Genomic DNA, 53,086 nt, shown 5'->3' with positions numbered 1-53,086 from the left:
GTATTTCTGAATGAAATGTCGTCTTTTTGATGAATTCTCTTTTGGCCCTCAGAAAAGCTATGTTTTTCAGTGGCCTCGTTACTGTAAGGGGAGTTTTTGTATGTTCTCACATCCCTGCATCCTCTTAAATAAGCAGCTCGCGCAACACGCGGTACGCGCGCTCCTGCTCTTGTACGGTTCGGCCGCGTAGCAACTGAGCGATTTCTTCTAACCATTTTTCCTCGATTTCAGCCGCAGCTTGCTTTGATCCAAACGTAACGGTCACTTCGGTATGTAGGGCTTCCGCAATTTTTTCAAGCGTCTGCAATTGGAGGTTTTGTTCTCCGATTTCAGCTGGACGTCCCCCTATTAAAAGTGTAGACCAACGGCGGGAGGTACTTGGAGAGCCTTAAAAGTTCAAAAAACATAAATTGAACTTATAGGGTCCTTTAGTTTTGGCTAACGATTAGTGTATGCTTTCTATAGGGGTCCCACAAATTGTAACGGCGTGGTTGCCTATACTGTCCAATCCACAAAGGAGGATGAATAATGGGTTCTATTTTGGAAGCTCTATACCGGGGGAGATTACGGCCGGATGAGGCAATCATGCCTGCGCATCCCGAGTACCGGGCGTTGAACCGAAACATTGCATCGCTCACGGAGCAGTGGAAAAAGCGACTAGGTGAGGAAGCGTTCCGGGAGCTGGAGGACTTATTCGACCTAAACAACCCAGCGGGATGCAGGCTGAAGCTGCCTTTTATTATGGCTTCAACCTGGGGGCTACGCTGCTGGTTGAGGTGATGATGGCGCGGGAACAGTTTTCCTTTACCCATGAGACGAAATAGAGAAGTGCATCTTGCCGTGGCGATCGGCGGCGGCCACTTCTATTCTGTTCCAGCGTTCGGATGGAGCTTGTCTCCATTCGGACGCTTTTTTGTATCTTCGGGGTTGCCGGGCATGTTTTTTTGCTGTTTTCTGCGCGGCAAGAGTGTTTTTTTGTCAGACAACATGGCTGCGAAGGATGTAACGGCAGGTCCGCTATGCTAAAATGAACGTTAGAATAAAATAAATATATATAATAAACGTTAGATTGAAAGTAAATATATACAATAAATGAAGAAACAGCTCGATAATCTTCATATCATCGATCGATCGAGGTGAGATACGGCATGCAGGGAACGATTCTGGTGGTGGATGACGAACAGCCTATCGCCGATATTTTGAAATTCAATCTGGAAAAGGAAGGCTACCAGGTCATTTGTGCCTTCGACGGAATCAGTGCGGTCGATATCGCCGTCAAGCAGCAGCCGGATCTGATTCTGCTGGATTTGATGCTGCCGGGCATGGACGGTATGGATGTGTGCCGCGAGGTGCGGGGTCATCATCTGCAGACCCCTATCATTATGCTTACCGCCAAGGACGGGGAGATCGACAAGGTGCTTGGTCTGGAGCTGGGGGCTGACGATTATGTTACGAAGCCTTTCAGCACGCGCGAGCTGCTGGCGCGGGTGAAGGCCCAGATGCGCCGTCAGCGCGGTGCCGCAGCTGCCGAATCCAAACTGGCTGAGGATAAGCGGCAGGGGCTGCGCGTCGGGGAGCTTTATTTTGATACGGATATGTACACCGCTTATAAAAATGGAACACCGCTGGATCTGACGCACCGTGAATATGAGCTGCTGCACTATATGGCGAAGAATGCGGGCAAAGTGATGACGCGCGAGCATTTGCTGCAGGCGGTGTGGGGCTTTGAATATTATGGCGACGTGCGGACGGTGGATGTCACCATCCGGCGGCTGCGCGAGAAGATTGAGGAGAATCCGAGCAAGCCGGAGACCATCTTGACCCGGCGCGGGCTTGGCTATTTGATCCATAATGGCAAAGGTGGCAGCTTCGGATGAAGTGGATGGAGTTCTTCCGCACGATCCAGGCGAAGCTGATCATTATTTATGTGCTGCTCATCCTGGTGGCTATGCAATTGATCGGCGTGTATTTCGTCAGTTCCATGAAGAACTCGCTGACAAGCAATTTCACACAGGATTTGCAGGCCCGGGCTGAAATGCTGGCCGTGCTTGCGGAGCAGGATCTGGGCGGAAGCGGCGGCAAGAGTGTGGAAGACAGTGTGGAGAGCCTGCGCGCGCGCGTGAACAATCTGTTTGATTTCAGCGGTGCCGAGATTCAGGTGCTGGACGCGAGCGGCAAGGTGCTGATCACCTCCCAGGGCTCGCATGCCGATTATGTCGGCCGCAAAAACACGCAAACCGTGGTTAGCCGTGCGCTGCAGGGCATCCGCGATAATGAGGAATATATGATCGACGAGGACAATGTGCGCAAAAAGGTCGTGGCCAAACCGGTCATCAGCGACGGCAAAATTGTCGGTGTCGTCTACATTGCTGCCTCCATGGCCGAGCTGTATGACACAATGCAGCGGATCAACAACGTGTTTCTATCCGGGATGCTGATCGCGCTCGGGCTGACCGCCGTGCTGGGGGTCGTGCTCGCTCATACGATCACACATCCGATCAGGCTGATGACGAAGCACGCGACAGGCGTGGCGGAGGGCAATTTCGACCAGAAGATGCCCGTGTTCGGCAGCGATGAGATCGGACAGCTGAGCAGTGCCTTCAATTATATGACCAGCAGACTGCGCGATGCGCTCGCCCAGAACGAGGAAGAGAAGGAGAAGCTGTCTTCCATTCTGTCGAACATGAGCGATGGTGTCATCGCAACAGACGAGAACGGGCGTGTCATTCTCGTCAACCTGCGCGCCAGCTCCATGCTCGGGGTGAACAACAACGAGATTGCCGGCAGGCATATCGCGCTGCTGCTCGGCCTCGACCCGGAGGAAGCGGATGCCCTGATTACAGGCGTGCCCGCATCTGCATTGCTGCAGCTGGAGCCGCAGGACCAATCCGAGCCGGTCGTTATCCGGGTCACGTTCACGCCGATTCACCGCCGCGAGATCGGCATTACCGGCACCATAGCCGTGCTGCAGGATGTGACTGAACAGGAAGAGATGGAGCACACGCGGCGCGAGTTTGTGGCGAACGTGTCGCACGAACTGCGGACACCGCTGACGACAATCCGGAGCTACGCGGAGGCGCTGGACGAGGGCGCTATGCAGGAGCCGCAGCTTGGCGAGCGCTTTGTTGGCGTCATCCGCAACGAGACTGAGCGGATGATTCGGCTCGTTACGGATCTGCTGCACCTGTCCAGACTGGATTCCAATGAGGCTCCGCTTCGTATCCAGCCAGTGGATGTTGAAGAACTGTTGGAGGACGTGGCGGACCGCTTTTCGTTTCAAATGCAGGAAAAGCAGATCACGGACCGGGTCGTCATTGAACAGGGCATTGGCGCCGTTATGATGGATCGGGATCAGGTGGACCAAGTGCTGGATAATCTGGTATCGAATGGGCTCAAATATACGCCGGAAGGCGGGAGCATTATGATCGAGGCCCGCCGCAGCGGCGGATTGCTTGCGATATCCGTGCAGGATACAGGCATTGGCATCCCGAAGAAGGATCTCGACAGGATTTTCGAACGTTTTTACCGTGTCGACAAAGCCCGTTCGCGAAACATGGGTGGAACAGGGCTGGGTTTGTCGATTGCCCGGGAAATTGTCAAAGCGCACGGTGGCACAATCACCCTGGAATCCGAGTTTGGCAAAGGTACGCGTGCGACGTTTACACTACCGCTGCCGGGTGAAGGGAGGGAAGCGCAGTGAAAGAACGCCTGAAGTCGGCAGCGCTCACCGCTCTGGTGCTGGGAAGCCTGGTGCAGAGCTATTTCCTGATCTACCGTCTGCCTGGAAGTGGCACGCTTCTTACATCGGAGACGAGTTATGTGCAGACAGAGAATATGGGCCAGGAGCAGAGTGTTGAGGATCTGATTTTCCCCGACCGGATGATCATCCATATGGGGGAAAACAAACATACGGTGTTTTATCCGGGAACCACCTTTTATGATCTGATTCTTTCGCGTCTGGAAGGGCGGATCTTTGAAAGCTATCAAAGACGGAGCATCCAGTCTGCAGACTGGAACGCAATTCGCGAGAAAAACAAGGGGATTGAGCTCTCCTTCAGCGGGGGCGTGCCGGTTACGCTGCTGGAGCGGCTGATGAGGATCACACCGGACCCTGTCTTTCGCGCGGAAACGATCAACCGGATATGGATCTATACTGACAGTCAGGCGTCGAAGACGCACGCGCTGTTCTTCAGCACCCGCGGAGATGTCGTGTATGAAGCGACCCAGGCGGATTTGACAGTTGAAGATGTGCAGCAGCATGTAGCCTTTGGCATCAGCTCACCGCTATATGAAATGGTAGACGGTCAATATTACATCCCTCAGGAGGATCTGGAGGTTGAGCAGCCAGTCGTGCTGTCGGGATTGTTCACCATTGAGCAAATGCAGCGCAACCTGTTTTTCGACCCGGGCATTACGCGCAATATTCAGGAGAAGGACGGATCGGAAATTTATACGGACAGCAAGCGCAGTCTTCAGGTGAAGCAGGAGCAGCGCTGGATGAGCTATACGGACCCGGCCGCCCCTTCCTCGGAGGAAAGCGACACCGTCCGTGATCTGCTTGCAGGTGTGGAATTTGTCAACCAGCACGGCGGCTGGGACGGTCGCTACCGGTTGGCGATGCAGAGCAGTCTGGATTACGGGACCAAAGTGTCATTCCAGCAGTATTACAAGTCCTTCCCGATGATGGACAAGCCCTCCTTCCGCTTCGGGACCATTCTGCTGGAGATGCAGCAGGAAACGGCGTCTGTCTACGAGCGCTCACTGCTGTATCTGAAGGGCGGAGAGGACTCTGCCAAAAAGGTGATGCTGCCCGGGGGAGAGAAACTCAAGCAGCAGTTAGCCAAGCAGGCGGAAGGCCAAGCCGTTACCGGCATCAGCCCGGCTTATATGCCGAAGCTGACCGATCAGGGAATCGAGCTTGTGCCAGTATGGCGGGTTAAGCTGGACAACGGCGGCGAGTTTACGGTGGAGGCGTCCCATGCTTCTGCACAAAGCAGCAGTTGACCGCCAGGGAAGGCAAGGAGTGCTGTGATTGAAGGAATGAAGGAGGAACAGGAATGGATTGGAGCCGCGCCAAAAATGTGCTGATTTTTACCTTTTTGCTGCTGAATCTGGTGCTGGGCTACCAGCTGTGGAGCGATATGCGCGAGACAGCCGGTCCGTCGCTTGATTTCACTTCCCTTGACGCAGATACGCAGCGGCTGATGGAAGAGAAGGACATTCAGGTGCTGGCTCCCATTCCCGGCGGAACACCGGAGCTGCCGAAGCTGTCCTATACGTACGTGGAAGGCGAGAACGGGAAAAGGGTAAAGCTGGCCAAACCGGTGGACAGCAAGCTGATTTTCAGCCAGCCGGAGCTGACGGAGGCGCTGCGTTCCGAGATTCCGGATATTGCCAGCTACGATTACGATCCGCTGGCAGAATATGACTCAGACGATGCCTTCGGCGCTTTTGTGCTGCATCCACTTGTTGAGGGCAAGTGGCCCCTTTTTAAGGTGGATCTGGAGCTGTATTACAGCAATCAGAAAATTACAGAATACCGCAAAATTCCGGTAGAGCTCACGACGACGGAGGAAAAGGAAACGGCATTGCCGGCGGCGAAGGCGCTGGGCAGACTGGTGGATAATTATTTGCCGATGGAAGCGGTAGTGAAGGATATCCGGCTGGGATATTACGGGCGTGATTTTAACTCGGACAACCAGGTGGCCGTTGCGGTATGGCGGTTCATTCTGGAGGACGGACAGGAGTATTACGTACAGATGAACGGTGATGTCATCAGCCCGAAGACGGAACAAACGGAGGAATTATAAGCAATGGGCATATCATTTACCGTCCTGTCGAGCGGTTCGACAGGCAATGCGACGGTGATCCGCAATGAGGACACCACCTTGATGATCGACGCCGGGCTCAGCGCCAAGCGCATTGAAGAGCTGCTGCAGGAGCGTGATCTGAGCGGAGCGGATCTGGATGGCATTCTCGTTACTCACGAGCATTCCGACCATATTAAAGGCCTGGGGGCGATGGCACGCAAATACAACCTCCCGGTCTATGCCAACGAGAAAACCTGGGCGGCGATGGCCAAGTCCATCGGAGCGATAGAAGAAATGAATCGCATGATGCTGGAGACCGGGGCGACGATGGAGCTCGGCTCCCTGCAGGTGGAATCGTTCGGTATTTCCCATGATGCGGCCGAGCCGGTGGGCTACAATTTTTATGACGGGCCGGAGAAGCTGAGCGTCGCCACCGATCTCGGCTATGTCAGCGACAAAGTGAAGCAGGCGATCTCCAAAGCGGATGTGCTGGTCCTGGAGGCGAACCATGACGTGGAAATGCTGCGCATGGGCCGTTATCCGTGGAATATCAAGCGTAGAATTTTGAGCGACATCGGCCATCTATCCAACGAAATGGCGGGAGCGATCTTAAGCGAGCTGCTTGACGGAAATACAAAGCGGACATATCTCGCACATTTGAGCCGGGATCATAATATGATGGAGCTGGCTAAACTGACGGTGCGTGGAGCGATGGAAGACCGCGGCTGTTTTTATAAGGACTCTGAATTCAGGCTGTGCGACACGTATTACGACAGGCCTACGCCATGGGATAAGGTGAGTGAGCCATAAAGCTGTCCATCTCGACGGCTTTGTGCTCCACTTCTTCACGGGTCAAGAGTCCCTTTTCCACGAGCAGCTCAATCAGCGTGCTGAGCGCAAGTGTGTTGCGGTAATGCTCTTCCTTCAAGTCCGCCAGCTTGGCGACGATCCCCACTTCCTCCATAGTTGTACGATAGCGTTCCATAATGCATTTCTCCTTTCAAAAAAATGAGCTTGTCCACTTAAAACGCCTCTGTTTTTTAAAGTGGCATATGATACAATACAATTACCAAATACAAAGATTTGGAAGATGCACAAACAGCCTGATGAATGCCCGCAAAAGCGGTAATGCATGTCTACTAGTCTCTTTACTATTGTAGTCAGGTTTGGTGAAGATCATTCCTCTTTTTGCCTCTATCCGGTTCGTCCGCCAGCGTGTATGCTGGAAATGCCGACTTGTGCTGCGGCAAATGAGCAGAAAATATGAAATTTTCACAGTTTCACTTGCAAAGTGAAGTTTGTAGTAATAAATAAGTAACCGGTATGTGTCAAGAAGGGGAGAGGATCAGCATGGGCTTGTTTGATGACGACTTTTACTCGGCTAAAGTGTCGGGACGCAGCTCGAAGAATCCCGTCTCCGGATCCCGTCATAACAAGGCCCGATGGCCTGGGAGAACAAGACGCCTGCGACGGCCGTCGATGCTGCAGACCGCGGCTGTCAGCGGTGCGATTGGCGCGATTGTGGCTGTGCTGCTGTTCGGCTTTATTACAGGTCTTCCGGGCACCACAGCATTCACCGGCGCCAATGGTTATAAGTCGCTGTCCTTCTCCGCAGACCCGTATGAGCGTATTATACAGGCGGCTGCCAAGGTGCGTCCTGCGGTCGTAAGCATTGTAAATTACCGGGACGGGCAGGGAGCGGCGCTGGCCGATTCGGCGCTTGGCTCAGGTGTAATCTTCCGCATTGCCGGAGGCAAGGCTTACATCATGACCAACAATCATGTGGTGGAGGGTGCCGAGGACCTTGAAGTAGTGACGGTAGACGGGGAGAGCAAGAAAGCGGAACTGATCGGCAAGGACCGCATATCGGATATCGCAGTTCTGGCTGTTGATGATAAGAACATGGATACGGTTGCCGAGATTGGCGATTCCAGCCGTCTGCGTCTCGGTGAAACGGTGATTGCCATCGGCAATCCGCTCGGACTGGGCGATACGCTTACTTCCGGAATTATCAGCTATACGAACCGGATCATCCCGGTGTCCATTAATCAGGATGGTGTATATGACTGGGAGCAGAGTGTCATTCAGACGGATGCCGCTATTAACGAAGGCAACAGCGGGGGCGCGCTGGTCGATCTGAACGGGCGTGTCATCGGCATAAATACGATGAAAATTGCAGATACCGGCGTGGAGGGACTGGGCTTTGCCATTCCGGCGAATGAAGTGATGGCCACGGTCTATGATCTGATGGACGATGGCGAAATGGAGCGTCCTTACCTGGGCGTATACACAATTGATCTGGAAAATCCATACGCTCCGATTGATGACGAGCAGCGCAAGGAGCTGAAGCTTCCGGACGAGGTCAAGTCAGGGGTCATTGTGCTGGAATCGCACGGCCCTGCGGAGGAAGCCGCCCTGAAGCTGAACGATGTGATTACGGCTCTGGACGGAATACCGATTAAATCTACACTGGAGCTGCGGCGTTATCTGTATGATCACAAGGAAATTGGCGATAAGATGGAAGTCACCTATTACCGTCAGGGCAAGGCCGAAAAGGTGACGGTGACCCTGACGGATAAGCCGGACGAATAAGGCTGATACATCCGTGGAGCTGCCGAAGTCGGCTACATAGCCGAAATAAATAATAACGGGAAGCAAAGAAGACCGGGCAAGGGCAAGACTAGCCCCGGTCTTCTTTGCTTCCCGTATTTTTGTCCAGAGGATCAAGGAGACTTAACAGTCTCAAATGTGCATGGAATGATCTGTATACCTGATTCGTTCATTTATTGGAAGGTCAAAGATTTGAGAGATATACGGAAAATCGTGTTCTCATCATAAAATTAAAGTTCCCTACATTCATTTTTCCGGGAATCCGAATAGAGTAAAGCAAAATCTTCCGAACAGGAGTCAAATTATGAGCACTTATATCCCTGTGGAGCTTGCAAGCAGATTTATAAAATTCGGCAGCAATACCTTCATACAAAAGGACGGGATCTTTACCCATCCGGAACAGGTCAGTATCGGGAATGACGTATTTATTCGTGCCCCCTACAGGATTCAGACACGAAACAGGCTGTTTGGCGAGGAAGAGGGCAGCGCAGCCAAAATCAGCATTGGCGACGGCTGCCAGATCAACATGGGTTTGAGCATCGATATCGAATACAATTTAACCTTGCGAAAGGATGTATTAATTGATTCACATGTCACCATGACCGACCATGGTGAAATTGAACGCAGTCCGACCTCCAGATACAAAGAAGGGGTTCTTTTGGAGGAAGGCTGCTGGATCGGGGCAAATAGCATCATTCAAGGCCCGCTTCGTGTAGGTTTCGGCAGTGTGGTAAAGGCGGGGAGCATCGTTACCGGGGACGTACCCGATTATGCCGTCGTCGCAGGAGTACCTGCGGAAATTGTGAGTTTATACGTGCCTTCCTTGAACTGCTGGGTCAAGGTTTCATCTGCCGGCGAAGCCCGCCGTTTGCTTGATGAAAGACGGAAGCAGCCGCTGCTGTCGATCTGTATTCCCACGTATAACAGGGCCGATTATCTGGAACATTGCCTGAACTGTATTTTATCCCAAGTCCGGGGAAATGAACTGATTGAGATCATCGTATCAGATAATGCTTCAACCGACCGTACACCTGCTCTGCTAAGCCGACTTGCCGAGGAATACGAAAATTTCAGCTTTACACGCAACAGCAGCAATACCGGTGCCGATCTTAATATTTTCAAAGTAATGAATCAGGGAAACGGTACGTTTATCAAGCTGCAGGGCGATGATGATTTTTTTGTGGAAGAGACCATTTTACCGTTGCTCAATCTCGTTTATAACCATCAGGATTGCGGGGTTATCTATGTAAATGTTCGAGGGGATGACCGTGTAGTCCATAAAGGCCACGGTTTATCAAACTTTGTTTCCGCCACATCCATTTATGGAACCTTCATCTCTTCTATATTTCTGCGCCGAGCCGATTTGGAAGCTCTTGAGGAGCCTGCCGATCTATTCATGTCTTCCTGCTTTAATCAACTGTATCTGCAATACGCCATCCTGGAAAGGAACCCTAATTATTGTATTTGGAACCGGAGCCTCTTCACCTATGCCGGGTTATCTTCGGATGACTATAATTTTGGCGAAATTGTGTTCAGCAGCTTCCCATCAATTCTTAAGCATTTTGTGGGACGCGGTCTTTCATTGGAGGAATTCAGCACCCAAAAGTATCTGGTTTTAATGACCTACGCTCTCCCCTGGTTCAAAGTCATATTGGAGACTAAAGCGGTTGCGGATACAGACGGCTTTGAAGAAATTTATTCCGATCATTACCGGGAAGAACCCTATTATCAGGATGGGTTGAAATTAATGGCAGAGATACGTGCCAATTGGGGATGAAGTCTGCAAAATCCGATTAACCGAAAGGAGTACTCCAATGAATTTTATGAATCCCGTAGCCTCAAGCGCTCTTTATCACTGTGGCGAAGAAACGGTTTTGGAAGCAGGACACTTCATATTTCACCCGGACGAGGTCTCAATCGGTTCATATGTCCACATTCGATCAGGCCATTGGTTTAGCGTCATATCAAAAGGAAGAGGAAGGACCCCTGTTATTCGCATCGGGGACGGCTGCATCTGTGGGGAGAATATGACGATTTCAGCCTTGAACAGCGTTGAGCTTGAGTCTGGTGTACGAATTGGCCGGCAGGTTAGCATTTCCGATACAGATCACGAATATCAAGAGATAGGCAAAGCGATTTTAGCCCAAGGAATAAATGACCATCATGGCGCATTGTCGATTGGCGAAGGAGCCATTATCGAAGATAACTGCGTGATTCACGGTAACCTGCGAATTGGACGCGGAGCTATCATTCGGTCCGGAAGCGTGGTTGAGCAGCCAATTCCGGATCACTGCATCGCCGCAGGAAATCCGGCCGAGATTATCAAAGTTTTCAATTATAAAACGGCGGAGTGGCTGTCCCCACAATCGGCAGCTGAACGGGAACAGATGCTGAGAGAACGGTTTGACGGACCCTTCCTTTCCATTTGCATTCCTACTTATAATCGGTCAGCCAATCTGGAAGCATGTCTGCAATCGATTGTAAGTCAATTGCATAGTTGCTATGTTCCCGTAGAAGTATTGATCTCCGATAATGCTTCAACCGACAATACGGCGGAAGTTGCAGCAAAATTCAGCGCTTTGTATCCTTACATTACCTATTACCGCAATGACGAAAATATAGGCGCAGACCGCAATATTTTTAAAATTATGAACATGGCCAAAGGGACCTTCATCAAGCTCCAGGGAGACGATGACTTTTTTGTGGAAGGCACACTCATGCCTTTAATCTATACCATACAGCAGCATCAGGATTGCGGTGTGATTCATATCCATGTGCACAACCACGACGGCAAAGTCTTCAACGGCGAAGGAGCGTCAGCCTTTTTAAGGGCTTCTACGATTATGTCCACTTTTATTTCAGGCACCATATTGCGCCGGACGGATCTGGGGCGAATCGAAGAACCGGATCTTTTTATTAATACTTCTTTTAATCAGATGTATATCCAGTACGCTATTCTTCAAAAAAACCCTTTGTTCTGTGTTATTCACCGCGGCCTGTTTCGATATGCGAATAACCCGCCTTCCGGATATAATTTTGGCGAAGTTGTTTTTAGGGGTTATCAGAAAATTCTTCGCTACTTTATTGGAAAAGGACTGACGGAGGAGGATGTCAGCGCTGAGAAGAAGCACTCCTTATTTAAATATATTTTGCCTTGGTACCACGATCTTGTTCTAAAGCAATCTCCCACGGATCTCAGCGGGTTCGAAGAGCTTTTTACGGAACATTTCAGGGAAGAGCCCTATTATGAGGAAGTATTGCAATTCATTCAGCAGCTTAAGCCCTCTGGATCCATGCCCTGATACGCCTCGAAGGGTTGAGCGAATTCCGGGACCGTACCCGATCAACTGATGGAATAGTTGCCTTGCTCGATATGTCCCGGAAATCGCAAGCAGCTGGTGTTTCTTGCGGTTTCCCTGTGCAGTAAGTGCAGCCTGGGTGATCGGATGAATCAAGAAAAAAGTGTTTCCCGCTACATTCCAGCTTTGGGAATCAAGCAATCAGCAAATTATGGGGAAATTCGCTAAAATGCGGCTATTGACGAGTAAATCAGACTATTATACCTTTGGATGGGATGGAAAATAACGAAGGAGGGTGATTTCCAAAATGACGGAAATTGATTTAAGAAACTACCGCGATTTGGACGGGCTTGTCAAGCTTTTGCGAATGGCCTATTCACTTGGAAATTGGCCTGAGCTGATCGATATTGCAGATCATCTGCATGTGACGGCTCGTGGCATGTATGAGCAGCCGATACATACAGAACGCCCGCTGGTGTATTACTATGGGTTCAGCTTGCTCATGAAAGGAATCGCGTTCAGAAAGCTGAAAAATTATGCGGAAGAAAGGCGCTGTATCCGTCAGTACTCGGATCTTGGCTGGTTTCAGAATTTGGATGACAATGGAATCAAAGAGATTCAACGTCTGAATTTTCTCGCCAAGGCCAACAGCTTTGGACTAGATTTATTAGAGGGCAAAGTGGAAGCGCTCCCAAAATATGTTCAATTCTTAATAGATCATCCTCAAGAAATGGCACCCGGTCTGGTCAATATTTTGGAGGCAACGCTGCTTCATGATTTTGATCTGAATGATGAAGTCGACGCACTCATCGAAGAATTTAACCCCGACACCATGGAAGCCGACCCTCTCATTTTCTCTCGTTATACCAGATTTATGTACCTTCTCATCATTTATCGCTTGAAAAATAAGGATTACAGGAAGGGCCTGTCCTGTACGCTGCATGCATTGGACAAGTATATCCGTCTGAAGGATATGAGTGGTTTTAAAAGGTGTATAGCTTTGTTCGAGATGTTCCGCGGCTATGCTTCGCCCGGTCAGATCAAGGAATATCAAAGCATGCTGTCATGCATTGTACAATCGGAGCTGATGGAAGATGACATGGCTTTCGACGGCAAGCAGATTGTACCCTCTTGGGAAGGCGTTGTTGAGAAGAGCAGGTACTCGGAAGACGTTATTTCTGTTCAGACACAGACTATTTAAATATCGGACAGGTTTTGGCATTTCCCCTCAGGATTCTTCCAGATGAATGCGGATCTCCTCAGGAATGTCCTCCGGCTCTACCTCTTCAAAGGAGATCAGAACCCCCTTTTTCTCAGTCAGCTTTAGGCAGGCTCCTTTATGCAACTGATTAGCATCAATGCTCCAAACAGGGATAACCAAATGGGGCGCAGGTCTTTTCTTTCCGTGTGAGGTGTGGTAGAACAGAGAAGTGGCTAGAATGATAGATACCAGAACAGGAGCTCTATGAATCAAGCCGCTGCTTCACAGGTATAACGGAAAGGGATGCTATTTGAATGTACGTCGTATGTAAAGAACATGTGGAACTGGCGATCGATCTGTTTGTCGATGAATTTGAGGACGCACCGGATGTGGTGGACTTGAAGGAGACGGAATTCTCCGATTGGGACCCGCCGGTCAAATGCTCGCAGTGTGATCAGCATGCCGAGTTTCTGATTGTATAACCGGATATGATTTTGAGTACATGAAATGTCCGAGCAGGAGAGCGTGACCGGCGGGAGCGTCTGGCGCGCTCTTTTTGGCATTCGTCATTGTCAAAATGGAGCATATGGGGCTAAGCTGAGAGAAGAACAGGGAAAGACGTCAGAACTGATCAAGCGACCGACTCCTGGAAGGCTGAATCCATGGTGCTTATCATGCGGTATAGGCGGCCTTTTTACATAGAATGATCGTTGAAAGTAAATCCTGCTGTTTAGAACAAGCTTGTGTTAAAAGAAAGGGGCGGCAGCAATGTTCATACAAATTATTGGGGTCGGCAAATTGAAGGAAAAATACTTGGTGCAGGGCATTGCGGAGTATGCGAAGCGGCTCGGCCCTTATATGAAGTTCGAGGTTCTGGAGGTGCCGGACGAGAAAGCGCCGGAGAACATGAGCGAGGCAGAGGTCCGGCAGGTGAAAGAGCGCGAGGGCGAGCGGCTGCTCGCGCTGATCAAGAGCGAGGCGCACGTGATCGCACTCGCCATCGACGGCAAGCTGTGGAGCTCGGAGGAGCTGGCAGCCGAGCTGGACAAGCTCGCCACCTACGGCACGAGCCACATCGTATTCGTGATAGGAGGCAGCAACGGCCTCTCCGACGCCGTCCAACGCCGCGCCCAGCAGAAGCTGAGCTTCGGGCGCATGACATTGCCGCATCAGTTAATGCGGCTCGTGCTGGTGGAGCAGATTTACCGGGCGGTGAAGATCAATCGGGGGGAACCTTATCATAAGTAAATGAAGTTTTTATAAAAGAGTTGTCTTTTAAGGTTGCTCTTTTTGTATTCCTCAAAAATTATAGGAACAAACGTTTGTTTTTTTGTTGACCATTAGCGAATAATGAATTAAAATTATAATAATATCAATAAAAGTCAATATAACTTTAAATGAATTTGTATTGGAGGGAGAACTATTTATAAGTACACCGATGAAGAATTTGTTCAGAAAGTCAAAGATAAAATCGGAAATGTAAGAGCTTTAAAAAAACACTTGCGAGAGAGGGGGTTAATTGGCAATAGGCAGCAGTTCTCAGAAGAGCACATACAAACCTTTAATGATATTAAAGAGTATAAGTTAACAAATCATACAACTTGGGAAATTGCATTTAAAGCCTGTTTAGATAAAATCTCAAGCCGGAATATTGAAGATATTTCTTTTGGAACTGAAATTGCTGAATCTACACCAAACAAGATTGAAGTCATTCTTAGTGAGATTTTGGTTACATTAAAACGTATTGAATCAAAACTTTAGTGCAATAGTCAAATATTTCATTTTTTGGAAAAATAACCATTTACTTCAAAATAGAAAAATGTGTTATAGTTAAAAAGCTATTCATTAAAAATTTTATTATATTCATAAGGATATATGTTCTTATTTTGATGCTAAAGTATGCCTGTGAAAAAACAGTGGAAAGGTGCAAATAATGAATACAGCAAATGATATAAAAGAAAAACTTCATGAAATAGATTGGGACTTTACTAGTTCAAGCACGACGAAAGGAATTCATTCAGTTCATCCTTATCCAGCGAAATTCATTCCTGAAATACCGAGAACGTTATTGGACACGCTTCCTTTGCCTGAAGGAACAGCGGTTCTTGACCCTTTTTGCGGTAGTGGAACTACTCTAGTAGAAGCTCAAAATAAGGGGTACCCAACAATTGGAGTAGATTTAAACCCTATAGCGTGTTTGATAAGTACAGTCAAAACTAATACTGTATTTTCTAATTTTGTAGATATCGCTGAAGAATGTATTAGCAATGCAAAGAAAAATAGTTATGAAATTAACAAAGAAATTCCTAACGTTAATCATTGGTTTAAAGAGGATATTCAGCATGCAATATCTGTTTTAGTTTCAGAAATTGACAAAGTTGAGAATGAAATTACTAGAAATGGCTTGAGACTTGCGCTATCAAGTATTATTGTTCGGGTTTCAAATCAAGAAAGTGATACAAGATATGCTGCAGTAGAAAAGAATGTAACAAAAGAAAATGTTTTCAGTTATTTTTTAATGGCATGTCAAAAATTAAGTCAATATCTTGGGGGAAATTTGTTCGAAAATAAAATAAGCGCTCAGATAATTAATAAAAGCATTCTAGAAGTAACTCCTTCAGATATAAAGAAACCCATCGGCATGGTTATTACTTCACCCCCTTATCCCAATGTCTATGAATATTGGTTATATCACAAATATCGTATGTGGTGGTTGGGATATAATCCGAATGAAGTAAAAAATAGTGAGATAGGTGCAAGAGCTCATTACTTTAAGAAAAATCATCAAACTATAGATGATTTTATATTGCAGATGGATAGTGTAATGGAATTACTAACAAAGGTAGTAGTTTCTTCTGGGTATATTTGTTTTGTGGTTGGACGTTCTATTATTCATGGGAAACATTATGATAATTCTAAAATAATTGAAGATTTAGCTTTGAAACATAATTTATCTGTTGTAGAAATTATTGATAGGAATATTGCAAACCATAGAAAATCTTTTAATTTATCTCATGCAAAAATCAAAAAAGAAACTTTATTAATATTACAAAAAAATTAAATCCCGGAAGGAGGTATTTAAATGCATTACCGCTTATTCTGGAACAATTATAAGTACTTTCCATATGAAAAAGAGATGGCTATAAAAGAAGTTGAGGCATTGTTAAATCCTCAAGAAATTTATTCAGAAAACGATACATTAAATATTGAACTAGATGAAACAGATTCTTTAAGAGAAAAGATAAAAAAACTTACTTATTTTTCTAAGGTAGAGTCAGATAGTGAAACAATAATTCCTTCTCAAGCGAGAGTTGAACAAACTATAGGTAATTCTACAAATAGTAGACAAGCTACAAGATATTCAGCACACGGTATTCATGAGTATAAAGGTAAATTTAATCCTCAGGTGGTCAAGTCTCTTTTGAATATTTTTAATGTGAATGAGAATTGTAATGTAATTGACCCGTTTTCTGGGAGCGGAACAACTTTACTTGAATGTTCGCTTCAAAACATAAATGCTATTGGCTTAGATATTAATCCTTTAGCCGTATTCATTGCTAATGCGAAACAAACAGCAATATCACATTCTGCATATAATATTGCTGAAGTAGGTAATAAAATTATTAGAGACTTTCATCGGGGCAATAAAATATTTGAATTACCAACAAATTTAACTGAGCGTGAGGAATATTTATTCAAGTGGTTTCCAGAAGAAATATTTTTTGAAATTGAATTTTTAAGGAAAAGTATAAATTTTAACGCTGGTCCATTAAAGAATATATTCCTAGTTCTACTAAGTAATCTTATACGTGAATATTCTTTACAAGAGCCTGCTGATTTAAGGATTAGAAGACGTAAATCACCTTTTCCTGAAGAATTGCTAATAGACGAATATGAGTTATCTATAGATAAGTTTGTTAATAACATGATATATTCTCAAAAAATAACCGGTTTAAAAGTGAAGAAAAATAAAGCAATAAATTATGATTCAAGAAACTTAGGAGTACAAGAAGGGGGTGTATTAGATTTAAATTATTTTGATGCAGGAATTACAAGTCCTCCTTATGCCACGGCTTTACCATATATCGATACACAACGTCTTAGCCTAGTGTGGTTAGGGCTAATACCACCTAATGAAATTATGCCTTTAGAAGGTAATCTTATAGGGAGTAGGGAGTTCAAAAAGTCTATAAAAACAGAGTGGCAAGAAAAGATGTTAAATAATGCTTCACAGATTCCTGAATCGCTATTTATGTTCTGTAATACGCTACAAAATGCATTAAGTGAGTCAGACGGGTTTCGTAGACAAGCAGTCCCCCAACTTTTATATAGATATTTTGCAGATATGATGTTAATGTTTAAAAACCTGCTACCTTACTTTAAAAAAAATGCACCGTATGCATTAATTGTTGGGCATAACCATACTACCTTAGGGGGAAAGAGATTTGATATTAATACTCCAAAACTCCTCGTTGAAATAGCAGTATCTGTCGGGTGGATTCATGATGAGAGTGTAGAACTGCAAACCTACAAAAGGTATGGTATTCATCATAAAAATGCTGTAAATAATGAAACTTTAATTATTCTGAGGAAGCCTTAAACAATAGCTGGCATAGTATCTGAACAATACCAGCTATTATTTTGCTTAAAGAGCCTGTTTCAAAATGTACTCTAGTGGGTTGAAAAATAAAAATACACCCGTAGCGAAAAATGGTAAAATGGAAGCATACCTACAACCATTAAGCCTGCGCGAGGTGCATTTTCATGGACTTGCAGCTTGAATCCCTGCCACTACTATAACACACTCGGATTTGATGCGGAACTTGATTGATTATATCGATCATGTGGATGATCAACTGTGCAGGAGATTTAACACTTTTTGAACAGGCTCTTAAAAGGTAACCCCAATAATCCTTCCGAATTCGTCATTAGGAATATATCCATATCTTTTTCCTTTATTACCAATAAAACTTACTGCATAAGGGTCAAGTTGGGTATACTCTGGGGCACCTTGTTTAATTATTCTTAGTTCATAATCAGAGTCGCCAATGCGTGTTATTGCTGCTATATCGTTACTTCCTGCTACACCAGTGTATCTTAATTTCCCAGTTCCAAGTCTAAAATCAAAGTTATTTTCAGCCTCAAAGGTAACTCTACATTGGGTATCTGTATAATTGATGTCAATATAATTCATATTTATTAAACTAGAATAGGTTGCTTTTGTTCCACGTCGATTTCGAATAGTTAAAGGTGGGAAAAAGTCATAACTGTCTTTACTTAGCCAGAAATACTGTGTTCCTTGACCAGCAGTAGTGCCTGGGGTAGCTTGTATTCTGGCAGTGTCAGCGTGACCTAGAGTAACAATTAAAGTAACTCTCTCTGTTTCATCTAAAGTCAAGTTTGTTGTGCGTTCATCATACAATAAATTCCAGGCAGGAGATGTGTCTGTAGCGTTAGTCATATTATGAATATGCCAGTTCTGATTCAGCATCTCACCTATCATTTCATTCCACGAAAATCCCATTGATTGAGTAGTATTATTGTCTAAAAGAAGAGAAGCTTCAATATTTTGGGACATGCCAGGTCCAGTGAAATTACCAGATGAAACTATTAAAGATTCTCCTAAATTGTTACTTGCACCATATAATTTTGCATGTAATATTCGTTTTCTATTAATAACATGTACCTCTACACCTCTATTTAGTAACTCTTCAACAACTTGCCTACTAGAAAGTCTTTGTGAGGTGCTTCCTCCTAAGATTGCAACAACTCTTCCCCCTTGATTTATGTGTTCTGTAAAAGTTTCATAAAATCTAACTCCACCATTATAGTTTGAAAATCCAGATATTAAATACAGGATTCCTTCTCCAGGAGTATGGTTAGATACCCATACATTTTCTAACATTCCTATTAATCCTTGTGGTCTTCCAGTAGCATAAATGTTTGGATGTAAAGAGAAAAAATTCAACAGTACTCCCCCTTAGTTCATGAGTTCTATATCTACATAAATATTACCATATATCTTCCTTTTAAAGTTTACCAACTGTTATTGACGCAATGAATATATTTTAACATGAAATCGGAATATGGATAACTTGTTAATAATATTATGATACGACAGTTTGTAATATGAAGTGCGACACCTACTAGAAATAAATAAACAAAGGGCCCATGGCCGGATTCGTGTAGAATGAGAGTTCCTACACCCACATTCACACAAGGAGAATCCGCCATGAGCTACACACATCGTAGCATAATCGAGCGAGGCAAGCTAGAAATCCTCCACCAACAGGGGGAAAGTGCCAGAGCCATTGCCAGGGAACTGGGCAGACCCCACCCCATTAGCCTGGAACTCCGTCGAAACGCAGCACAGGAGCCTTACCAGGCAGAGGCGTCTCAGGAGAGCTACGTCCAGCGTCGTAAGGCCTCCATGGAGACAAGGGACGTTATTGCGGCTAAGACTTTCCGATGATGCGAAGTTTGGTGTTACGACCGTTTATACGGATGTGGCATTTGGGTCGACTAGCCATGGCAATATGGTCAAGGCAGGATTTAACATGGCGTTTCTCAATACGTTTTGGATGAAGAGGCAAACTTTGTCGTTGCCGAAGCCCCCCCAACCGAGGTGAACCGTATCACAAGTAGGGCGAAATTGCTGTTTAGCCGTTCAAAGATGCGGAAATGATTCTGGCAATAGCGACAATTGTCTATTCCCCTATGTACGCAAGAAGGCAGGATTGGGGAGTGCCCTTATCCTGCCTTCTTGCGTGTTATGTATTTTTCTACTGCACTAAACTATCCAAATTCCTGCTGCAATTTATTCCTCAGAACATACAGCATGATACCTCCAACAAGGAACGCGACGGCATCCGCAATGACAAGTGACCAGACCACTCCGTGGGAGCCATTCATACGATTGGCAATAAACAACACAGGAATCAGGGTATCCCTTGAATAACAGACATAATAAACGCGGCGGCTCCTTGCGCTGTTGCCTGGAAGATCCCCGTACACAACGTGATCATTCATGTAATGAACAAGGATAAGAACGTCACTTGCAAAATGTAGCTGCCCATTTCAATTAATTGCGGGTCATTCGTAAATAAACCAATTAAATGGCCGGGAATTAGATAGACGATGACGCCGAACACGACGGCTAACGCCACAATCGGGTTGTTCGAACTGATGGAGACCGACAAGGCGTTCGAGTTCGGCTTGAAGCTGATTCTTCTGCTCGGGAGTGAGCAGGTGATAAAGGAGCAGGCGAAGTAGAAGGTTATGAGGGCCAACCCAACGTTGCCAAGGCCTTGGACGTCCTCCCGCTTCAAGAAAGACGATATAACCGCTATCACCCAAGCGGTGGTAGTCGAAAAATTTCAATGTCCTGTTTGAGCCGATTTTAAGCTAACGGGCAGAATACGATATGGGAAGATAATGTGAAGAGGGCCATCCGCAAAAGGATGGCCACCGTTACAGACAGCGCGGAGAACCGTACCACAAAGGCGGGAGACTTTGTCTATTGTACTTTAATATGTAAGAAGGGAGCGGGATGATATATAATATTCCATAGAAATGATATCTGATGAGTACAGAATTTTATTGAATTTATGTTGGCGGGGGGCAGGTATGGGCATGAGAGTAAAATTAGAAGGAATCACTGTTTTGGCGCTTGATGTTCCTAGATTGACTAGCTTTTATCGTGATGTCCTGGGATTTAAGGTTATTATTGAAGAAGGACATTACACTGAATTTGAGAATGATGGCGTTCGTCTAGCCATTTTCGCGGCACCATTAATGGCAGATAACACAAACGGTCACCATTCTTTTGTAGAAGAGCGTAAAGGGCAAGCTTTTGAGCTTAACTTCGAATGTGCTTCTCCTGAGGATGTCTATGTTATGTATGATGATTTTGTTTCAAAAGGGGCTACAGGGATAACAGCGCCGAAGGTGACGTCCTGGGGGCACACCACGGGCTTCTTTGCAGATCCAGAAGGCAACATTCATTCCCTCTTTGCAGTTAACCCTGTTACGGCTGAGAATGCCTAAGAAGTACATCCCAAGAAATTGTCAGAGCTAAAAAGCACGGTCCGCAACTCTATTCACATTATGAACAAAATCAGCAAAATGGACTCGAATAAAATTGGAGGATGAGATGAAAAATGATTAACAAGGCAGTCTCTATGAGAAAAAGGAGGGAAATTTCATGAAATTTAAATCGACGCTTCAACTCAGCAAGAAAACAGCGACCGGCATTGAAGTCCCGGACGAAATCGTAGAGGGACTCGGAGGAGGCAAGAAGCCGCCTGTTAAAGTAACGATCCGCTCTTATACCTATCGCAGCACGATTGCGTCGATGGGCGGTAAATTCATGCTTCCTGTCAGCAAGGAGAATCGCGAAGGGGCAGGCATTCAGGCAGGGGATGAAATCGAGGTCGAACTTGAGCTGGACACTGCGCCGCGTGAGTTAAGCGTGCCAGATGATTTTACGGAAGCGCTCCATCGTCATGAGGAGGCCCGGCAGTTTTTTGAAGGCTTGTCTTACAGCAACAAGCGCCGGTTTGTATTGAATATCGAGGGTGCGAAGAGTGCTGAAACCAGGCAGCGGCGTATTGAGAAGTCCGTCGAATTGCTGCGCGAAGGCAAACTTCAATAATGATGTTAGACAGGAGGGCGTCCAATGGGGCGCCTTTACTTTTCGCTTCAGAATGATACGAATGCCACTGCAGGAGTTGGTTGCTACCAGCTCCTTTAGCATTTTTTGTCGATATACCGGTTAAGCCGAACCCTACCATCAGTAACTGTGAAACCTGTTGATAAAATCTGTTATAATATCGAAACCAAGATGGGGAGTGAATTTACTCTAACGTGAGGATGAGTTGCATATGAAAATTTTATTAGTCGAAGATGATAAGACGATCGCGTCGGGACTGGAATATTCGCTGCTGCAAGATGGTTATCAGGCCGTTCTCTGCCAAGATGTCGCTTCAGCCAAAAAGGTGCTCGCCGAAGACATCGATCAGTTCACTTTATGCTTGTTCGATTTACAGCTTCCGGATGGAAACGGTTATGAGTTGTGCAAGATGGTGAAGGAGCGGCGAGACATGCCGGTCATCTTCTTAACGGTGATCGACGATGAGGTCAATGTCGTGATGGGACTCGACATGGGAGCCGATGATTACATTACCAAACCTTTTCGAGTACGTGAGCTTCTCTCCCGGATCAAGTCCGTCTTGCGGAGATACCAGAAGCCGTCCCACGCCGGAGCGATCATCGACATCGACAATGTTCGAATCCATACGCTGGAAGGCAAAGTGTATAAAAACGGTGCCGAAATTCCGCTAACCGCCTTGGAATATCGCTTATTGCTGATCTTCGGCAACCACATTGGACAGGTCCTCACAAGGAATCAGCTTTTAGAGCAAATCTGGGACGTGGCTGGCGACTTCGTGAATGACAATACGTTAACGGTGTATATCAAAAGGCTGAGAGAAAAGCTGGAGGATGATCCAGAGCAGCCGACTTTGATCAAAACGATACGCGGTTTAGGCTATAAGGTCGGTGATTAGATGCTGCGCAATCGGGAAATTCAAATGTTATTACTCGTCATGGGCTCGATCAGCTTAACGGCGGTCGTCGTCGCTGCGTTCATTTCGTCCGTCGCCGCGGCATTCGTTTTTATTGTATCCATGCTGCTTATGGGCACGAGTTTGTTATTCACGAGGTGGAGATACCGCGAATTAGCGAAGCTCTCCGTCTATTTGCGGGAAATAAGCAACGGCAATGATTCCCTTGACGTTCGCGATAACCAGGAAGGCGAGCTAAGCATTTTAAAGAATGATATTTACAAAGTAACGCTCATGCTATCGGAGCACCGGTCGCTATTGCAGCGGGACAAAATGCAACTGACGGATGCCATATCCGATATTTCACATCAGCTCAAAACGCCGCTCACCTCCATGACGGTGATGGCTGATTTGTTAAGCGCCCCTGACCTGCCTCCGGACAAAAGAACGGAGTTCACCCATCATATTCGCATCCAGCTTGAACGCATCGATTGGCTTGTTTCTTCCTTATTAAGGCTATCGAAAGTTGATGCGAAGTCCATCCAATTCAAAAAAGATCGAATAGCCATAAAGAACCTTATCCAAAAGGCATTAGAGCCGGTTATGATTCCGATGGATATTAAGGGACAGACGGTTTCCATCGCGGGCGATGATCATGTCTCTTTTGTCGGAGATTTCAGTTGGACTGCTGAAGCGGTCATCAATATTTTAAAAAACAGCGTGGAGCATACGCCTGAAGGCGGAGTGATCCTCATCACATTTTCCGAAAACGCGCTATTCACAGAAATCGTCATTGCTGACAACGGAAAAGGCATTCCGAAAGAAGATTTGCCTTATATTTTCAAACGTTTTTACAAAGGAAAGAACGCCAGCGAAGGGAGCATCGGTATAGGGCTTGCGATGGCTCACAGCATCATTGCCAGCCAGAACGGCGTGATCGATGTGACGAGCGACAGCGAGAAGGGTACGCAATTTCGGATTAAATTTTATAAGCATGTGATTTAACGGCACTCCGTAAGTGACTGAATTGTCACCTCCATCGTCACTGGAAAGTCATTTTGGACAGATAAAATGATATTCATCAGATGAACGATGGAGGTAAGAGCATGCATTTGAAGCAACAGCGTAAGACTATTTATGCAATCACTATATTCTATACCCTTTTAATTATTTATTTTTGGTTTTTCGCTTTCGGCAGAACGGATAGTGTAGATCAAATCAGCGAGTACACCTTTATTTTTTTGCCGGACGCTTTTTTTAGGGTGCCGGGTCTATCCGATATTCTACATCCCACGCTGATGGATTTTGTGGATCTCGGGAACATCGCAGCCTTTATCCCTTTTGGCATATTGATTCCGTTGTTATATCGAACCAGCTTTGTTCGCTTTATGACTCTGTTCATCCTGTCCATTCTTGTGGTGGAGACCATTCAGGCACTAACTTTCCTCGGCAGCTTTGATATTAACGACGTCATCCAGAACTCATTGGGTGCTGCCATCGGATTCGGGGCGTACAAGCTTGGCTTTCGTACAAAAAACAACTGGAGAAATATTACTGTCACGGGTATTTCCAGTGCTGTCTTGATGCTCGGCGTGTGGGGGGTCTTCGGGATGATTGACCAAATGTTCACCAAAGAAATTGGCCCCTTTGTGGCGATAAACGATTTGAAGGATAGTACCGGGAATACAATAACGGGAACCAAACCGAGCAGTCTTAAGATTGGCGGTCAAGACGTGGAACCCCAATATAATGTGTACGGCATCGAAGGTAACAAGCAGGAAACGTACACGTATACGTTAGGCAATAAGGAGTTATATCTTAGCTTGAATTATGGAATTCCCGATCAGAAGGATTTCCAGGGCAGCATCAAGGTTACCGTTGACGGGCAGGAGTTCCTGTCCGTATCCGCTGAAGATCAACTCCATGAGCCGGATATGAGGATCATTTATCTCCCCCAGGCAAATGAGCTTACGATAATCATTGAGGGGAATGAAACCCTATGGGATGTTGGATTTAGAGAGATGGTATATACCTGGAATTGAGCATTTAGGGAAGGGGGTATAACAATGGAAATTTTAAAAATTGAGCATCTGTCTAAAGTATACGGCACAGGCGAATCGGCGGTGAAGGCGCTTGATGATGTTTCCTTTTCGGTCCAAAAAGGCGAATTCGTCGCGATTATCGGCCCGTCCGGATCGGGGAAATCGACGCTCCTTCATATGCTGGGCGGTGTGGATCGTCCGACTGGCGGGAAAGTTTATGTTCAGGATACGGACATGTATGCCTTGAATGAAACGCAGCTGGCCATCTTCAGGCGCAGGCAAATCGGCCTGATCTACCAGTTTTTCAATCTGATTCCCGTTCTTACGGTGGAAGAGAATATTACGCTGCCGCTCTTGCTGGATCGCCAAAAGATAGATCAAAAGCAATTAGCTGGCCTAGTGAATACGTTGAATTTGCAGCATCGATTAAATCACCTGCCGAATCAGCTATCCGGCGGACAGCAGCAACGTGTCTCGATCGGCAGAGCGCTCATCGGCAATCCTGCGATTATGCTGGCTGACGAACCGACCGGGAATCTGGACAGCAAGAATAGCAGTGACATCATCGACTTATTAAAAATGCTGAATAAGACCTATCATCAGACGCTGATCGTGATCACGCACGACGAACGAATCGCCTTGCAAGCCGACAGGATCATTTCGATTGAAGACGGGAGGATTGCCAAAGACGAGGTGATAAGGCGATGAATATTGTCAATACATTAACCATCCGGCATCTGAAGCAGAACAAGAGACGAACGCTTGTGACCATCATCGGCGTCATCATTTCGGTTGCCATGGTGACCGCTGTCGCTACGCTTGTTTTTTCCTTTGCGGATTTAATGATCAGACAAACCATCGCGGATACAGGGGAGTGGCATGTCCAATATCAAGATGTAACCAAAGAACAGCTTGCGGCGATACAGGGCGATGACGCAACCAAAACCGTTGCGATCACAAGAGACCTTGGCTATGCCTCATTAGAAGGGGGACAAAATCCCAATAAGCCGTACTTGTTCATCAAGGAATATGATGCGTTAGGTTTCGCACAATTTCAGGTTGAGCTAAGCAAGGGGCGTCTTCCGCATACGGACAAGGAAGTCGTGATCTCCGAGCCTGTTGCAACGAACGCCAAAGTGAAGTACGAAATCGGAGATCGTCTAACCCTTCGTGTCGGCGAACGATTCGAACAAGGGGGCGGTCTTGCCCTGGATCAGACCGAATCGCTGCGTAGGGAAGACGGCATATTGACCGAAACGTTGCAGCATATCAAGATAAGGGATTATACGGTGGTAGGCTTCATCAAGCGTCCCGTATGGGAAACGCCTTGGGCTCCGGGCTATACGATCATTAGCTATGTCGATGATCATATCATCGGGCGAAATGGTCGAGTCGATGCGTCGGTGGTCTTGCAGCATGTCAATCCGTCTTTGTTCGCTCATGCGGAGGATTTGGCTAAGAACAACCAAATTGAAACAGTCCAATATAATAACGATTTGCTTCATTATTACGGCTTGTCCAAAAGCGAAGCCTCGTACAGCATGATGTTCTCATTATCGGCGATCATTATGGTGGTTATTATGATTGGTTCGGTTTCGCTCATCTATAACGCTTTTGCGATATCCGTCTCGGAACGTTCCCGCCATTTAGGGATGCTCGCGAGCGTGGGGGCTACGAAAAGGCAGAAGCGAAATTCAGTGCTTTTTGAAGGGTTCGTCATTGGCTTGATCAGCATTCCCATTGGCATCCTATGCGGTCTTGCCGGGATCGGGATCACCTTTTGGTTCATGAACACGATGATTGAAGGGGCATTATGGACCAGTGAAAAGCTGAGGCTCATCGTCACGCCGTTATCGCTCTTGATTGCTTGTCTTGTTTCGATGCTGACGATTTTCGTTTCGGCGTATCTTCCGGCGATCAAAGCATCCAAGGCATCTGCTATGGATGCGATTCGCCAAACTACCGATGTAAAGCTTACGGCCAAAGCTGTAAAGACGTCGAAGTTCATTCGTAAGCTCTTCGGGATTGAAGCGGAAATCGGGCTGAAAAACTTGAAAAGGAACAAACGGAGATATCATGCCATTGTATTCTCGCTTGTCATCAGCATTGTTTTGGTTTTGACGGTATCGTTTTTTACGACTGGCATGACCCGATCCCTGGAAATGTCGCGGGAAGGCGTCAATTACGATATTGAAGTATCGTACAGCAGTGGACAAAGAATAGATGACAGGTTGATGCAATCGATCGTATCCCTGGATGGCGTCACTGAATACAACGTGATTCACGAGTTATCTGGGAACGCTTGGATCGATACAGCGATCATCGCCGATGAATTGCAAGAGCAGATTAAGCAGGATCAGAGCATGCTGCAAGACGGGAAATACCCTTACGATATTAAAATCCATGCCTTAAACGATTCGAGTCTGCAAGCCTATGCCAGAGCAGTTGGCGCAAATTACGAACAGCTTACGGATCCGGATCATCCCGCTGCGATCGTGATGGATACGCTTCATTACCAAGAGATGGGCACGGGGAAATATGTTCAGACGAAGGCCATATATACGAATATCGGTCAAAGTATTGAGCTAACGAGCTTCTATAAAGAGAATGGGGAAGAAACAAAGGCAAACAAAGTGATCGTTGCGGCATTGACGGATCAAGCCCCGATGGGGATGAACCCGACAGGCTTAGGCGGGTTAAATATGATCGTGTCGGAACGCGTCTTGAATCGACTGGCAGACGACGAGGACCTGGCTAACGCTTCGACGTATCTCCATTTGAAAAGCACAGAACCGCTGAGAACGCAGCAGGAAATTGAAGAGATGCATGAGACCAATCTGAATGTCTACAATGTATATCAATCCAGAAAAAACGAAGAACAACAGATTCTATTGATGTCCGTCTTTTCTTACGGTTTTATCGTATTAATCTCTGCGATTTCCATTGCGAACATTTTTAATACGATCTCGACGGGGCTGGCTCTTCGCAAACGGGAATTTGCGATGCTGAAATCCGTAGGTATGACACCAAAAGGCTTTGCGAAAATGATGAACTATGAAAGTATTTTTTATGGGGTCAAGTCGCTGCTCTTCGGGCTTCCCGTTAGTTTCGTCGTGATGGTTCTGATCTATAGAGCATTTGCGAACAAATTCAGCTACGGGTTCACTCTGCCTTGGATGAGCATTCTGTCTGTCATTGTCGCCGTATTTGTCATTGTCAGTTCCGCGATTGTTTATTCTGGCGCGAAAGTAAAAAAGGAAAATATTATTGATACATTGAAGCAAGAGAATATATGATAGCCATCGGTCCTGGCTTGGCTGAAGTCAGGGCCGTGCTCATTAGCTATTAATCAATTCCATTGACAATTCGCATAATTATCCATCCGTGTCTGGATCAATTGCGTAAGAGGTGTCTAAAGACATCAAAGCATTGGAAAAGTCCAGCAGAAGAGCAAGACGATGTATATGAAGGATATCGCTAAAAAAGGCAGGATTGGGGAGTACCTTATCCTGCCTTTTTGCGTGTTATATGTTTTTTTCTACTGCACTAAACTATCCAATTCCGGCTGCAATTTGTTCCGCAGAACATACAGCATGATGGCCCCGACAAGGAACGCGACCGCATCCGCAATGACAAGTGACCAGACCACTCCGTGGAAGCCGTTCATTCGATTGGCGATAAATAACACAGGAATCAGCGTAATTCCTTGAATAATGGACATGATAAAAGCGGCGCTTCCTTGCGCTGTCGCCTGGAAGATCCCCGTAAACAACGCGGTCGTTCCTGAAATGAACAGGGATAAAAACGTCACATGCAGAATATAGCTGCCCATTTCAATTAGTTGCGGGTCATTCGTAAATAAACCGATTAAGTGGTCGGAAATCAGATAGACGATGATACCAAACACGACAGCTAACGCCACAATCGTTTTGATCGTGAACCCAATAGTTTGTTTCATTCTTAATTTATTCGCTGTAAAAGTGAAGGCAATCAACGGCACGACTCCCTCGCATAAGCCCATCAGAATAAATTCAGGAAACTGCAATAAACGGGATGAAATTCCGTAGGCTGCTGTGGCCTGCTCCCCATATTCAACAAGGAAATAGTTCAAGATAAGCGACATTGCGCCCAAGAAGATACTCATAATAAAGACAGGAACTCCGATTTTGAATACATTGCTCAGAATATCTTTGGTCGCCTTGAACCATTTTACGGAGACGGTTAAGAATGGGCTCTTATACCCCATATGGAAGGCGTAGAATGCACTCGCCACCAAGTTAGAAATGACTGTAGCAGATGCAACACCAATGACATCCCCATGCAAGACGAAAATGACCAGCACATCGAGAATAATATTCACGACAACACTGAGAATCATACCGATCATCGACGTCATAGCTGCACCCTCCGAGCGCACGATATTCTCCAGCGTGAAAAATAAGATGACGATTGGTGAGCCGATAAGCATAATCGTGACATAATCCTTCGTGAATCCGTAAGAATCAGGTGTTGCCCCCAGGCCATGAACAATGGGATCGATCAATGGGAGACCGACGGCTACCAGGATAAGACCAAGAACTAAACTGCTGTAAAAGGCGAATGAAGATACATGCTTTACATCATCATATTTGTTCTCTCCCAGCAAACGGGAGATGAATGTGCCGCTGCCCATGCCAATCAAGCTGCCCAGCGCCATTATGGCCGCGAATAAAGGCAGAGTTAGTGTGAGTGCGGTTAACATGGCGGTATTGTGGAGTGTACCAAGGAAATAGGCATTCAAAATAGAATAGATGACATTCATTGACGAGCCTAACATCATCGGTACAGCGAAATGAGCAACAGCCTTTGCGACAGGCGCTTTTTCAAAGTAATAGAGGTTTTCTGTATCCATGTGGATCACTGCTTTCTTCATTTATTTTGGCTCTCAGTCTAACCATGCCGGGCTCAGCCTTACATCGTTAGTTTGAACCTTACAGTGTTAGATGGTATCATGAGCTTAGAAAGCTGTAAAGCATAAACTTACACTGTTAGATAAAAGGGCGGATACCGATGAAAAAACAGCAGCCTCAGATTTCGGAGGATAAGATTCTTGAAGCTTCTTGGGAGCTTCTGGGGGAGGGAGGGATCGAGAAATTTAGCATGAGACGACTGGCCGACCGGCTGGGGATTCAGGCTCCCTCTCTGTACTGGTACTTCAAGAGCAAGCAGAATCTCTACCAGCGTCTGGCTAATCAGATCTCAAAAATCATTCTGGAGGAGTTCCACTCCGAGGGGGACTGGAAGGAGCAGCTGACAGGACTTGCGGTAACGGTACGGAGCGTGCTCAGCCGATATCCCTGCTCCACGCAGCTCATGATGATGACGCTGCCCCACGAACCGGACATCATTCGCTTCACCAATCGTATGCTGCTCTGCGTGGAATCGACGCCGCTTGAGCAAGAGCAGAAAATGCAAGTGGTTACTACGCTTGTGAACTATGTCTTCTACTTCGTTCTGGATCATTATCAGCATGAGCGCAGTGTCTCCGCTATCCTTAAGGATCAGGGAGCGGAGGCGCTTCCTGGCGAGGAGATGATTCGCCTGCTGGACTCCATGAGCGAGAAGGATGCGGGGCTGTTCCGGAGGATGTTCACGAATGGGCTGTTCGAGCTGATGGGGACCGACAGGGCGTTTGAGTTCGGCTTGAAGCTGATTCTGTTGGGGATTGAGCAGGTGATAAAGGATAAACAATGACATACAGCTGTCATATTTTATAAATTATACTACATGTATAACAATCCAGGAGGTATTGCTTTATGTCAGCTGTTGCATATTTAAACTTTGATGGAATTGCAGAACAAGCGATTGAATTTTATGCGGAGGCTTTAAACGCAACGGAGGTAAAAAAAGTTAAATTTAAAGATTTCCCGCAAGATCCAAACTACCCGTTGCCAGAAAATGAGTTAAATATGATCATGGAGTCTTCAATCGAATTCGCAGGCGGGAAAATCATGATGTCGGATCTTCTACCTTCGATGAAGAGTGTAACGGGCGAGCTGGTTAAAGGCAACAATATACTGATTAGTCTCGTTAATGATGATAAACAGACACTGGAAAATTACTTTTCTAATTTGTCTGTAGGTGGTTATGTTATCATGCCGTTATCCAATATGCCTTGGTCTTCGTGTTTTGGAATGCTGGTTGATAAGTTTGGGGTCTCCTGGAAATTTAATAGTGATGCAGATAAGTTTCTTGATAATGTAATTTCAAACAAACAGTAACTTACTCCAAAAAAATGGTCTTGCAGCTGAAGACCATTTTTTTATGCCCCATTTTTCTTAAAAAGGTACGCAAACCAAGGAGGCACTATTTATGAAAAATATTCACTCTTCATTTATCTTTTTTCTGGCTTTAGGTATATTTGGCATCATTACAACTGAAATGGGCATTATCGGTGTTCTTCCCCAAGTCACTCAAAAATTTCACATAACGCCTTCGCAGGCCGGGTACCTTGTAAGTGCATTTGCTTTAATTGTTGCTATTTCAGGTCCATTTCTGACAATACTCGCTTCCGGCATTAATCGAAAAGTTATTTTACTTCCCGCTATCCTTATGTTTGCTATCTCTAATATTGTTTATGCCTATACTACCAAGTTCGAGGTTATGCTGGCTTTCCGGATTGTTCCTGCTTTTTTTCATCCTATCTTTTTTTCGATTGCGCTTGCGACCACTGCCAGCCTTGTAACTCCTGAAAGGATCGGTAAAGCGGTTACCCAAGTTTTGGCCGGGGTAACAGTCGGATTCGCTTTTGGTGTGCCGATTACATCCTATCTCGCCACAAAAGTTTCACTAGAAGCTGCTTTCCTGTTTGGAGCTATTGTGAGCGTGATTGCCTTTATAGGCATACTTGTCTGGCTTCCTTCTATGCACGTTAAGGACAGAATGTCTTTCGGCAAGCAGCTCGGCATATTGCGCAAACCTCAATTGTGGTTAACGCTCTTGATCGTTGTGATGATCTTTACAGCTATGAGTTCAGTTTATAGCTACTTTGCCGAATATCTTGGGAAAGTTACCCATATGAGCGGTACATGGATTAGCATCATGTTGATGATCTTTGGTGTTACCATGATTGCAGGGAATTTTTTGTTCGGGTTCTTTGTGAATAAAAGCATGACAAAAACAGTCATCCTGTTTCCACTTGTATATGCGGTCATTTACTTATTCGCTTATTATTTTGGTTCTTATTTTTTGCCGATGGTGGTCATCGTATTTGTTTGGGGAGCTGTGCATTCCGGGGGACTTATTCTAAGTCAAGCCTTGTTGATGACTGATGCGAAAGAAGCTTCCGAATTCGGGAACAGTTTATTTGTTTCCTTTTCTAATGTTGGCATCACGGTAGGAACATGGATCGGTGGCTGGTTTATTTCTCAATTGGGCGCGCATCAGCTCATCTGGAGCGGTGTTATACTTTTGTTGCTTGCTTTCTTACTGATCATGATAAAAAGAGCAATTTCCAAATCCAATGTTGAGACAGTGGCAAATATATCGAGGACGAGATCAACAAGGTAAATCAGTAAAAAGGCCGACTTTTCGAAGTGCCTCGGCACCGAATCGTCAGCCTATCCGGGCCACTCCTCTGGACACCAAATTATTTTCTTGTTCTCGTCACATATGGATAAATCGGATCTCTTAATTGGAACTCATACGTTTCACCATGTACAATGCCTACAATCTTTTGGCTATCATAAAGTTCTAACAGAAATCCAGCCATTCCTTTCGCAGTATGAAACTTAGGAATCGCTCCTTCATATTGAAATTCATCAGCATCCAAAGAACGTTTAGCAAATTCCGTTTCAGTTGCAGCAGGAGCTAAAACCTTCGCCTTCAGGGCTGCTCCTTTTTCTTTCAATTCTTGTGCTAGACCTTCTGTAAAGGCACTTACATAAAACTTTGTCGCACAGTAGGTCACAGCATCGGCAACGATCACGTATCCGCCTCCTGATGAAACATTGATGATTTGTGTTCCTTCAACCTCTGCATAATCTCGTACATAAAGAGAGGACAGAACGGTTAAAGCCTGTATATTCAAGTGAAGCATTGTCTCGATTTTATTTAAATTTTGTTCCCCTACAGAAGCAAAGTTTCCAAAACCAGCATTGTTAATCCAGGTTTCGATCTGATAATTGCGAAGACTTTCGTAAAATTCATATACGTTTGCTGTGACAGATAAATCAACAGTTCGAATGATAACATCCAGGTCTGAGTTAATCTCTTCCACTTTTGATTTTAACGTTTCCAACTCTTCCGTTCTGCGGGCTGCTATGATCAAATTTTTTCCGCGAGCCGCAAAAGCAAGAGCCGATTCATACCCAATTCCTGAACTTGCACCTGTAATAACCGTATATTTCATATAAATTCCTCCTGAATTTCATTCATCTCGTTTTATTGTGAACGAACAATGAGTTGAGTATACTGATTAGAGTAAACTCTAAGTCAAGACAAAATTCAGTGTGGAGGTTTCTCATGTTCACTATTGGAGAAATTGCCGAAATTTTAGGAATAAGCACTCATACATTGAGGTATTACGAAAAGGAAAAAATTGTTACTCCCGTGCGGGATGCCAGCGGAGACAGACGATATCATGATTCACATCTTAAATGGCTGCAATTTGTGATCAAGTTGAAAGAAACACAAATGCCGATCGCGAAAATAAAGAAGTATGCTTCACTGGTTTTAGAAGGAGAACATACCTCTCAGGAGCGATTAAACTTATTAGAAGAACATAAACACTCTATAAATAAACAAATCAAAACTTTACAAGCCGCGGATGAGATGCTTGAGCATAAAACTTCTGCATACAAAGATTTTATAAGTAAACGAGGCTAGAAGCAGAATCCAGGGGGATAACGTGAACGAGCATTGTAAACAGTGAACGAAAAAAGGATGCGAGTGCTCGCATCCTTGAAAATCTTTCTGTGACGAAACTATTATGCCAGTATTTGCATACCTCCACATATTCCGATCATTTGTCCGTTCAAATAATGCGCTCCGTCGCTAGCGATAAACGCAAGAATGGGGCTTGCACCTTCCAGTTCCAGGTAATCTTCGCTGTTTGCCATTAAGATTGCTTGCTTGGCAGTAGCGCTCGCCCGATTCTCATGTGTAGCAATAAAACGAGTTCCCATATAGACGCCCTGCGCTCCCATTGCAAACATTCCTTTTGCCCCTTTACCGTCAATAATTCCGCCTGCTGCAATAACAGGAATATTTACGACGGATGTGACCTGCTGCACTAGAGAAAATATGCTTATATCGTGTTGACTGATATGTCCCCCGGCTTCTCTTCCTGTAACGATCAAGGCATCTGCGCCTAAATTTTCAGCTTCGATCGAGCTAATGGGATATTCTATATTTAAAAGCCTGGTGATTTGATTGGAACAACAGAGCGATTTGTATATCATATGATAGCGATACACGAACTTTTTATTTGGTAATTATATCCATAATTAATATTGACAGCAGATTAGTAGTAATATAGAATCAACCTCAATTCTTATTAATCCGATGCGCTAATTTGAACCTGTGTGGTGAGCCCTGTTAACGATCAGCTATGGGTTTACCGATAAATTGCAAAAGGAGATGTGCATATGACAACGATATCGAACTTCTTCAAGGAAGAAGCGGCATCACTTCAGCCAAAGCTTGTCGAAATGCGCCGGGAGCTGCACCGGCATCCCGAGCTTTCTAATGAAGAATACGAAACAACGAAGCGAATTTGTTCCTGGCTTACGAAACTGGGCATTCACCAACTTGATCTGGATTTGCCGACAGGTGTGCTGGCCGAAGTGAAGGGGGCGCTTCCGGGACCAACGATTATGCTGCGGGCTGATATCGACGCGCTGCCGGTCACGGAGGAGACGGGACTGCCGTTCGCTTCGACCGTTACCGGGAAAATGCACGCTTGCGGCCACGATTTTCATACGGCTTCGATGATCGGCGCGGCGGCGCTGCTTCAGGAGCGGGCCGACGAGCTTCACGGCACAGTACGCATTCTGTTCCAGCCGGCGGAGGAGCTTGCGGTCGGCGCTCGCGCGGTGATAGAAACGGGAGTTTTGACCGGCGTCTCAGCGATTTTCGGTATGCATAACAAGCCTGATCTGCCTGTTGGTACGGTCGGCATTCGGACAGGCCCTTTGATGGCGTCAGTGGATCGTTTCGAAATCGAAGTCCAGGGCAAGGGAGGCCATGCAGGGATGCCGGAAGCGGCCATCGATCCTGTTGTGGTCAGTAGCGCCATCGTGGGCGCACTTCAGACCTTGGTCAGCCGCAATGCCAGTCCGAAGCATTCCGCCGTGGTCAGTGTGTGCAAGCTGCAAGCCGGAGCGACCTGGAATGTGATCCCGGATACGGGGCTTCTCGAAGGTACGGTGAGAACATTCGAGCCGGAAGCGCGGATTCGAATTCCCGAGCAGATGAAACGGGTCGTGGAAGGCGTGGCCGCCGGATATGGGGCTGAGGCGGCACTGAATTGGATGGGGATGCTGCCTGCGGTGAACAACGAGGCGAACATGGCAGAAATTATGCACGCGGCGGCGGAAGCGCAGGGACTCCAGGTGGTGGAGGCGGAACCGACGATGGGGGGCGAGGACTTCGCCTTGTACCAGGAGCATGTGCCGGGTTGTTTTATATGGATGGGGACCAGTGGGACGGAACAATGGCACCATCCGAAGTTCACTTTAAATGAAGAAGCGCTGTCGATCAGCGCGGCCTTGTTTGCGGAAACAGCCGTGCAGGCGCTGAAGGCTCTTGGATGAGTGCGGGGTTGCTTACCCGGCGGCTTGCGGAGCGGATCGTCGGCTCCGATCCGCTGAAGGATGCGCAGGCCCTGGAGGCTGCCCGCGCTGGTGTTCTGGACTGGCTGGCATCAACGCTCGCCGCCAGGGACGATGCGGGGGCGGATAGCATCACCGCGGCGCTCGGGATCAGTATGCTTGGGGCAGGAACCGGTGACTCTTCCGTACCCGGAAGGCCGGGACGGCTTGCGGCGCTTGATGCTGCACTGGTCAATGGCTACTTAAGCCATGCGCTTGATTACGACGATGTGCACGAAAGCGTCCGGGGCCACCCGAGTGCCGTAATTTTGTCTGCGTTGCTGGCGGAAGCGGAGGAGCGGCGCTCGACCGGGTCCGATTTTCTCGCGGCCTATGTCGTCGGGGTTGAGACGATGTGCCGGCTCGGACTGGCGCTCGGCCCTAAGCCTTACGAGGTCGGCTGGCACAGTACCTCCCTTCTTGGCGTGCTGGCTGCCGCCGCTGCATGCTGCCGGCTTGCCAGACTCAGCGCCAACACAACGGTGCGCGCGCTCGGGCTGGCGGTCACGCAAGCCGGGGGGCTAAGAGTGCATTTCGGCACACAGGTCAAGCCGCTGCACGCGGGTCTGGCCGCCCGCTCGGGTTTGCTGGCGATGCGGCTCGCGGAAGCTGGAATCACCGGAGCGGAGGAGCCGCTGGAGGGACCGCTCGGTTTCTTTGCGGCCCTCGGCGGTGTAGATGCAAAACCGGAAAAGACGACGGAGGACTGGGGAGAGCCGTGGCAAATCGCCGAGCCCGGCCTCTGGTTCAAACGGTATCCGTGCTGCTCGGCATCTCACCATGCTGCTGATGCTGCGATGACGATCCATGCCGCCTGCGGGGCTGACATCTCGGCCATCAACCGGGTGATCGTCAGCTTTCCGCCCGGGGGAGACGCTGCGCTCATCGTCAGCGAGCCGAAGACAGGCGTAGAGGGGCGGTTCAGCGTCGAATACGTGATTGCGGCGGCGCTGGCGGACGGGGAGCTTGGCATCGGCACTTTTGCCGATAAACCGATTCGTCCTGATTTGCTGGCGCTCGCCGCCAAGGTGCAGCGGCGATACGACACCGACATCGTTCCCGCACCGAACGCGATGCCCAAGGGCCGGTTTACGATCGTCAGCGTCATCTATGCTGATGGATCGACACATACGGAGCGGGTAGATTGCCCGCGCGGAGCTCCCGGGCACCCGCTAACTCAGGAGGAACGGACGGCCAAATACGCGGACGCTGTCCGTGGACTTTCCCCTGCTTGGCAGGAACTGCCCGGCAAGGTCGGGCGACTGGAACAACTGGCTGATTTATATACACTGCTTCCCGATATTTAAGAGGTAGTTCAAAAAGTCATCTTTTGATCACACACATTTAGGAGGTGCACGGTATGCCGTCACATGTTATCGATATGATTATGCTGCAAAACAATTTCGGAACCGCTGAAATGCGCCGAGTCTGGTCTGACGAGAACCGGTTGCAGAAGCATCTGGACGTGGAAGCGGCTCTGGCGCTTGCGGAAGCGGAACTTGCGCTCATCCCGACCGAATCAGCGGCCGTCATTGCCGACAAGGCGAAGGTTGAGCTTATGAATATAGAGGAAATCGCTCAGGAAGTGCTGAAGGTCAAGCACTCGCTCATGCCGACGCTGAAGGCGCTGCAAAAGCTGTGCGGCTCCGGGCACGGGGAGTGGATTCACTATGGCGCGACCACGCAGGACATCGTTGACACCGGGATGATCCTGCAGCTTAAGGAAGCCCACCAAATTATCGTCCGCGATCTGCGTGCGGTCGCCCGTGAACTGGCGCGGCTGGCACGCGAGCATCGGGAGACGCCAATGGCGGGGCGTTCCCACGGCATGCAGGGCCTGCCGACCACCTTCGGTTTCAAGGTCGCCGTGCTGCTTGACGAAACGATCCGCCATCTGGATCGGCTTCGCGAAGCGGAAGCCCGGGTATTTACCGGCGTGCTGGGAGGCGGCGTCGGCACTCACGCTTCCTTCGGTCCGCTTGGGCCGGATGTGGAGCGGCTGACGATGGAGCGGCTCGGCCTGCAAACGCCGAATATTTGCTGGCATTCGTCCCGGGACCGTTCGGCGGAATACGCCGGCCTGCTCGGGATGATCAGCGGCACGCTCGGTAAAATGGGCAACGAATTTTACAATTTGATGCGCACCGAGCTGGACGAGGTAGAAGAGCCGTTTACATCCGGAAAAATCGGCTCCTCGACGATGCCGCATAAACGGAACCCGGCGGCCCTGGAAGGGATCGCGAGCCTCACCAAGCCAATCCGCTACAATGCTGCGCTTGTGCAGGAATCGATGGTCGTTGAACACGAGCGGGACGCGATGTCCTGGCGCGGGGAGTGGATCGCGCTGCCGGAAAGCTGCATTTATCTGGCGGCTCAGCTCGCGTCCGCGAAGGCGGTTCTGGCCGGATTGGTCGTCAAGCCGGAAAACATGCTGCGTAATTTGGACAAACTCGGAGGACTGTTGCTTTCCGAGCGAATCATGTTCGCGTTGGCGAAGCCGATGGGCAAGCAGACCGCGCATGAAGTTGTCTACGAGCTGTGTATGAAGAGCGTGGAGGAAGAAATTCCTTTCCGCGATATGTTGATGGCCGACGCTCGCATCCGGGAAGCAGTCGAAGCGGAGGAGCTGGAGCGGTTGCTGGATCCGTCCACTTATTTGGGCTCGGCTCCGCAAACGGTAGACCGGGTGCTGGCCGCCGCCGAAGCGAGCGGCTGGCTTCAGGTGGAACAAGCGTAAGCGCGGCGACCGCGGCACAGAACACCTACATTAACGTTTCCCGATAGAACCCGCCCGCAGGATCTGAAGCCGGGCGGCGTTCATCGGCTTTGAACGGCAGGAGGACGACATGGCTAATTTTCGTATGGCAACTTTGAAGGACGCGCCTGCATTGCTCGATTTATCGCTGCGTGCCTATGAACCGATCCGCCAGCTTGGTATCAACTTTGCCGCCGCCACGGCGGATTTGGCGCTGGTGGAAAAAAACATTCGTGAAAACCTCTGCTTCGTCATGGAAGAGGACGGAAAAATCGTATCCACGATCTCGATTAGAATGCCGTGGGGTTCGTCGCCGGGACCGTTCGGCGTTCCCCACCTCTGGTGGTTTGCCAGCGACCCGGATGCAGGGCGAAAAGGGATCGGCCGGGAGATGATCGGCTGGTGTGAAGAAACGATTGTCAGGGATACCTTGAAATCACCGGCCGTCTCGCTGGGTACGGCGGATAAGCATCCCTGGCTGATCGAGATGTACAAGCGGCGCGGGTATGAAATTGAAGGCTCCAGGGACCTGGGCAAGGGCCATATCACGATTTTCATGAAAAAGATCCTTAACTCCTGAAATTATTCCTTCCGACTTTCTTTTGTGACGGGAAACGACATTAAATTGACTAGTCTTATAGGAATATATATAATGAAATTCATTAAAATTGTCGAAGTAAGTGAATAACATCATGAATGTGGGGGAAACAAGATGAAGAAAAGATATTTATTTACTTTAATCTCTATACTCTTAATCAGCCTGCTCGCCACTGCTTGCTCAGGTTCGAATTCTGGAGAGGCAGACGGGAAGAAAGTGCTTCGCGTAGGGGCGACAGGACAATCTTTTCCCAACAGCTATAAGGAAGGGGACAAACTGGTCGGCTTCGATGTGGAAGTCATTGAAAAAGTAGCCGCAGACCTAGGTTACACCGTTGAGTGGACCAATTCGGATTTCAGCGGTTTGTTGGGACAATTGGAGACAGACAAAATCGACACAATCGCCAACGCGGTTGCGGTAACGGACGAGCGGAAGGCTAAATACGATTTTACGGCTCCATATTCCTATGCTGGAGTTACGATTGTTACGCATAAAGATAACACTGAAATCAATACGCTGGACGATTTGAAAGGCAAAACCGTAGCGGGTGTACTCGGTTCGCAAAACGTGAAAAACCTGGAGAAATTCGATACGAAAGGCGAGATCAAGGTCCGCACGTACGAAAATCGCGACGGTGCGCAAAATGATGTGCTGAACAAGCGCGTAGATGGCTATGTGAATTCCAAGTCGTCCCTGCTGGCCGAAATCAAGAAGCAGAACTTGCCGTTGAAGTTCGTCGGGGAACCTTTCCATTACGAGGATGTCGCGTTTCCGTTTGTCAGGAATGAAAAAAATGCTCCTTTGATCGAGCAAATGAACACAGAAATTCAAAAATTGAGAGATAACGGGACTCTGAAACAAATTTCTGATAAATACTTCGGAGAAGATATTACGGTAAGATCGGAGTAACGGCGATGTAAATGGAAAGCAGGAGATTCGAAAATGAACTTTGATCCTTCTTATATTTTTGTGGTGCTGGCCAAAATCATGAAATACATTCCGATCTCCTTGTTGATGGCCGTCGTAGCGATGGTCATCGCCGTGGGGATCGGGCTCGTGCTGGCATTCATGAGGGACAGCTCCAACCGCGGACTACGGTCGCTGGCTAGCGTATATATTTCGTTTTTTCGCTCTATCCCAATGCTGGTGCAGCTGTTTTTGATCTACTACGGCTTGCCGCAGTTGTTTCCTTTTTTTACGAAAATGGATGCGGTCACCGCAGCGATGATCGGGCTGGGGATCAAGCAGGCTGCTTTCCTTGCGGAAATCTTTCGTGCCGCCTTTCTGTCGGTGGACAAAGGGCAGATGGAGGCTTGCCTGACCGGGGGAATGACGAAGATGCAGGCGTATCGACGGATCATCATACCCCAGGCGGCACGCAATGCCCTTCCGGGTACGGGCAACATCTTTATCTCGCTGCTCAAAGAAACATCGCTCGCCTTCACATTGGGCGTCGTTGAAATCTTCGCGGAAGCGAAGATGCAAGCAGCGGAGTCGTTCCGGTTCTTTGAGGCTTACTTGGCCGTAGCCTTGGTCTACTGGGCGATGATTATCGTGTACACTTATTTGCAACAACTGCTGGAAAAATATTTGGAACGTCCGTACCGGACGTAAAGGTTGATTGGTATATGATTAGAGTCACGAATTTAACCAAAAGCTTTAAAGGTCTGGAGGTCCTGAAGGGCATCGATCTTGAACTCAAGGACGGAGAAGTGCTCTCGATTATTGGCCCTTCCGGGTCGGGGAAATCGACGCTGATCCGCTGTTTGAATCTTTTGGAGAGACCTGATACCGGGATCATTGAAATCGGTAATGCCAAGCTGAACGCGGAAAACTGTACGCGTAAGGAGATTCAGCAATTACGCGCGCAAACCGCTATGGTATTCCAAAATTACAATTTGTATAAAAATAAAACGGCATTGCAAAACGTAACGGAATCGTTGATCATCGTCAAAAAAATGCCGAAAAAGGAAGCGGATGAGCTTGGCATGGAGCTGCTGAGACAAGTCGGGCTGGAGAGCAAGAAGGATAACTATCCGGCAACGCTGTCGGGAGGCCAGCAGCAGCGCGTCAGTATTGCCCGCGCCCTTGCTATGCGACCGCACGCCATTTTGTTCGATGAACCAACCTCATCGCTTGATCCGGAGCTGGTGGCTGAAGTGCTGCAGGTGATTAAATCGATTGCGGAATTGGATACGACCATGATCATCGTGACTCACGAAATGGGATTTGCCCGCGAAGTGTCGAACCAGATCGTGTTTGTCGAAGGTGGCTATATCGTCGAGCAAGGCCCGCCTGATCAACTTTTCAACCATCCGCAGAAGGATCGCACGAAACAGTTTCTTAAAAATTTTCAAAATGGATAAAGCAGCTTGCTTTTCGGAGAGGGGAAGTACACAGGGTTAATTCCCCTCTCTGCATGTTTAGGTCAAAAAAGAATCTTTTGCGTCAGATGTTGAATTCTCGGCATCATGATTGCATCATCAATGATGAAGAGTCCATTCAGACCATTCATCGGGCTCTGGATCTTGGAGTAACATTGCTTGATACCGCTGATACGTATGGCAACGGACATAACGAGGAAGTTTTAGGCAAATGATTTGGCTCGAATTGATGCTGTTAGTCCAAATGCATACGGTGGACGTTATCCTGATACAGTGTAACCGTTCTGGTTGTTCATTTTTAAAATACTAGCTGCTATTTCGATTGCGAAGGAAGAAGCCCCTTTTTAACAACGAGGACTTGACACCATCGTGCAGGTGAGATAGCATTATCCCTAATAATTATAATACGTTGAAAAGGAATAGTACGGTTTTCCAAGCGAACAGAGAGCTGTTGGATGGTGTGAAACAGCCGTGGAGAAGATCGGAACTCGCCTTGGAGTTGCTCGCTGAACCCGTGAAGTAGGTGGAGCCGGAGCCTGACCGTTATCATCAGGAGGATGCCGGGTTGTCCGTTTTGGCAAACCCATATCCGTAGAGTGCATGCCGAGTATGGCATGAATTCGGAGTGGTACCGCGTAAGATGTCAAAGTCTTTCGTCTCTGTTAATGGAGATGAAAGGCTTTTTTTGCGCGTCCGGTCTTTGGTTGTTTAGGCACAGAAAATTGATGAAAGGAAGGGATATCCATGAAAAACGTTAGCAAGTACGCCAGAGGATATTTTATGCCGCCGGAGGCAAGCTTGAATTGGACCCGGAAGGAATACATTACAGAGGCGCCGACTTGGTGCAGCGTCGACCTTCGCGACGGCAATCAGGCGTTAATCGTTCCGATGAATCTGGAGGAAAAGCTGGAATACTTCAAATTGCTTGTAGATATCGGGTTCAAGGAGATCGAAGTCGGATTTCCTGCAGCATCGGAAACGGAGTTCACCTTTTTGCGCACATTGATTGAGCAGGAATTGATCCCGGATGATGTAACGATCCAGGTGCTTACCCAATCGAGAGAGCATATTATCCGCAAAACCTTTGAAGCGCTGAAAGGCACGAAAAAAGCCGTAGTCCATTTGTACAACTCAACGTCTGTGGCGCAGCGGGAACAGGTATTCCGCAAATCCAAGCAAGAAATTATCGACATCGCTTTGAACGGCGCCAAGCTGTTAAAGCAGTGCGCGGAGGAGACGGAAGGGAATTTCCAGTTCCAGTATTCACCGGAAAGCTTTACAGGCACAGAAATTGAATTTGCGCTGGACATCTGCAACAGTGTGCTCGATATATGGCAGCCAACGGCGGAGAATCCGGTCATCATCAATCTGCCTGCAACGGTATCCATGTCGATGCCTCACGTCTACGCCAGCCAGATCGAGTACATGAGCGAGCACCTGAATTTCCGGGAAAATGTGATTTTGTCGCTCCATCCGCATAACGACAGGGGAACAGGAGTGGCGGATGCGGAGCTGGGGATGCTGGCCGGAGCGCAGCGCGTCGAAGGCACTTTGTTCGGGAACGGGGAAAGAACGGGGAACGTAGACATTGTGACGCTGGCTCTGAACATGTACTCGCACGGGGTAGACCCGAAGCTGAATTTTGAGAACATCCCTGCGATCGCCTCCGTTTATGAGCGGCTGACCAAAATGAGAGTAAGCGAAAGACATCCTTACGGAGGTGAGCTGGTATTCACCGCGTTCTCCGGTTCGCATCAGGATGCCATTGCTAAAGGAATGAAATGGCGCGAGGAAGAGGAACCAGAGCATTGGTCGGTCCCTTATCTGCTAATTGATCCCAAGGACATCGGCAGGGAGTATGAAGGCGATATTATCCGTATTAACAGCCAGTCCGGCAAAGGTGGCATCGGGTATGTGCTGCAGCTGAAGTACGGACTTGATCTCCCGGCGAAAATGCGCGAAAACTTCGGATACTTCGTTAAAAACGTATCAGATCAGCAGCAAAAGGAACTGATGCCTGATGAAATATACGATATTTTCGTGAAGGAATACGTGAATATCCAAACACCTGTGGAGTTTGTTAAATACCGCGCTACAGATAATGAAGATTTTCAAACCATCGTCACGATCCGGACCGGCAATGAAGTCAGGGAAATTACAGGCAACGGCAACGGAAGACTTGATGCGATCAGCAATGCTCTGCAAACCGATCTTGGACTGAATTATACCGATTTGATCTACAAAGAACACGCTCTGGAAACAGGCTCTAAATCACAAGCTGTCTCTTATATCGGCATCACGGCTCCGGACGGCAGCGTATATTGGGGCTGCGGCATTGACGTTGATATTATGACCTCATCTGTAAAAGCCCTGTTCAGTGCAGTGAATCAATTTAGCCGTCAATGATCAATCATTAAAGTAACAGAGGACCCTTCTGCAGCAGCATGCAAAAGGGTCTTTTTGCTGTTATTTTAATTTTCATGTATAAGGAATATACTATAATAGAATCGATCTAAATTATCGAATTTGTCGGATTACAAAGGAGAAAATTTGTGAGCTTATCCGTATGGTACGATCTCTTTTTGTTCCTCCTGTTATTTGCATTATTTGTTTATGTGTTTGCAACTGTTGCAATTACCGATTTGCGTAAAGTATACCTTTTGTTTCATTTCCTGATGATGCTTTGGCCATTGTGTCAATTTGCTACGGGGATTACGCATGATCGGCATTTACAGCTGTTTTATGTGACCTTGTCTTTTGTCGCGCTCTCCATGTTGGGCAGTGGTTGGCTTCTTCTAACAGCCTTCCTTACCGGGAATGCAAATAAACTAGGGAGAAAGAGATTATTCTTGCTGTCTATCCCCGCTGTTGTTGCAGCAGCCGGTGTAGCCAAGAACCCGTTTAACCTTTTTGTAAAACCGCTGGAAGGCGGGTACATCCATAGAGAATACGGTCCATGGTTTTGGGTTGTGATCGTCATTTTATTAAGCTATTTTTTGGCTTCCCTCTCTTTTTTGTTTCGAGCATTCCATTCTTGCAGAACGATATTAACCATTAAAAAACAAGTCAAAATAACGCTCTGGGGAATTTTCGTGCTGGCCACTTTTGCATTAACGGACCTGCTTCTTAATGTAGTCTTAAGGGAATGGCTCCCGATCATTCCGGGGTTGACCTCGGCAGGCATTTTTATTTCTGCTTTATTTTTTGTATTTGTCATTAAAAGATACAATGTTTTGGATATTGTCTCCATCGCTCATGAGGATGTGATCAATACAATTCCATATGGAATTATGGTAGTGGACGAGAACGAATCCATTATTGAAGTCAACAAAGCCTTACGGTTATTTGTGGATGTAAATGTGGGCGACTATTTTGATATGGAGAAGTTTCTGGGATCTGTTCGAATAGCTGGCAGCAGCCGGAGATTCCTCGAGCATTACAAGCATAAAAACAATATATTATCTCAAATTGAAATCATCGTTGAGCGAGAACCTGTGAGTCATTTTATATTGCAAGCTTCTCCGATCATTGACTCTTACCGTATGCAAATCGGTCGTATTCTTATGTTTCAGGATGTCTCACAAGAACGTTATCTTGTTAAAGAACTGAATCGGCAAAATGAAATCCTGCGGGAACGCAATCATTCTCTTGATAGCATTCGCAACGAATTATCCATAGCCAATCAAAAACTCAAGGAAATGGCGCTTACGGACAGTTTGACAAACTGCTACAATCGCTATTATTTAACCGAACAGTTAACTCATGAGATTGAAAACAATATTCAAGATAGAGCTCCGTTTTCTCTAATCCTCTTTGATGTTGATTTCTTTAAAGCCATAAATGACCGCTATGGACATGTCATAGGGGATGAGGTCCTTTATCGTACTGCTCAAACCGTCAAACAATCTCTTCGCAGTACGGATATTCTAATCCGTTACGGCGGAGAGGAATTCATCATCTATTTTCCGGATACAGACCGCCGATTAGCTGAACAATTAGCGGAAGAAGTGAGATTATTGGTAGAGTCCACCCGCATCTTGGTGGGGCATGAAAACGAACCTGTTTCCATTACCCTTAGTATGGGGGCATTATCTGTTGAAAATTTTGATATTGAACATATGCCAGACAATATGGAAGGGTACTTAATGGGGCTCCTTTCTGAAGCAGATAAGGCGCTTTATCAAGCCAAGAGCAATGGACGCAATCGGATTGAATTTGCTGAATATTAAAAAATCAACAATCCATAGACAGCTGACCTCGGCTTTGCTAATGTGTTAACTTGAACTGATGTGTAAAAGGCATTAGCAGCGGCGCCCCGCGATGGATCAAGTAAAAGAAGCGCCGTAACCCATATACGGGTTGCGGCGCTCCGCTTTTCAGTATCACGTTGACTATTGCCATAATGGGTACGGAAAGCATAACCAGACATGGCTTGTAAAAATAAGATTACTCATCATTTGTTTTCGAAAGCTAGAAAGTGAAAAGTCGCTCAACGGGGAGCGGCTTGTTGTATATGTATAGATTAGGGCAGTTTCCCGGATACCCGGAGTGCAACCCGAATAGTTTCCAGGACGGCACATACATCTCTGGCTGCATTCGAGCATGTTTATGCGGCTGCCGCTGATAGCCGACAAATCGGCCTTCATCAATCCAATTATTGATGGCAGTCACCGAAACATTGAAAACTTCGGCCAAATAGGTTGTTTTATAGCTAGCAGACATAACTGGCTCGTCGGCCGAACGAGCATTTAAGTCCACATAGTCAATTAATTTTTCAACGGCAGCAGCAATCTCCGACTCGGGAGCGCTTGCATGTGTAATAATGGCGTAATCTCGCATCAGTTCAACCAAGTTCTTAAGAGAACGGACGTTTAATGCAAGAACTTCATGGTCTTCTTTTTCTGCTATGACTCTGAGGAGTTCTCTTGTTTGAGTCCGAACTTCCACTGTCGTCATTATACTCACCCCTCCCCAGTTAAAATCATACCTTAAAAATCTGTGTTGCTGAGTGTCTATCTCTAGATGTATCAAGAAGAAAACCGATCTTAAAAGGAGAGAGGTGTGTTAATGAATTGTGACATGTCTCTACGTCGGAGGTAGAAGTGTGTTGAAAAAAATAGCATGAAAATCGGCTCAACCTAAAAATCGGTGCTTGACTAACGGGTAGACCTCGAATGATCCATCGATCCGAACATGTTCCCGGTTAACGGTGATCATTGAGCTTATTCGTGCAAAATGGCAGAGGAATTATTTTTAACGGTTGGAGGCGCGCTTATTGAGGCAAAACGGTTCCTTAACCGCCGAAAAGCGGGAAATAGGCTCGTCAGCAACCGTTACATTTGGAATCCTCTTGTTTTTGCCCAAATAGCGTCGCTTACATCCGTTAGATTTTTTCGATCCTTACGCTGTTGCCTGTCCCTCAGTCAAGCACCGATTTCGGTTTTGAGCCTGAAAATCCCTTAAGAACATTTTTGAATAATTAGTTCCTAAGAATGAGATTTATAACTCCCTCCTTAAAGATGAATGAATAAAATTTAGTATATTATTTATTTTATGGGAAATCAGAGTTTGCATATAGGAGGGTCCAGGTTTTGGTTCATGTATACTCACCTCTACCTTTTATTACCCACTATTTCAGGATATGCTCTAAGCTAGAAAGACAGAAGGTATACTATTGGACAGATAAGTGATGACATCATTGGAATTGGAAAATTTTTGATGGTTGTGAGAATTACAATTAGAGAGGAAGGCTAATTATGGCTATGCCAACAAAAGCTCAAATTTTTGAATATTGGATGGATTGGTTAGATAAAAAGGAATTTGACTGGGGCGAACCATGTTGTTGGGCTTGTAAACGCCATTTTGGTGCCAAATTTGATTTAGAAAAACCTCAGTCTACTCGTGAAGAGATAATAAAAAATTGGAACAGTGTTCCTCTCCAGCGTTGTCACATTATTCCTCGTCAGTTTGGTGGAGAAGATACACCTAGTAATTTGTTTCTTATGTGTAAAAGCTGTCATGACAAAGCCCCCAACACCAAATCTCATGAAATTTTCTTGAATTGGGCAGAAAAACAAAATTTTACACTTGATCTCAAAGAGAATTTCATGAGAGAGTTAAGAACTTTTGAATTATCTGATCGGATTGATGATGTAAATAAGATACTGGAAAACAAAGAGTTGATGAAACAAATTTATAGTAGTTCAGGATTACATATGAATCAAGTTAGAGGTGGGGTAGAAATCACCATCTCAAGTATTGTTGGTCAAATTGCCGAAGAATTAAAGAGACAAGATTGACGTTTAGTTCGTAGGAGCTGGTATATGCCAGCTCCCTTCACATATTTCGCCGGATAGACCCCGTAAAACTGTACCTTGCTAAAAGCGAGACGAAAAATTTGTGTGCTAATCAAAAGCACGTTTAAATTCAATATTTATATTCCTGAGGCTATTAACCTGTTTCTCATTCATTGTGCTGACAATTCCTATGAATTCATCAATTGCTTCTCTCTTTAAAGCTTCGGGGTTATTTACCTCATTATCTGAATACATCAACTGACTAAGAGGTATATTCAAGGCGCTTATAATTTTCTCCAATGTATCAATTGAAAAATTGCGTTCTCCACGCTCTAGCGATCCAATATAAGCATCATCCAAACCTGATAGCTCCGCAAGTTGTTGTTGAGTTAATCCTCTCGCTTTACGAATTGCTCTGATCCGTTCTCCAACCGAATTTCGTAACGTTGTCATATTAACCACCTCTCCTAAAGGTTAGGAGAGTATTGATGTAAATAGCAGAGATTTAAAGGCGGTAAAATGTATTGAAAAAGCTGCGAATAAGAACTATATTTATTTTATTGTACTACTTATTTGGAGTTTCCAAAAGAAAAATTAATCTGTGTGCTTTTTTATTAAGCATGCCATCAAAGGAGGAGCTATCTTTGCAAACTTTCATCCTGAAATCACTCAAACCGGACATCGTTGTTGAGATGCTGAATATGGCTGCAGGCTTGGAAAATTGGAGCAAGGTGTTGGAGATAGCCGATATTTTGTACCAATGCGTGAAGTGTATTCATGAAGAGCGGAGGGAGCGTCAATCCAAAGGATGGTCTGCCCCGTATAACCCTACTGAGCGCCCGTTGCTGTATTATCACGGATATAGTCTTGAAATGAAGGGCCTTGCTTATCAGAAGCTGGGGAGAGTAGAGGAGGCGCGAGCGTGTATCGGGCGATATGCGGAACTGAAATGGATGGATGCACTGAATGAAGCGGAAGAGCAGGTGGTACATGAGTTCAAGCATAAAGCGAGGGCAAACTGGTATGCCCTGGAGATTGAGGCGGGACAAGCTGAGTTGCTGGAGGAGTATGTTGGTTTTCTGCGTAAGCATACCGAGGAATGGGGGAGGGGGCTGACCACGATCATGGGGGCGGCGGTGCGGTATGGGTGGCAGGTTGATCAGATTCATCAAACAACGAGAATATGTATCGTTACTTCTTCCAACGGGCGATGTACGAGCAATGGATTAGGCGGCCGCAGGATGCAGTCGAGTGCATTTTGCAGGCGCTAAGACTTGCCCATGAGCTGGGGATGGATCGATATTTCAAGAGGTGTGCTTCAAAAATTCGAATCGTTACGGGAAACAGCAACGAAGGAGCAAATACAGCGATATCGAGCGTTTTTGAAGATAGTGGGGTAAATACGAGGATAGCTGTAGTGCTTGACGATCCGATGCAGCCTGTGACAGTATGATAGAGATTAGATCAATATAATGAATGGAGAATCCAAAAAATTAATGTCTAACTTGCCTAATTGTCCGAAATGCAATTCCGAATATACGTATGAGGACGGAAGCTTGCTGGTGTGCCCGGAATGTGCCCATGAGTGGAGCCTGGAATCCGGTCCCGAAGCCGGTGAAGACGAAAAAATCGTAAAAGATGCCAACGGCAATGTCCTGCGGGATGGAGACTCGGTTACCGTCATCAAAGACCTGAAAGTAAAAGGAACATCATCGATCCTGAAGATCGGCACCAAGGTCAAAAACATCCGTCTGATTGATGGGGATCACGACATTGATTGCAAAATCGATGGATTCGGCGCGATGAAGTTAAAGTCGGAGTTTGTAAAAAAGGCCTAAGATACTGTCAAAGGCCCGCTATGCTATAGCGCCACCACTGATGATCTAATCCTCAGTAAATCGTGGTTGAATATAAAGAAGGAGCCAGGGCGGCTCCTTCTTTAATGTTGTTAGATTGAGTTTACTTGCAGCAAAATTCTTCCCCGTCCATGTCTTGCTTCACTTTTCTCCAGTGCTTTGTCGGCTTGGCTTAGCGAGAAAGTGGAATCGATCTCTGCTTTAATCGTACCATCGGCAATTAGTTCGGTTATAGTCTGCAGATCCGCATGGGTTGGGAACTTGGTGTTGAATTTAGCGGTAACGCCATGCTTTTGCGCGTTCTCCTGGGATGGATACTGAGTCAAAGAAACGAGAATTCCGCCCTTCTTCAGAACGGTCCAGGATCGATTCTCGGTATCTCCTCCAACGGAATCGACGACCAGGTCCGCTTCTTTGACGACGTCCTCGAAAGCAGTCTTGGTATAATCAATGACCAGGTCCGCTCCCAAAGACTTGACGAAGTCCAGGTTAGAGGTTGATGCCGTAGCGATCACTGTTGCTCCTTTCCACTTGGCCAGTTGAACGGCAAATTGTCCAACACCGCCTGCTGCCGCATGAATAAGAACGGTTTGGCCAGACTGGAGTTCGCCTTCGGTGAACAGCGCTTTCCAGGCCGTTTCGGCTCCTGCCTTAATCGTAGCCGCAGCTTCAAAGGTGAGATGATCGGGCATTTTAACTAATTCCTGGGCTTGCGCAATGCCATATTCAGCATAGGCTCCCCTGACACTGCCAAATACACGATCCCCCGGTTTGAACTCCGTTACATCTTGCCCCACCTCTTCGACAACTCCGGAAGCGTAAAATCCAGGGATGTAGGGGAAAGTTACAGGAAAAACCTCTTGAAGCCAGCCGTTACGAATTTTATAGTCAAGCGGAATAACCGTGGCATACACGATGCGAACGAGCACTTCATCCGTTTGCGGCTGAGGGCGATCAACCTGTTCTAACTTTAAAACACTTGGACCGCCATATTCATTGACTAGAATGGCTTGCATCGATTTGCTAGACATGCTTATCTCTCCTTTGTCACTCATTATTTTTGTGATTTACAGTCAAACTTCTAATGAAGCGGCAATTTTTTGTGCCAGGGCAACAAACTGCATTTTTTCTTCGTCATTGAGAACTTTCGTTGTTATCTCTTCCAGCTTGCTCCAAGCCTCAATCACCTTGGGTTCAAACTCACGGCCCGCCTGGGTAAGCGCTACGATGGTTACGCGTTTATCTTCCTCTGAGCGGCTGCAGGTGACCAGTCCTGCCTCTTCCAAACGGCGAACGGATTTGGCAATGGTCGAGTGATCAAGTCGCAGCGACCGTGAAAGACTATTCTGTGATTGGCTGTCCCGGTGCCACAGCTGCATCAGTATGAGCTCTTGCCCTGGGTATAGGCCCGCTTCTCGAAGCAGCTGTCCTCCAATCTTATGATGTGAACGAGCCATGCTGAATATAGAGAAGCTTACGGGAAATTGCGTTACCGCACGGATTTCATTTTCAATGGATTCGTTATTTCTTTTATTAGTAAATTTAATCACTCCCTTTATTTATGTGGTCGTCAACATAAAATTATTCAGATTAATGCCCCGGTTTTTCTTTGTTTTGATCGGGCTCCTACCCAACATATGACTAACGAAGCGATCGCAAAAAATACCGTAACCCCGACGAGGATCGCGAAAAAGGACTCATCAAAGGCTGCACGACCGGCCGCTTTTAACGCCTCGGCTGCTTGTCCGGGCAGGCCTTCCGCAACCATTAGTGCTTCATCCAGGCTGTCTTTCACATTTGCCGGAACCTGAAGTCCTGCAGGAATTTTCATGGTCAACGTATACACTAGACCCGACATGCTTCCGATGATCGCGATTCCGGATGCTCCGCCGAGTTCATAGGCTACTTCCTCGATAGAAGCTGCCATCCCGGCTTTCTCAGGTGGCGCATAACTCATGATCGAGTGAGACGCTGCCGTCATCCCTGCACCCAAGCCTGCTCCGAGGAGCGCCAGACCGAGTATTTGCCCCGCAATACCTGAATTAAATTGGAACAAATAGATCAGCGTTCCCAAAGCCGCAACCAGGAGAGTGAAGCTCTTGAAACGTATCACATCGTAGCGATGCATGATCTTCCCGGCCAGCGGGCCCGCAACAAGAGCCGCGACCGGTATGCTTAGTGTAATGAGTCCCGCCTGCAGCGGATTCAGACCCTCCACCAATTGCAGCCGCTGAGTCACGATATACTGAATGCCCAACTGTCCGAATAGGCCAACCAAAGCTGTAATAAATCCCGTGGTGAAAGGAGATATTTTAAAGAGCGACAAGTCAAGCAACGGATTGGAGCTTCTGAGCTGGCGCTGGATAAAGATGATCAGTGCCACGACCCCGATAACGGCTCCGATCGCTGCAAATGTCAGGGACCCTTCCCGCCGTGCAAATTCTTTGATGGCATAGATCAGCGCCACCATGGCAATCAAAATCTGGAAGGAGCCCATCAGGTCCCACTTCGTTTCTTGATTGCCCGCATGCTTGGGGACATATACCAGTGTCAAAACAAGCGCTGCGATCGAGATGGGAACGTTGATCAAAAAAGCCGCTCCCCACCAGAAATGCTCCACAAGCAGTCCGCCTATGATGGGACCGAGCCCTGCACCTCCGGATGAAATGGAGCCCCAAATGCCGATGGCCAATCCAAGCTCGCGCGGATCGGTAAATGTAACTCTGATGATGGACAATGTAGCAGGCATCATCATGGATGCGCCAACGGCAAGGAGAACTCTTCCGACGATCAATACAGCAGGTGTTGTAGCAAAAGCCGCCAAGAGAGAAGCTGCCGAGAAAACGATTAACCCGAGGGAGAACATTCTTCTATGACCCAAACGATCCCCCAGTGTTCCCATCGCCGGAAGCAGACCGGCCATGACAAGCGAATAACCGTTCAGAATCCACAATTTTTCCGAAGCGGACGCACCCAGATCATGGGTTAGGCTCGGCAATGCCGTGTAAAGAATCGTCGCATCCATCACGATAAGCATAAGCGCACTGGACACCACGACCAGAGTTATCCAGCGTTTATAATCATTCATTCTAGTTACTCCTCCATATCTCATGAATCTGAAATCCTTGTACAAAAAAATCTAAACTATAGGGTTACCCTATAGTCAAGCAATAACTCATCGGTTACAATTTAAGCGCAGGATCTTCAGATTATAGTGAGAGGTATAAGAGATGCCGGAAATGAGCAAACAATACTTTACTACCAGCGAACTGGCCAGCATGTGCGGAGTGACCAAACACACCCTTTTTCATTACGACGAGATCGGGCTCTTAAAGCCTGAATTTATTAATGCAAAAGGCTATCGATATTATTCTTTTCGGCAATGTTACCTGCTTGATATTATTAATGTACTCAAGAAGGCAGGAAGCTCCCTGCAGGAGATCAAGGATTTTATACAGAATCAGAACACTCCTCTGCTCATCAAGCTGCTTAAACAGAAACAGCGCGATCTGGAAGCGGAACAGCTTCGAATCAAACGGATGCAAGATATTCTGCGAAGCGCCATTCAAATGACGGAGACCACGATGGAAGGGTTACGGGATGTTCCATTAATAGAGGAATGTGAAGAGGAATATTTTATCGCCACCCCGCTGGAACATGGTGATGACGACAAGGAGTTTGCCAGAAAACTAAGTGAACATCGAGACTATTGCGAAAAGCATGTTATCGATCACGAATTTCCCATCCAATGTCAACAGGTTAGCGACACACGATGCTAAAGGTCAACAATTGTTCTTGCGATTATGATGGAATTTGGATTTT

General features: G+C 46.8%; 50 protein-coding genes, 4 pseudogenes and 1 other annotated feature. Of the genes and pseudogenes, 42 read left to right on the top strand and 12 right to left on the bottom strand.

All coding sequences use genetic code 11. The features are described 5' to 3' along the window. Positions 1 to 124 precede the first annotated feature (124 nt). Entirely contained in the window at positions 125 to 307 is a 183-nt protein-coding gene (locus ACE41H_RS21860; protein WP_375357677.1) for a hypothetical protein, read from the bottom strand. Positions 308 to 528: 221 nt separating this feature from the next. On the opposite strand from ACE41H_RS21860, the gene ACE41H_RS21855 reads away from it, so the two are divergent. The 6 genes from ACE41H_RS21855 to ACE41H_RS21830 all read left to right on the top strand — a co-directional run bounded on the left by ACE41H_RS21855 (position 529) and on the right by ACE41H_RS21830 (position 6,620). After that, complete coding sequence (locus tag ACE41H_RS21855) at positions 529 to 780, top strand: DUF6809 family protein (protein WP_375357676.1); 252 nt, start codon at positions 529 to 531, stop codon at positions 778 to 780. A 368-nt stretch (positions 781 to 1,148) separates the two neighbouring features. Further along, positions 1,149 to 1,877 carry a response regulator YycF gene (yycF, locus tag ACE41H_RS21850; protein ID WP_375357675.1) on the top strand — a complete coding sequence of 243 codons (729 nt, stop codon included), beginning with the start codon at positions 1,149 to 1,151 and terminating at the stop codon, positions 1,875 to 1,877. Next, entirely contained in the window at positions 1,874 to 3,700 is a 1,827-nt protein-coding gene (walK, locus tag ACE41H_RS21845) for a cell wall metabolism sensor histidine kinase WalK (protein ID WP_375357674.1), read from the top strand. Before yycF ends, walK begins: the two co-directional genes overlap by 4 nt. Next, complete coding sequence (locus ACE41H_RS21840; protein WP_375357673.1) at positions 3,697 to 5,004, top strand: YycH family regulatory protein; 1,308 nt, start codon at positions 3,697 to 3,699, stop codon at positions 5,002 to 5,004. Before walK ends, ACE41H_RS21840 begins: the two co-directional genes overlap by 4 nt. A 53-nt stretch (positions 5,005 to 5,057) precedes the next feature. Continuing rightward, entirely contained in the window at positions 5,058 to 5,810 is a 753-nt protein-coding gene (yycI, locus tag ACE41H_RS21835) for a two-component system regulatory protein YycI (protein WP_375357672.1), read from the top strand. Between the two features lie 3 nt (positions 5,811 to 5,813). Continuing rightward, positions 5,814 to 6,620 carry an MBL fold metallo-hydrolase gene (locus tag ACE41H_RS21830; protein WP_375357670.1) on the top strand — a complete coding sequence of 269 codons (807 nt, stop codon included), beginning with the start codon at positions 5,814 to 5,816 and terminating at the stop codon, positions 6,618 to 6,620. Here ACE41H_RS21830 and ACE41H_RS21825 read toward each other — a convergent pair. Beyond that, positions 6,589 to 6,795 (bottom strand): hypothetical protein, encoded by a 207-nt coding sequence (locus ACE41H_RS21825; protein ID WP_375357669.1) that lies wholly within the window; start codon positions 6,793 to 6,795, stop codon positions 6,589 to 6,591. The two genes, ACE41H_RS21830 and ACE41H_RS21825, sit on opposite strands and share 32 nt — an antisense overlap. Before the next feature lie 365 nt (positions 6,796 to 7,160). Here ACE41H_RS21825 and ACE41H_RS21820 point away from each other — a divergent pair, with 365 nt between their 5' ends. From ACE41H_RS21820 to ACE41H_RS21780, 9 genes are all read left to right on the top strand, one after another. Continuing rightward, on the top strand, positions 7,161 to 8,402 hold the full coding sequence (locus ACE41H_RS21820) for a S1C family serine protease (protein WP_375357668.1): 1,242 nt from the start codon (positions 7,161 to 7,163) through the stop codon (positions 8,400 to 8,402). Between the two features lie 322 nt (positions 8,403 to 8,724). Further along, positions 8,725 to 10,197, top strand: a complete 1,473-nt coding sequence (locus tag ACE41H_RS21815; protein WP_375357667.1) for a glycosyltransferase — start codon at positions 8,725 to 8,727, stop codon at positions 10,195 to 10,197. A 37-nt stretch (positions 10,198 to 10,234) separates the two neighbouring features. Further along, on the top strand, positions 10,235 to 11,722 hold the full coding sequence (locus ACE41H_RS21810) for a glycosyltransferase (protein ID WP_375357666.1): 1,488 nt from the start codon (positions 10,235 to 10,237) through the stop codon (positions 11,720 to 11,722). A 304-nt stretch (positions 11,723 to 12,026) separates the two neighbouring features. Beyond that, positions 12,027 to 12,920 carry a hypothetical protein gene (locus ACE41H_RS21805; RefSeq protein WP_375357665.1) on the top strand — a complete coding sequence of 298 codons (894 nt, stop codon included), beginning with the start codon at positions 12,027 to 12,029 and terminating at the stop codon, positions 12,918 to 12,920. Between the two features lie 314 nt (positions 12,921 to 13,234). Next, complete coding sequence (locus ACE41H_RS21800; RefSeq protein ID WP_305754029.1) at positions 13,235 to 13,402, top strand: CxxH/CxxC protein; 168 nt, start codon at positions 13,235 to 13,237, stop codon at positions 13,400 to 13,402. Positions 13,403 to 13,688: 286 nt separating this feature from the next. After that, positions 13,689 to 14,168, top strand: coding sequence for a 23S rRNA (pseudouridine(1915)-N(3))-methyltransferase RlmH (rlmH, locus tag ACE41H_RS21795; protein ID WP_375357664.1), 480 nt, complete (start codon positions 13,689 to 13,691; stop codon positions 14,166 to 14,168). 252 nt (positions 14,169 to 14,420) lie between these two features. Then, positions 14,421 to 14,681, top strand: coding sequence for a hypothetical protein (locus ACE41H_RS21790; protein ID WP_375357663.1), 261 nt, complete (start codon positions 14,421 to 14,423; stop codon positions 14,679 to 14,681). A gap of 172 nt (positions 14,682 to 14,853) precedes the next feature. After that, a complete protein-coding gene (locus tag ACE41H_RS21785) occupies positions 14,854 to 15,981 on the top strand; it encodes a DNA methyltransferase (RefSeq protein WP_375357662.1) in 1,128 nt (375 codons plus the stop codon). Positions 15,982 to 16,002: 21 nt separating this feature from the next. Beyond that, positions 16,003 to 17,520 carry a DNA methyltransferase gene (locus ACE41H_RS21780; RefSeq protein ID WP_375357661.1) on the top strand — a complete coding sequence of 506 codons (1,518 nt, stop codon included), beginning with the start codon at positions 16,003 to 16,005 and terminating at the stop codon, positions 17,518 to 17,520. A gap of 291 nt (positions 17,521 to 17,811) precedes the next feature. Here the strand turns inward: ACE41H_RS21780 and ACE41H_RS21775 are convergent, their stop codons facing one another. Next, complete coding sequence (locus ACE41H_RS21775; RefSeq protein WP_375357660.1) at positions 17,812 to 18,888, bottom strand: phospholipase D-like domain-containing protein; 1,077 nt, start codon at positions 18,886 to 18,888, stop codon at positions 17,812 to 17,814. 264 nt (positions 18,889 to 19,152) lie between these two features. Here ACE41H_RS21775 and ACE41H_RS21770 point away from each other — a divergent pair. After that, positions 19,153 to 19,353, top strand: a pseudogene (locus tag ACE41H_RS21770) (helix-turn-helix domain-containing protein); the annotation flags it as partial. A 349-nt stretch (positions 19,354 to 19,702) separates the two neighbouring features. Here ACE41H_RS21770 and ACE41H_RS21765 read toward each other — a convergent pair. Then, a pseudogene (locus tag ACE41H_RS21765) lies at positions 19,703 to 20,089 on the bottom strand (MATE family efflux transporter); the annotation flags it as partial. Here ACE41H_RS21765 and ACE41H_RS21760 point away from each other — a divergent pair. The 8 genes and pseudogenes from ACE41H_RS21760 to ACE41H_RS21725 form a co-directional block, all read left to right on the top strand. Next, positions 20,085 to 20,192: pseudogene (locus ACE41H_RS21760) on the top strand (TetR/AcrR family transcriptional regulator); the annotation flags it as partial. The pseudogenes ACE41H_RS21765 and ACE41H_RS21760 sit on opposite strands and share 5 nt — an antisense overlap. Positions 20,193 to 20,552: 360 nt before the next feature. Beyond that, complete coding sequence (locus ACE41H_RS21755; RefSeq protein ID WP_375357658.1) at positions 20,553 to 20,966, top strand: VOC family protein; 414 nt, start codon at positions 20,553 to 20,555, stop codon at positions 20,964 to 20,966. Positions 20,967 to 21,123: 157 nt separating this feature from the next. Beyond that, the gene (locus ACE41H_RS21750; protein WP_375357657.1) at positions 21,124 to 21,573 is read left to right on the top strand and encodes a YdeI/OmpD-associated family protein; all 450 of its coding nucleotides are present in this window, start codon (positions 21,124 to 21,126) and stop codon (positions 21,571 to 21,573) included. 229 nt (positions 21,574 to 21,802) lie between these two features. Further along, positions 21,803 to 22,486: a response regulator transcription factor gene (locus tag ACE41H_RS21745; protein ID WP_375357656.1), complete on the top strand. Its 684-nt coding sequence runs from the start codon at positions 21,803 to 21,805 to the stop codon at positions 22,484 to 22,486. After that, a complete protein-coding gene (locus tag ACE41H_RS21740) occupies positions 22,487 to 23,488 on the top strand; it encodes a sensor histidine kinase (protein ID WP_375357655.1) in 1,002 nt (333 codons plus the stop codon). A gap of 101 nt (positions 23,489 to 23,589) precedes the next feature. After that, the gene (locus ACE41H_RS21735; RefSeq protein WP_375357654.1) at positions 23,590 to 24,525 is read left to right on the top strand and encodes a VanZ family protein; all 936 of its coding nucleotides are present in this window, start codon (positions 23,590 to 23,592) and stop codon (positions 24,523 to 24,525) included. A 24-nt stretch (positions 24,526 to 24,549) separates the two neighbouring features. Beyond that, positions 24,550 to 25,233: an ABC transporter ATP-binding protein gene (locus tag ACE41H_RS21730; RefSeq protein WP_375357653.1), complete on the top strand. Its 684-nt coding sequence runs from the start codon at positions 24,550 to 24,552 to the stop codon at positions 25,231 to 25,233. Next, positions 25,230 to 27,821, top strand: coding sequence for an ABC transporter permease (locus ACE41H_RS21725; protein WP_375357652.1), 2,592 nt, complete (start codon positions 25,230 to 25,232; stop codon positions 27,819 to 27,821). Before ACE41H_RS21730 ends, ACE41H_RS21725 begins: the two co-directional genes overlap by 4 nt. A gap of 242 nt (positions 27,822 to 28,063) precedes the next feature. Here ACE41H_RS21725 and ACE41H_RS21720 read toward each other — a convergent pair whose 3' ends face one another. Then, positions 28,064 to 29,416 carry an MATE family efflux transporter gene (locus tag ACE41H_RS21720; protein ID WP_375357679.1) on the bottom strand — a complete coding sequence of 451 codons (1,353 nt, stop codon included), beginning with the start codon at positions 29,414 to 29,416 and terminating at the stop codon, positions 28,064 to 28,066. Between the two features lie 158 nt (positions 29,417 to 29,574). Between ACE41H_RS21720 and ACE41H_RS21715 the strand changes: the two genes are divergently transcribed. The 3 genes from ACE41H_RS21715 (at position 29,575) to ACE41H_RS21705 (ending at position 32,073) form a co-directional block, all read left to right on the top strand. Then, positions 29,575 to 30,258, top strand: a complete 684-nt coding sequence (locus ACE41H_RS21715; RefSeq protein ID WP_375357651.1) for a TetR/AcrR family transcriptional regulator — start codon at positions 29,575 to 29,577, stop codon at positions 30,256 to 30,258. A gap of 62 nt (positions 30,259 to 30,320) precedes the next feature. After that, positions 30,321 to 30,785, top strand: coding sequence for a VOC family protein (locus tag ACE41H_RS21710; RefSeq protein ID WP_375357650.1), 465 nt, complete (start codon positions 30,321 to 30,323; stop codon positions 30,783 to 30,785). Between the two features lie 91 nt (positions 30,786 to 30,876). Next, positions 30,877 to 32,073, top strand: coding sequence for an MFS transporter (locus ACE41H_RS21705; protein ID WP_375357649.1), 1,197 nt, complete (start codon positions 30,877 to 30,879; stop codon positions 32,071 to 32,073). Between the two features lie 79 nt (positions 32,074 to 32,152). On the opposite strand, the gene ACE41H_RS21700 is transcribed toward ACE41H_RS21705, so the two are convergent. Next, the gene (locus ACE41H_RS21700; protein WP_375357648.1) at positions 32,153 to 32,914 is read right to left on the bottom strand and encodes an SDR family NAD(P)-dependent oxidoreductase; all 762 of its coding nucleotides are present in this window, start codon (positions 32,912 to 32,914) and stop codon (positions 32,153 to 32,155) included. A gap of 113 nt (positions 32,915 to 33,027) precedes the next feature. Between ACE41H_RS21700 and ACE41H_RS21695 the strand changes: the two genes are divergently transcribed. Continuing rightward, positions 33,028 to 33,390 carry a MerR family transcriptional regulator gene (locus tag ACE41H_RS21695; RefSeq protein ID WP_375357647.1) on the top strand — a complete coding sequence of 121 codons (363 nt, stop codon included), beginning with the start codon at positions 33,028 to 33,030 and terminating at the stop codon, positions 33,388 to 33,390. A 101-nt stretch (positions 33,391 to 33,491) separates the two neighbouring features. Here the strand turns inward: ACE41H_RS21695 and ACE41H_RS21690 are convergent, their stop codons facing one another. Further along, a complete protein-coding gene (locus ACE41H_RS21690; RefSeq protein WP_375357646.1) occupies positions 33,492 to 33,863 on the bottom strand; it encodes a nitronate monooxygenase in 372 nt (123 codons plus the stop codon). 288 nt (positions 33,864 to 34,151) lie between these two features. Here ACE41H_RS21690 and ACE41H_RS21685 point away from each other — a divergent pair, with 288 nt between their 5' ends. The 10 genes and pseudogenes from ACE41H_RS21685 (at position 34,152) to ACE41H_RS21640 (ending at position 45,341) form a co-directional block, all read left to right on the top strand. Continuing rightward, the gene (locus tag ACE41H_RS21685; protein ID WP_375357645.1) at positions 34,152 to 35,318 is read left to right on the top strand and encodes an amidohydrolase; all 1,167 of its coding nucleotides are present in this window, start codon (positions 34,152 to 34,154) and stop codon (positions 35,316 to 35,318) included. Next, complete coding sequence (locus tag ACE41H_RS21680) at positions 35,315 to 36,682, top strand: MmgE/PrpD family protein (RefSeq protein ID WP_375357644.1); 1,368 nt, start codon at positions 35,315 to 35,317, stop codon at positions 36,680 to 36,682. The genes ACE41H_RS21685 and ACE41H_RS21680 overlap by 4 nt, the downstream gene beginning before the upstream one ends. A 53-nt stretch (positions 36,683 to 36,735) precedes the next feature. Then, positions 36,736 to 38,112 carry an N-acetyl-S-(2-succino)cysteine lyase gene (locus ACE41H_RS21675; protein ID WP_375357643.1) on the top strand — a complete coding sequence of 459 codons (1,377 nt, stop codon included), beginning with the start codon at positions 36,736 to 36,738 and terminating at the stop codon, positions 38,110 to 38,112. Positions 38,113 to 38,221: 109 nt separating this feature from the next. Further along, positions 38,222 to 38,710, top strand: coding sequence for an S-(2-succino)cysteine N-acetyltransferase (locus ACE41H_RS21670; protein ID WP_375357642.1), 489 nt, complete (start codon positions 38,222 to 38,224; stop codon positions 38,708 to 38,710). A 132-nt stretch (positions 38,711 to 38,842) separates the two neighbouring features. Beyond that, positions 38,843 to 39,637, top strand: a complete 795-nt coding sequence (locus tag ACE41H_RS21665) for an amino acid ABC transporter substrate-binding protein (protein WP_375357641.1) — start codon at positions 38,843 to 38,845, stop codon at positions 39,635 to 39,637. A gap of 33 nt (positions 39,638 to 39,670) precedes the next feature. Continuing rightward, the gene (locus ACE41H_RS21660) at positions 39,671 to 40,342 is read left to right on the top strand and encodes an amino acid ABC transporter permease (protein WP_375357640.1); all 672 of its coding nucleotides are present in this window, start codon (positions 39,671 to 39,673) and stop codon (positions 40,340 to 40,342) included. Between the two features lie 14 nt (positions 40,343 to 40,356). Further along, positions 40,357 to 41,094 carry an amino acid ABC transporter ATP-binding protein gene (locus ACE41H_RS21655; protein WP_375357639.1) on the top strand — a complete coding sequence of 246 codons (738 nt, stop codon included), beginning with the start codon at positions 40,357 to 40,359 and terminating at the stop codon, positions 41,092 to 41,094. A 119-nt stretch (positions 41,095 to 41,213) separates the two neighbouring features. Continuing rightward, a pseudogene (locus tag ACE41H_RS21650) lies at positions 41,214 to 41,324 on the top strand (aldo/keto reductase); the annotation flags it as partial. A gap of 188 nt (positions 41,325 to 41,512) precedes the next feature. Further along, positions 41,513 to 41,776, top strand: a binding site (T-box leader). Between the two features lie 80 nt (positions 41,777 to 41,856). After that, on the top strand, positions 41,857 to 43,518 hold the full coding sequence (gene leuA / locus ACE41H_RS21645) for a 2-isopropylmalate synthase (RefSeq protein WP_375357638.1): 1,662 nt from the start codon (positions 41,857 to 41,859) through the stop codon (positions 43,516 to 43,518). Positions 43,519 to 43,664: 146 nt separating this feature from the next. Then, positions 43,665 to 45,341, top strand: a complete 1,677-nt coding sequence (locus tag ACE41H_RS21640) for a histidine kinase N-terminal 7TM domain-containing diguanylate cyclase (protein WP_375357637.1) — start codon at positions 43,665 to 43,667, stop codon at positions 45,339 to 45,341. A 241-nt stretch (positions 45,342 to 45,582) separates the two neighbouring features. Here the strand turns inward: ACE41H_RS21640 and ACE41H_RS21635 are convergent, their stop codons facing one another. Beyond that, a complete protein-coding gene (locus tag ACE41H_RS21635) occupies positions 45,583 to 46,068 on the bottom strand; it encodes a hypothetical protein (RefSeq protein WP_375357636.1) in 486 nt (161 codons plus the stop codon). An 800-nt stretch (positions 46,069 to 46,868) separates the two neighbouring features. Here ACE41H_RS21635 and ACE41H_RS21630 point away from each other — a divergent pair. Next, positions 46,869 to 47,411 (top strand): HNH endonuclease, encoded by a 543-nt coding sequence (locus tag ACE41H_RS21630; RefSeq protein ID WP_375357635.1) that lies wholly within the window; start codon positions 46,869 to 46,871, stop codon positions 47,409 to 47,411. Positions 47,412 to 47,516: 105 nt separating this feature from the next. Here ACE41H_RS21630 and ACE41H_RS21625 read toward each other — a convergent pair whose 3' ends face one another. Beyond that, entirely contained in the window at positions 47,517 to 47,861 is a 345-nt protein-coding gene (locus tag ACE41H_RS21625) for a helix-turn-helix domain-containing protein (protein ID WP_375357634.1), read from the bottom strand. Between the two features lie 191 nt (positions 47,862 to 48,052). On the opposite strand from ACE41H_RS21625, the gene ACE41H_RS21620 reads away from it, so the two are divergent. Both ACE41H_RS21620 and ACE41H_RS21615 read left to right on the top strand, forming a co-directional pair. Beyond that, positions 48,053 to 48,679: a hypothetical protein gene (locus ACE41H_RS21620; RefSeq protein ID WP_375357633.1), complete on the top strand. Its 627-nt coding sequence runs from the start codon at positions 48,053 to 48,055 to the stop codon at positions 48,677 to 48,679. 225 nt (positions 48,680 to 48,904) lie between these two features. Continuing rightward, positions 48,905 to 49,246, top strand: a complete 342-nt coding sequence (locus ACE41H_RS21615) for a zinc ribbon domain-containing protein YjdM (RefSeq protein ID WP_375357632.1) — start codon at positions 48,905 to 48,907, stop codon at positions 49,244 to 49,246. A 110-nt stretch (positions 49,247 to 49,356) separates the two neighbouring features. Here the strand turns inward: ACE41H_RS21615 and ACE41H_RS21610 are convergent, their stop codons facing one another. From ACE41H_RS21610 to ACE41H_RS21600, 3 genes are all read right to left on the bottom strand, one after another. Further along, on the bottom strand, positions 49,357 to 50,295 hold the full coding sequence (locus ACE41H_RS21610; protein WP_375357631.1) for an NADP-dependent oxidoreductase: 939 nt from the start codon (positions 50,293 to 50,295) through the stop codon (positions 49,357 to 49,359). A 42-nt stretch (positions 50,296 to 50,337) separates the two neighbouring features. Next, entirely contained in the window at positions 50,338 to 50,721 is a 384-nt protein-coding gene (locus ACE41H_RS21605; protein WP_375357678.1) for a MarR family winged helix-turn-helix transcriptional regulator, read from the bottom strand. A gap of 128 nt (positions 50,722 to 50,849) precedes the next feature. Further along, the gene (locus ACE41H_RS21600; RefSeq protein ID WP_375357630.1) at positions 50,850 to 52,352 is read right to left on the bottom strand and encodes an MFS transporter; all 1,503 of its coding nucleotides are present in this window, start codon (positions 52,350 to 52,352) and stop codon (positions 50,850 to 50,852) included. 142 nt (positions 52,353 to 52,494) lie between these two features. Here ACE41H_RS21600 and ACE41H_RS21595 point away from each other — a divergent pair, with 142 nt between their 5' ends. Beyond that, positions 52,495 to 53,043, top strand: a complete 549-nt coding sequence (locus ACE41H_RS21595; protein WP_375357629.1) for a MerR family transcriptional regulator — start codon at positions 52,495 to 52,497, stop codon at positions 53,041 to 53,043. Positions 53,044 to 53,086: the final 43 nt, after the last annotated feature.

It is taken from the genome of Paenibacillus enshidis, assembly GCF_042136365.1.
GTDB lineage: Bacteria > Bacillota > Bacilli > Paenibacillales > Paenibacillaceae > Paenibacillus > Paenibacillus enshidis.
The sequence above is the reverse complement of the archived record's forward strand: the minus strand, read 5'-3'. Positions and strand labels throughout refer to the sequence as shown.

Coding starts and splice junctions, on each gene's coding strand:
- leuA (WP_375357638.1), top strand. CDS start 41,857: ATGAAAAACGTTAGCAAGTACGCCAGAGGATATTTTATGCCGCCGGAG.
- ACE41H_RS21700 (WP_375357648.1), bottom strand. CDS start 32,914: ATGAAATATACGGTTATTACAGGTGCAAGTTCAGGAATTGGGTATGAA.
- ACE41H_RS21745 (WP_375357656.1), top strand. CDS start 21,803: ATGAAAATTTTATTAGTCGAAGATGATAAGACGATCGCGTCGGGACTG.
- ACE41H_RS21740 (WP_375357655.1), top strand. CDS start 22,487: ATGCTGCGCAATCGGGAAATTCAAATGTTATTACTCGTCATGGGCTCG.
- ACE41H_RS21805 (WP_375357665.1), top strand. CDS start 12,027: ATGACGGAAATTGATTTAAGAAACTACCGCGATTTGGACGGGCTTGTC.
- ACE41H_RS21815 (WP_375357667.1), top strand. CDS start 8,725: ATGAGCACTTATATCCCTGTGGAGCTTGCAAGCAGATTTATAAAATTC.
- ACE41H_RS21755 (WP_375357658.1), top strand. CDS start 20,553: ATGAGAGTAAAATTAGAAGGAATCACTGTTTTGGCGCTTGATGTTCCT.
- ACE41H_RS21820 (WP_375357668.1), top strand. CDS start 7,161: ATGGGCTTGTTTGATGACGACTTTTACTCGGCTAAAGTGTCGGGACGC.
- ACE41H_RS21695 (WP_375357647.1), top strand. CDS start 33,028: ATGTTCACTATTGGAGAAATTGCCGAAATTTTAGGAATAAGCACTCAT.
- ACE41H_RS21630 (WP_375357635.1), top strand. CDS start 46,869: ATGGCTATGCCAACAAAAGCTCAAATTTTTGAATATTGGATGGATTGG.
- ACE41H_RS21825 (WP_375357669.1), bottom strand. CDS start 6,795: ATGGAACGCTATCGTACAACTATGGAGGAAGTGGGGATCGTCGCCAAG.
- ACE41H_RS21780 (WP_375357661.1), top strand. CDS start 16,003: ATGCATTACCGCTTATTCTGGAACAATTATAAGTACTTTCCATATGAA.
- yycF (WP_375357675.1), top strand. CDS start 1,149: ATGCAGGGAACGATTCTGGTGGTGGATGACGAACAGCCTATCGCCGAT.
- ACE41H_RS21680 (WP_375357644.1), top strand. CDS start 35,315: ATGAGTGCGGGGTTGCTTACCCGGCGGCTTGCGGAGCGGATCGTCGGC.
- ACE41H_RS21595 (WP_375357629.1), top strand. CDS start 52,495: ATGCCGGAAATGAGCAAACAATACTTTACTACCAGCGAACTGGCCAGC.
- ACE41H_RS21720 (WP_375357679.1), bottom strand. CDS start 29,416: ATGGATACAGAAAACCTCTATTACTTTGAAAAAGCGCCTGTCGCAAAG.
- ACE41H_RS21685 (WP_375357645.1), top strand. CDS start 34,152: ATGACAACGATATCGAACTTCTTCAAGGAAGAAGCGGCATCACTTCAG.
- ACE41H_RS21855 (WP_375357676.1), top strand. CDS start 529: ATGGGTTCTATTTTGGAAGCTCTATACCGGGGGAGATTACGGCCGGAT.
- ACE41H_RS21610 (WP_375357631.1), bottom strand. CDS start 50,295: ATGTCTAGCAAATCGATGCAAGCCATTCTAGTCAATGAATATGGCGGT.
- ACE41H_RS21600 (WP_375357630.1), bottom strand. CDS start 52,352: ATGAATGATTATAAACGCTGGATAACTCTGGTCGTGGTGTCCAGTGCG.
- ACE41H_RS21785 (WP_375357662.1), top strand. CDS start 14,854: ATGAATACAGCAAATGATATAAAAGAAAAACTTCATGAAATAGATTGG.
- ACE41H_RS21635 (WP_375357636.1), bottom strand. CDS start 46,068: ATGACGACAGTGGAAGTTCGGACTCAAACAAGAGAACTCCTCAGAGTC.
- ACE41H_RS21660 (WP_375357640.1), top strand. CDS start 39,671: ATGAACTTTGATCCTTCTTATATTTTTGTGGTGCTGGCCAAAATCATG.
- ACE41H_RS21735 (WP_375357654.1), top strand. CDS start 23,590: ATGCATTTGAAGCAACAGCGTAAGACTATTTATGCAATCACTATATTC.
- ACE41H_RS21730 (WP_375357653.1), top strand. CDS start 24,550: ATGGAAATTTTAAAAATTGAGCATCTGTCTAAAGTATACGGCACAGGC.
- ACE41H_RS21670 (WP_375357642.1), top strand. CDS start 38,222: ATGGCTAATTTTCGTATGGCAACTTTGAAGGACGCGCCTGCATTGCTC.
- rlmH (WP_375357664.1), top strand. CDS start 13,689: ATGTTCATACAAATTATTGGGGTCGGCAAATTGAAGGAAAAATACTTG.
- ACE41H_RS21710 (WP_375357650.1), top strand. CDS start 30,321: ATGTCAGCTGTTGCATATTTAAACTTTGATGGAATTGCAGAACAAGCG.
- ACE41H_RS21615 (WP_375357632.1), top strand. CDS start 48,905: ATGTCTAACTTGCCTAATTGTCCGAAATGCAATTCCGAATATACGTAT.
- ACE41H_RS21665 (WP_375357641.1), top strand. CDS start 38,843: ATGAAGAAAAGATATTTATTTACTTTAATCTCTATACTCTTAATCAGC.
- ACE41H_RS21675 (WP_375357643.1), top strand. CDS start 36,736: ATGCCGTCACATGTTATCGATATGATTATGCTGCAAAACAATTTCGGA.
- ACE41H_RS21715 (WP_375357651.1), top strand. CDS start 29,575: ATGAAAAAACAGCAGCCTCAGATTTCGGAGGATAAGATTCTTGAAGCT.
- ACE41H_RS21655 (WP_375357639.1), top strand. CDS start 40,357: ATGATTAGAGTCACGAATTTAACCAAAAGCTTTAAAGGTCTGGAGGTC.
- ACE41H_RS21705 (WP_375357649.1), top strand. CDS start 30,877: ATGAAAAATATTCACTCTTCATTTATCTTTTTTCTGGCTTTAGGTATA.
- ACE41H_RS21605 (WP_375357678.1), bottom strand. CDS start 50,721: ATGGCTCGTTCACATCATAAGATTGGAGGACAGCTGCTTCGAGAAGCG.
- ACE41H_RS21625 (WP_375357634.1), bottom strand. CDS start 47,861: ATGACAACGTTACGAAATTCGGTTGGAGAACGGATCAGAGCAATTCGT.
- yycI (WP_375357672.1), top strand. CDS start 5,058: ATGGATTGGAGCCGCGCCAAAAATGTGCTGATTTTTACCTTTTTGCTG.
- walK (WP_375357674.1), top strand. CDS start 1,874: ATGAAGTGGATGGAGTTCTTCCGCACGATCCAGGCGAAGCTGATCATT.
- ACE41H_RS21725 (WP_375357652.1), top strand. CDS start 25,230: ATGAATATTGTCAATACATTAACCATCCGGCATCTGAAGCAGAACAAG.
- ACE41H_RS21830 (WP_375357670.1), top strand. CDS start 5,814: ATGGGCATATCATTTACCGTCCTGTCGAGCGGTTCGACAGGCAATGCG.
- ACE41H_RS21800 (WP_305754029.1), top strand. CDS start 13,235: ATGTACGTCGTATGTAAAGAACATGTGGAACTGGCGATCGATCTGTTT.
- ACE41H_RS21810 (WP_375357666.1), top strand. CDS start 10,235: ATGAATTTTATGAATCCCGTAGCCTCAAGCGCTCTTTATCACTGTGGC.
- ACE41H_RS21750 (WP_375357657.1), top strand. CDS start 21,124: ATGAAATTTAAATCGACGCTTCAACTCAGCAAGAAAACAGCGACCGGC.